Genomic DNA, 52,893 nt, shown 5'->3' with positions numbered 1-52,893 from the left:
AGGCCACAGTAGGGCGGCGCCTTACGGCATTGGAAAGCGTGGTTGGGGCAACCCTGTTCCTACGCACGTCAAGCGGCTATGTGCTGACCATGGCGGGCGAGAGCGTGCTCGATGCGGCGGAGCGCATGGAGCAGTCTGCCAATGACTTCCAGCGGTTGACGCAGGGACTCGACGACCGGCTCGCGGGCGAAGTGAGGATCACCACAACCGATTCGCTGGCGATGGATTTTCTGATGCCAGCGCTTGAGGCGCTACACGTAAAGTACCCTGAGGTCGTATGGCAGATTGATGCATCGACCCGGATGCTGAACCTGGCAAAACGGGAAACGGATATCGCGATCCGCACGGCCAGGCCGGACAACCCCGACCTGATCGCACGCCGTCTGGCCCAATGGCCGATGGGGCTGTTCGCCTCACCAGGCTACCTTCGCGTGCATGGAGAGCCCCAGGCCGGTACGGCCTTTTCCGGCCATGACCTGGTGGTGTACCAGCCTTATGTGCTTGGGTCGAGGGAGCCAATGTTGGTGGGCGAACCCATTTCCGGCGGGCGTATCGTGGCGGCCGTCAATTCCAGCCTGATGTTGCGCAGTGCCATCAAGGCGGGGTTGGGTGTGGGCGAGATTCCTGTCTACATGGGCAAGGCCGACGACCTGGTCAGGCTCTGGCCTGAGCGTTGCCGCGACGTGCCCTATGAGGTGTGGCTGGTGACCCATAAGGACTTGCGCCACACCGCGCGGATACGCGCTGCGATCGAGGAGATCGCGCATGCCTTCGAACGCCTTCGGTAGGAGGAAGGAGACAGCCAGGCCATTCCCGGCTGCCGGCGTTGGCGCAGCCCCCCGTTCGGGGAGGGGCATTGACAGGGCTCGGCGAAGCGAGATGATGATGACTGCACGGGCGTGGCGGACCTATCGGGCGCCATGCCGGCCTGCCCCATGATCCATTTCCAGGGAGATCTGTGATGAGCCAAATCGAGATCGTCAAGGCGTTCTTCGCGCGCTACCGTGAGCATGACATAAACGGCATGCTCGCCATGTTTTCGCAAGATGCGCGTATCGATTATGTCCCCATGAGGCTCGAGGGGCCGGCCGGCGATGCCGGCAGGACAATCTGGCGCGCCCTGATGGATGGTTTCCCGGATTTGAGCAACCAGGTCACTGCGGTCTATGGTGACGATGACCAGCGCACCGCAATTGCCGAGGTCACCATCACGGGCACGCAGGCTCGGGACGTGCTAGGGATCGCAAGCCGAGGCCAGTCCTTCTCGCTGCCGCACGTCTTTATCGTTCGTATGGACACGGATGGCAGGATCGAATTCATGCGCGCTTACTGGGACAACGCGGCGTTCTATGCCGCGCTGACGCCTGCAGCGACCTAGCACGGAGCTACCGCAGCGGGTTGCACGTCTGTGTGGCGCGCTACCCGCGCCGGGTCATGCGCCAGGGGTCAGTGGCTGGATGGTGCCGCCGCCCCATGGCCGGTCTGTGCGCGGACCAGTTGCGCGTCGAAGGCCTGGCGCTCTGCCTCGGCCCTGGCGCTCCGGTCGAAGCGCGAGCACAGGTATGTGACCAGGAACGCGAGCGGGACTGTGAACAGCGCCGGGTGGTCGTACGGAAAGATGGCTGAGGGGTGCCCCAGCACGTTCTTCCAGACGGCAGGGGAAAGTACCACCAGCGCGACCGACGACGCCAGGCCCGACGCCACGCCCCAGACCGCGCCGCGGCTGGTCAGGCCGCGCCAGTACATCGACAGCACCAACACCGGGAAATTCGCCGAGGCCGCTACATTGAAAGCCAGCGCGACCAGGAACGCCAGGTTCTGCCCTTTGAAGGCAATCCCCAGCAGCACCGCAACGATGCCGATGGCCAGCGTGGCTTTTTTGGTGACGGCGATCTCGGCTGCCTCGGTGGTAGTGCCGCGCCGTAGGACACCGGCGTAGATGTCGTGCGAGATCGCCGAAGCACCGGCCAGCGTCAGGCCCGACACCACGGCGAGAATCGTGGCAAAGGCGACGGCCGCCAGGAACCCGAGGAACAGGTTGCCGCCGGTCGCGCTGGCCAGGTGCATCGCGACCATGTTGCCACCGCCGAGCAGCTTTCCGCCGACATGGCCGCCTTCAAAATAGCGTGGATCGGTACCGACGATCACGATGGCCGCAAGTCCGATGGCAAACATGGCGAGGAACATGTAACCGATGCAGGTGCTGGCTACCAGCACGCTCTTGCGTGCTTCGCACGCATTCGGCACCGTAAAGAAGCGCATCAGGATATGCGGGAGTCCCGACAGCCCGAGCACGGTGGCCACACACAGCGAGAGCGCCGAGACCGGATCGGCGAACAGCGTGCCCGGCGCGAGCAGGGCGGGGCCGCTGCGGTGCACCGCGATTGCCCTGGCAGCCAGCGCTTCAAGGCTGAAGCCGAAATGCCCCAGCGCCAGGAGCATCAGCAACGAGCCGCCGAACAGCAGCAGCACTGCCTTGACGATCTGCACCCATGTCGTCGCGATCATGCCGCCAACAGTCACATAGATCATCATCAGCACGCCGACCCCGATGACGGCATAGACATAGTCGATGCCGAACAACAACTGCACCAACTCGCCGGCGCCGACCATTTGCACGATCAGGTAGAGCAGCACCACCACCAAGCTACTGGCCGCTGCAATGCAGCGCGTGCTGACGGGATCGAGCCGGTCCGAAATAATGTCGACGAAGGTGAATTTGCCGAGATTACGCAGTCGTTCGGCCATCAGGAACAGCATGACCGGCCAGCCGATGAAGAACCCGACGATATACAGCAGGCCGTCAAAGCCGCGCGCATAGACCAGGCTGACCACGCCGAGCAGCGTGGCCGCCGACATGTAGTCGCCCGCCACGGCCAGGCCGTTCTGCATGCCGGTGATGCCGCCGCCTGCGGTAAAGAAGTCATTGGCGGTCCGGGTGCGCGAGGAGGCCCGGTACGTGATGCCCAGCGTCAGCGCGACGAAGAGCAGGAACATGGAAATGGCCTGGAGATTCATTGTCCGGCCTCCGACAGGATCTGCTGCACCATCGCTTCCAGCTCGCCGTTGGCCCGGCGCACGTAGAACCACGTCGCCCCCCACCCCAGCAGCATGATTCCAATGGCAAGGACGATGCCAAGGTTGAACAATGTTTCCGGATGAAGCCGCTCGGCCAGGCGCTGGGGCTGCATTGCAACCGCGAGCATCAGCGCGAGAAAGGGGGCGAGGACCAGGGCCAGCAAGGCCCGCGAGAGGCGAGCGCGTCGGCGGACCAGTTCGCCGAACCTGGGATGGCGCCTGATGCGCTCTGTTGTGGTGAAAGCTTGCATTGCTTTGTCTCCTGAAGCGGGTTTTCTAGTGAGAACGCACTTGCCACGCCGGCATTGGCTACCGGCTCATGGGTGGGTGCCGGAATTGGGGGAGGGGGGCGGGGCGGCCTGGTACTTGTCGCGGAGCAGGCGCTTGTTGATCTTGCCCACGCTGGTCTTTTCGATCGCCTCGACAAAGAGCACCCGTTCCGGTACCGCATACTTCGAGATCGCGCCACGGCGGACGAAATCGCGCAGATGCTCCTGGATCTCTTCTGCTCCGGCCGACTGTCCCGGCCGCAATACGATCAACGGCAGCGGGCGTTCGCCCCACCGCGCATCCTTGATGCCGATAACCGCCACTTCGCTCACCGCGGCGTGACGCGAAATCAGGTCTTCGAGCTCCAGTGACGACACCCACTCGCCACCGCTCTTGATCACATCCTTGATGCGGTCGGTGACCTGCAAATAGCCATCGCTGTCGATCGAGCCAATGTCGTTGGTATGGAGGTAGCCACCGGCCCACAGGTGCTCGGACTCCGCCGCATTGCCGAAATAGCCTTGCGTGAGCCATGGCGCGCGGACCACGATTTCGCCGCTGGCCTTGCCATCGTGCGCAATGTCGCGCATCTCGTCATCGACGATGCGCAGGTCGACCAGCGGAACCGGCAAGCCTGTCTTGGTGCGGACGTCGAGTTCGGTGGTGGCATTGCCAAGCAGCGAGGTCTTCACCTGCGCCAGTGTGAGGATGGGGCAGGTCTCCGACATGCCGTAGCCGGTGAACACGTCGATGCCGCGGTCGATGGCGGCCTGCGCCAGGCCGCGGGGCAGCGCCGACCCGCCCACGATAATCTTCATGCCGCTCAGATCGACCGCGGCCGAATCCGGGTGCGACAGGATCATGTTGAGCAGCGTAGGCACTCCGTGGGAGAAGGTGATGCGCTCGCTCTGCACCAGCTGAAGGAGTTGGTCCGCAGCATAGCGCCCCGGATAGACCTGTTTCATACCAAGCGCCGTTGCCACGAAGGGCATTCCCCACGCATGCACATGGAACATCGGCGTCAGCGGCATGTAGACATCGTCCCGATGCACGCGTCCCTGAGTTGGCGCGCTGGTCAGTGCCGCCATGGTCGCCAGCGTATGGAGAACAATCTGCCGATGGCTGAAATACACCCCCTTGGGCAAACCGGTGGTGCCGGTCGTATAGAAGGTAGTTGCCCGTGCGTTCTCGTCGAAGTCGGGAAAGGGATAGTCTGGTGGCGAAGCGGCCAACAGCGTTTCGTACTCGGCGACAAAGCCTTCGGCCAACGGCGCGCTCTCGAGAGAGAGCGTGTCGTCGCCGATCAGCACCAGGCACTCGACGGATTCCAGCTGGTCGCGGATTGCCGCTACGACCGGCAGGAAGTCGGCGTGGACCATCAGAAGCCTAACGCCAGCGTGGTTCAGTGTGTAGGCGATCTGTTCCGGCGACAGGCGCACATTTACCGTCATCAGCACCGCCCCCATCATGGGGATGCCGAAGTAGCTTTCGAGGTAGCGGTGGCTGTCCCAGTCCATGACTGCCACCGTATCGCCCTGTGCAATGCCGAGCGATTGCAGGCCGCTGGCCAGTTGGCCGATTCGGTGCCGCATGGTCCAGTAGCTGTGCCGCACCTGACCGCGGTAGACGATTTCCTGTTCCGGATTGACCGCCAGCGGCGCGTGCAGGAGCTGCTTGATCAGCAGCGGATAGGCATACGCCGACGGCGTGCGGTGGATTGGGGTAGGCCGTGTCACGGAGGAGCTCCTTGATCGCTGTGGCAGCGGCCTGGGCAGCATGCGCCATGACTTGCATGCAGCGCCAGGGACGCCGGATGCCTGCCAGCGTAAGCGCCGTGGCACGGCTTTCCAGCCCCCCAATAGGGGAGGCACCGGGCATCCTGAGGGTTGCCCCCGGGGGCATTGTGAGGTGCCTCCCCGTTCGGGTGGCTGGCTTCCCAGACGTGATGGCTTAACCTGCGCTCCGACAACCGCGTCGAAGGAGACTGCAAATATGGCTTCCCCACCTCGTCCACAACCTGTCTTTCCCGATCTGGAGGGCAAAGTGGCACTTGTGACCGGCGCATTCGGCGGGCTTGGCCGCCACTTCGCGCTGACCCTGGCAAACGCTGGATGCCGCGTAGTGCTTGCCGGCCGCCGACTCGCCGAAGGGGAGCGCTTGCTGGCAGAGATCCGGGCGATGGGCGCAGACGGATGTGTTGTGCAGTTGGATGTGTGTGACCCCGATTCCGTATCCGGCGCATTCTTCCAGGCCGAGCAGGCGCGGGGAACTGTGGACATCGTCGTCAACAGTGCTGGCATTGCAACCACCGGGCCCGCGCTAGAGACCAGCGAGCAGGATTGGGCGCGGGTCATCGATACCAACCTCACCGGCGCCTGGCGTGTGGCGCAGTACGCCGCGCAGCAGATGCGCGAAGCTGGCCGGCAGGGCAGCATCATCAATATCGCTTCCATTCTGGGTCTGCGGGTGGCGCAGCAGGTTCCCGCATACACGGCCGCAAAGGCCGGTTTGATCCACCTGACGCAATCGCTGGCACTGGAATGGGCGCGCCATGGCATCCGCGTCAACGCACTAGCGCCGGGGTACTTTGCTACGGAGATTAATCGCGCCTTCTTCGACACGGCCAGCGGGCAAGCGATGGTCCGGCGGATTCCTCAACGGCGCCTGGGACAGCCCTCCCAGCTTGATGGCGCCTTGCTGCTGCTGGCATCGGGGGCATCCGATTACATCACCGGCGCCGTATTGCCCGTCGACGGCGGGCATCTGGTCAGCTCGCTCTGATGCGTCACGCGATTTCCCACACCAGCCAAAGGACAGTCCAATGAACGATACGACTTACCGCAATTGGGACGCGCTGGCCCGGCTGCTCCACGCGCGCGGGCTGATCAACCAGGCATCGCTTACTGCCACCCGGCTTACCGGTGGCCAGTCCAATCCGACTTTCCTGGTCTCCTCCGGTGCACACCGCTACGTGCTGCGGATGAAGCCTGCCGGGCACATCCAGCCCAAGGCGCACGCCATCGACCGCGAGTTTCGCGTCATGAGCGCGCTCCAGGGCAGTAATGTGCCCGTCCCCGCCGTGTACTTGTACAGCGAAGACCTGTCCGTGGTTGGCAGCCCGTTCTACCTGATGGAGTACCTCGATGGCAGGGTAATGGTGGACCAATCGCTGCCGGGTATGCAAAGCGCCGAGCGGAGTGCCATCTACGCGGAGATGAATCGCGTGATGGCAGCGCTGCACCGCATCGATGTCCAGGCCGTAAGGCTTGCCGACTACAGTCCTGTCGGTAACTACCTGGCGCGTCAGATTGCCGGATGGACGCGCCAGAGCCGCGCCACTGGCGCGCTCGAAAGTTCCGCCATGCAAGCGCTGATGAGCTGGCTCCCAAGGAACATCCCCGCGGTCGAGGAGACGCGACTCGTCCATGGCGACTTCCGCCTTGACAATCTGGTCTTTCACCCGAGCGAGTCCAGGGTAATCGGGGTGCTGGACTGGGAGTTGTCCGCGCTGGGAGATCCGCTCGTCGATTTTGCCTATCATTGCCTGAGCTGGCACATCCCTTCATCGCTGTGGCGCGGTATCGCTGATCTCGACTTCGCAGGCCTCGGTATCCCGAGCGAACAGACATATTTGCAGTGGTATGCCGAAGCCAACGGCAGTGCGGGTCTCGAGCACTGGGACTTCTACATTGCCTACAACCTGTTCAGGTTGGCCGCCATTATGTTTGGTATTGCAGAGAGGGCACGGCAAGGCAACGCTGCCGCTGCGGATGCCGTCGAGACTGGCCGAAAGGCCAGACCGACAGCCGACCTGGGATGGCATTACGCGATGCGCTATGAGGCCATCCGCAATCGTAAGGCGCATGCGCTGTCCTGATGAGGACATAGGTGACGCACTTCCTTGGCTATGTCTTGGTCATGTTCCAGGCAATAGCCCCCAGCCTTCTTGCACTTCGCTCAAATTCGCTCATTTAGGGACACTAGCCAATGACGTACCGTGCTCCTCTTAAAGAAATGTTTTTTGTCTTGGACACCTTAGCCGGTCTTGAGGCTATCAATAGACTGCCTGGATTTGAGGAGGCTTCACGGGAAACCGCATACTCTGTCCTGGAGGAGGCTGCCAAGTTTAGCGAGCAAGTAGTTGCACCACTAAACCGAGTCGGTGATCTGGAGCCAAGCCGGTGGCAGGAAGAGGAGGTGATCACGACGCCGGGGTTCAAACCGGCCTTCCAGCAATTCGCGCAAGGCGGATGGCAGGGAATTCAACATTCGCAACAGTTCGGTGGTCAAGGGCTGCCGAAGTTGATCGCGACTGCTTGTCACGAAATGCTGCACTCGGCGAACCTGTCATTCGCGCTTTGTCCTATGCTGACCGACGGCGCCATCGAGGCGCTGCTGACGGCAGGTTCCGACGCCCAGAAGGCCACCTTCCTGCCCAAGCTGATCTCGGGCGAGTGGACCGGCACCATGAACCTGACCGAGCCGCAGGCGGGCTCGGACCTGGCCGCGGTGCGCACCCGCGCCGAGCCGCAGGGCGACGGCACGTACAAGGTGTTCGGCACCAAGATCTTTATCACCTACGGCGAGCACGACATGGCGCAGAACATCGTGCATCTCGTGCTGGCCCGCACTCCTAACGCGCCTGAAGGCGTGAAGGGCATCTCGCTGTTCATCGTGCCCAAGTTCCTGGTCAATGACGATGGCAGCACCGGGGCGCGCAACGACGTGCATTGCGTCTCGATCGAACACAAGCTGGGCATCAAGGCCAGCCCCACGGCGGTGCTGCAGTTCGGCGACCATGGCGGCGCGATCGGCACGCTGGTCGGCGAAGAAAACCGCGGCCTCGAGTACATGTTCATCATGATGAACTCGGCACGCTTCTCGGTCGGCATGCAGGGCATCGCCGTATCCGAACGCGCCTACCAGCAGGCGGTGGCCTTTGCGCGCGAGCGCGTGCAGAGCCGCCCGGTCGATGGTTCGGCGCGCGAGGCGGTGACCATCATCCACCACCCTGACGTCAAGCGCATGCTGATGACCATGCGCGCGCTGACCGAAGGCGCGCGCGCGGTGGCCTACGTGGCCGCGGCCGCCAGCGACGCGGCGCACCAGCATCCCGACGAAGCCGTGCGCGGGCAGAGCCAGGCGTTCTACGAGTTCATGGTGCCGGTGGTGAAGGGCTGGAGCACCGAACTGTCGATCGATGTCACCAGCCTCGGCGTGCAGGTGCACGGCGGCATGGGCTTTATCGAGGAAACCGGCGCGGCGCAGCATTACCGCGACGCTCGCATCCTGCCGATCTACGAGGGCACTACGGCGATCCAGGCCAACGACCTGGTCGGCCGCAAGACCGTGCGCGACGGCGGCGCCGTCGCGCGCGCTATCTGTGCGCAGATTGTGGAAACCGAAGCCGCGCTGGGCCAACACGGCGGCGCTGCCTTCACCGCGGTGCAGGCGCAGCTGGCCAGGGGCCGCGCCGCGCTGGAAGCCGTGGTGGAATTTGTCGTTGCCAACGCCAAGGCTGATCCGAACGCGGTCTTTGCCGGCAGCGTGCCGTACCTGAAGCTGTGCGGCATCGTATTTTCCGGCTGGCAACTGGCCAGGGCGATGCTCGCTGCAGATGCAAAATCGGCCGAGGATCCGAACTTCTACGCCGCCAAGATCGCCACGGCGCTTTTCTTCGCGGAGCACGTCCTTTCGCAGTCTTCGGCTATGTGTGCCGCCGCGACGGCTGGAGATGTGGAGGTGACCTACTTTAGGGTTTAACGTGACGACCGACTGGTTCGCTCTGGCGAAATCTCAGCTCTTGATTGTGCCGTCAAATGAGCTTCTTATGGTCTTGATAGGCTGGGCAATTGAGGGACAGCCGTGGTGGTTATTGGTGCGCTCATATCTTGTGGATGACTGTTAGCTGTACAGATTCGGCCGTTGCATCGTAGAAAGCCATTGGCCGCTCATGGCCGGGAGGCGCCATTCGATCACGGATTTGGGCAGTCTCCATCCTCAAGCCTTCTTTGCACGTCTCGGTCTCCACCCAACTTTCGAACTGGGTAACGGCTGCGGAGTCAAAAGTTCGAGTCAGCAGGAATCGCAGTCCCTTTGACTCATGGTGGGAGCTAACGTGAGCCGGAGGATATCAATCCTAGCTCTATCAACATCTGTCTCAGTTCATCGCGTGAGAACCTTAATGCATCATAGAGCGCGTACACAAACGACTTTTCTGGGCAGTTGACCTTGTCGAAATAGCAGCCTTGCAAGATGAGGGAAAGCTAGAGTAGACAAGCGGCGTGCAGCGCCAACGAATATACACAGCGGAAAAGGGCACCCTTGGGGAGATAAAGCAAATGATTTCATACCAAGAAGGGTGCATTCGAGTTGAGCGCCTAGTTCAGCTCATGAATTACCGGGGACTGCTGACCGCGGCTGGGTTATCGACTGAAGGGGACGGGGCGATCTATTACATCCGCGAGATGCTGGAAGAGCTCCTGGAGGATTTTCGCCCGGGAATCTTTGCAACAGAGCCCAGTTCAGTCGTTGACACTACGGAACAGGTTTCCCAACTTATCGATAAAGTCCTTGGGCTAACGACGAGGTGGGTAACACTGATCATGGGCCCACTCGATCGCAGCTACCAGGTTTGCCCGAAGGATGGTGACGTAGGCTACACGCCGAACTTGGCGGAAGCCGCCGAATTTGAAAAGGAAGAGGAAGCCAACCAGGCGGGCCACGATCATTGCGATCCGGGCGTTGTGGTGATGCGCGACACTGCCGTCGGAACCTGAGGACTGAGCATTTGATCTTGATAGCGAGTTGGCCACTTTTTACAGCTTCGCGCGTCTCCGCGTATCGTTCCACGCCAGCCAACCAAAACGATGAGCATGCGCATCATGCCAAGCGTGGTGCCACGGTTGATGAGAATCATCGTGGTAGCGACACACGGCCTTGTGGAAAACGGTCGTGTCAATGAGCGGACGCAGATCAAATCGTCCGGAGATGTTTGCCGGGAGTGGATTTCCTACGATCTCACAAAGGATCTCCCAATCCCAGTCACTATCACAGGCAATGGTTAAGCTGCGGGGAAGGGTGTCGATCCACTGTCTGAGGTCATCTGTGAGTTTTGCACGATCGACGGCCGCATCCTGGAAACGCCCGAGCAGGGGTAGAACGTTGGCTCGTACAAAACGGCTGCAGTTATCGAGATCGAAATCCCGTAGTTCTCGGTAAAAAGCGTGCTGGCCATCCTCCGACACCATCCCGATGCTGATCAATTTTCGCTTAGTGAGATTGGTGAACTCGGTATCCAGGAATATCAGCATCGAAGGTCTAGACGGGCGAGGCATCTTCGAATCGGAGCCCACCGGACGTCTACAGGAATCATGCTTATAGGGATTCTCGCACGTTATACAAGTGCGTTGGAGGCAGAAAGGCATGCACGGAATGCAGAGGCGTCGACCTATTGCGCAATGATGTGCACGAGGTCTCAAAAGAAATCACAGAGTCACTTTCGGGGCTAAATCCGACGAATTCGTGCACACTTTTGCGTTGGAGCACTGACTGCACGCAGCGCTTGCTCCAGCCAGCGGCGCAACCTTCTTGATTTAACATAACACTTAGTCCCATCCGGAAAAAGCTCTGCGGGCTAGGCCAGACGCGGGGTCTGGGCTATCCGGAGGTGCTCGCAGAGCGTCTCAAAATTTGCGGCGAAACGGTCGAAAAGGCCGGTCCACACGCGCCGCGCATCCTCGCTTTTCGCCCGCTCACGGTTGGCAGCGGCGATCACTTCCATCGGATTCAGACCAAGGATTTCCGCCACGCGCACGGCGGTAAGGTCATCAAAAGCAGCCTTGCCCTGGCGGTACTGGCTGACGGCCTGACGCGACACGCCGAGGGACTTGGCAATCGCATAATCAGACGGCAGGTCAAGCCTGATCTTGACCGCGTCGACGTATTCAAGAGTAGTTTTCATCACTTTCACCCCTTTAAAAAAGCACTCCACCCGGGACGAAGGATAGTCATCGGGAGATGACTGTCAAGCGCAATGGAGGATGACGTCATCCATGCTTGACGTGTCATCCCAGGGTGACTACAGTTCACACCAGACGCGCCGCCGCCTGGAATCCCACCCGCCAGGGCCGGCCTGATCCGCTGGCAGGCGGCGCCTCTTCCCCGATGGGGATCTTCCAAATGGCAGGGTGAGGATAGAGGGGTGGTCACATGTCGTTACAAAATTCCCATACGCCGGGTCCGTGGTTCGCAACGTGGAACCACCAGAACGTTAAGAGCGCTGAGTCGATTTGCCATATCTATCCCGAGAGCCAGCGGGGCGACCGCTTCCTGATGGAAGTGGGAGTGGTGTACTGCGCAAGTCCTGGAACGGAGGCAGAAGCCAATGCGCGCCTGATGGCCACCGCGCCGGAACTGCTGGAGGCGCTCAATGCAGCGTATGTCGCGCTGGCCCGCCACGCCGATGATCCGAAGGTAGGCAAGGCGCTGGTGCTGGTCGGCAATGCCATCAACAAGGCGGAGGGCTGCTGACATGGCGCGAGAGAAAGCAGACGCGGGTGTGATCGCCTGGGCGCTGATGGTGCTGGTGATGGTGGTCTTCGCGATTGTGCATTGGGTGCTGTGACCATCAATGCCCGCGCTCAAACTCAATGAGGCCGAATTGTCGGCCCTGTCCGGCATGGACTACGCCGCCATCTGCATGTACGTGATGGCGATTCGTCCGCGCATGGACTTCCGCACCGGGGCCGTAGGACTGGCCCCGCGTATCTCCTGGCAGGCGCTCAAGGAATGGCTCTACATCGAGCCCAGGCCGGGCGTGAAGGCCACCATCCCCAGCATCGAGGCGATCCGCCGCATGGCGCTGCAGCTCGTTAAACACGGCCTGGTGCGCATCGGGTCGCGTGACAAGCAGCTCGTTTTTTTCTGTCCGCTCGCCGACACGGATAAAAACGTCCGAAAAAAAGCCGACAGTAAGCCGACAGGTCAATCCGACAGACAAGCCGACACCTCAGAAGGCAATAACGGCGCGGGTTTCAGGGAAGAAGCCGACAGAGAAGCCGACAGACCCGAAAACGCGAAAGCCGACACACATCCGGATACCGGTAACACCTTAAACCCTTCCCCCCCTACCCCCCAACGGCTTCGCCGCCGGGGGGAGTATCAACAGCCCCCCACGCCTTCGGCGCGGGAGGGCGAGCTGGACCCCCAACACCCACACGAACCCGAAGGCTTCGCGCCCTCAGAGGAACGCCACGGGCCGGCCGATGCGGTGGGGGAGGGCGCTGCGCGCCGGCTTGCAAAAGAGGGGGGCGGCCTCGCCTGGGAGGATCGGTTGCACTGGCCGATCGGCATCGCGCAGGCCAGAAGGGCCGACATTGCAAAAAAACTGTCGCCCATAGGCCCTGACCTATCCCAAGCGGTTTTAGACGAATGGCGGGGCGCTATCGAGGCCGGAGGCATCCGTTCCCCGTTCAAGTTCCTCGCCAGCCTGGTCGACAAGGCGCAGGGCGATGACTGGCTGCCCGAACACGCCGAGCGCATCCGGGCCCAGCGCGAGGGCGCAAGGGCTGCCGCCGCCGAAGCCGCGGCGCGGGAAGCGGCCTTTGCCGCCGAGGTCGCGGCGGGCCGCGCGGGCAAGCCGCCCGGCCGGCTCGCTGACCTGGTCAAGCCAAGAGCGCAGAAAGGGGTACGCCATGCGTGATGCCGCCGACAACGTGACGGGCGAGCTGTTGCCCGAGGTCGAAACGAAGCGCCGGCCTGGGCGACCGCGCAAGCCCGGCGCGATGACCAATGCCGAGCGCCAGGCCAAATACCGCGCGCGCCTCAAGGCGGACGGCATTTCCACGTACGCCGCGCCGGGCGTGCCCGACCTGATGCACCAGGGCGACGCGGACGAGCTCGCGGAAGAGCTGGCCGCCGTGCGGGCCGAGCTGGCCGAAGCGCACGAAACCATCGACGAGCTCAACGACGAGCTGATCGCGCTGCGCCGCTGGCGGCAGAACGCCATCGACTCCGGCACCGTGATTGCATCACTGCGTGGCGAGCTCGAAGCCGCGCGCAGCGGGCTCGCCAATTCCGTTACGACGAAACCCGTAACGGAATTGGGGTCGCCGGCGTCGCGATATGCGGAGAGCGAGTGGCCGTTCCCGATGCACAAGGACTGAATGGGTTTTCGTTACGCGTAACGGAAACGGATTTCGCGCCGAAAGGCGCCAACGTAGAGGGGAAACGAAGTGGAAGAGAGGTCTTTCAAGGATCGCGCCGATGCGGCGCTGCTGGTTTTCGGGAGCGTGCTGCCGCGCCCCGTCAAGGAACTGCTGCGGGACATGGCCGTGGCGCTGGATGAACTGAGGGAGCAAAAGCAATGACCATCCTGACCGAAATGCAGGCGCTGCTGGCCGCCGTGGAGAGCCTCAAGCCCCATGTGCGCGACACTGGCGATACGGCGTACGGCGCCGCCCACCACCAGGCCGAAATGGTCCTGGGCATGGCTGACGCCCAGCTCTCGCCGCCGACCGCGCCCACCGAGGCCATGCAGGCCGCTGGCGTAACCGCGTTGGCCAACATGCCGGCCAACACCACCGCCGCCGACATGGTTGCCGGCATCCTCAACGCCGCGCTGCTGGCAGGGCAGGGGGCCTAAGCCATGACCCAATGCACCTGCCCGGTGTGCGGCCAGGGCGCGCGCTGGTCTCCCATGAAAAACGGGCGGGTGTGCATCAACTGCACCGCGCCCGGTTGCGGGATCCAGCTCTTCGCGCGCTCTGACGAGGCCGACGAACGCATCCGCGAACGCTTCATCCTGGGCGATGGCGTCCCGTACGTACGTAACGTTACGGAAACCATGCCCGCCACGCCGGGGCCGGGCGCCCTGGAACAAGGGGAGCTATCCGTATGGGGGTGATCGACGCCAATACCATGGACATGCTCCGGCGCAAGGCGCACGCGGCGGAATCGGTCGAGCCCGAGGGCCTGCCGCTGCTGCCGGGCGAGCCGGAGCCGGTTGATCCCGCCGTCGAGTGGGAAATGTCCCTCACGCTGCTGGTCACGGTGCTGTCGCCGGCCTTGCCGTACCTGCCCAGCATCTACACGAAGGACACCATCAAGGCGCTGGCCGCCGCCATCGTGCCGGTGGCCGACAAGTACGGCCTCAACGTGGGCGGGCTCATGTCCGGGCCGGAAATCGGCCTGCTGCTGGTGGCGGGGCCGCTGGCGCTGTCCACGTACGTGGCGCACCAGGCATGGCGCGAACAGCAGGACGCCGAACGTACGGTGGACAACGCGCCGCCCGCTGAGGTGGTGCCGCCGCAGTCGCGGTCGCACCTGGGCGAGAACATGGAAGACACGGGCGGGCGCTTGCCTGCCGTAAGGGGATGACATGGCGGGAAGCCATAACACCGCACGAATCATTGGCGTCGTAGGGGCGTCGGGAAGCGGCAAGAGCCGATGGCTCAAGAGCGTACTGGATCGGGGCAACCCGCCGCGCCTGCTGATCTGGGATCCGCTGGGCGAATACGACCAGGGCGAGGTCATGACCGACCTGCGCGAGGTGGTCGAGGCCGTGGTCACGGCTGGCAGCGATGGGCCTTTCCGGATCGTCTACCGGCCCGGCAAGCGCAAGAAGACCTACCCGGACAAGTTCGACACGCTGTGCGAGCTGGTGTTCGCCGCGGGGAACCTGTGCCTGGTGGTGGAAGAGCTGGCGGACGTGACCGGACCGAGCCCGGCCGAGACGCCGGATTCGTGGTCGGTGCTGTCGCGCCAGGGCCGGCATGAGGCGCTGACCATTTTCGGGGTCACGCAGCGCCCGGCGCTGATCGACAAGACGTTCCTGGGCAACTGCACGATGATCCATTGCAGCCGCCTGAACGACGAGAACGACGTCCGCACCATGAGTCGGTATCTGGCGGTCTCGCAGGACCAGGTGCGGGCCATGGTGGCCGACAAGGACGCGGGCCGCTTTGACTTCATCGAGCGCGACATGCAGACCGGGAAAACCGTCTCCGGCGTGCTGCCGTCGCTGGGGAGCAACACCCCAAAACCCGTACGTAACGTACGTACGTTGGCCGAACCCGCGCCCAACGTAACGTAACGGGCGCCCCTTGCGCTGCCCCGCTTGGGTTGCCCATAGTGAAGGCTCAAGCGGGGGCTAGCCCCGACATTGCAGACACGCACTTTCGGGGAGAAAACCATGAGCGTGAAGGACATTGGCAAGGCCGTGGCGATGACCGCCATTGCGCTGGTCATCATCAATCAGGGCAAGAAGTTCCTGCCCGATTCCGTCGCCAAGCTGCTGGGCTAACGCCATGAGCGAGATCAAGAACGCAATCAAGACCACGGCGCTGGTGCTGGCCGTGATCTACGTCGCCCGCCGCGTGCCGGTGGCAAACCAAATCGTCGCCACCGCACTGGCCGGCTGAAAAGGACACCGAGAAATGGCAATCCTCCAACAACTGCCCCCGTTCCTGAACGTGGTCAACAGCGGCGTCGCCACGCTGCAGATCCCGCGCTACTCCAACACGCTGACCCGCATTGTGCTCGCCCTGGGCGGCACCGCGCTCACGAAGGCGATGATCACCGACATCAAGGTCAAGATCGGCGCCCGCACGGTGTACAACGTGAAGGGCTCCGCGCTGGACCTGATCAACAAGTACAAGGGCATCTACGACGATGCCAACTTCCTGACCATCGACTTTACCGAGCGCGACGCGCCGAGCATCGACGGCAAGGAAGTGGGCGGCTTCGACCTGACCGCGTGGCCGGATAACATGAATCTGGAAATCACCATCGCGGGCGCCACCGCGCCGACGCTGACCGGCTACATGTTCCTCACGCCGCCGCAAGGCCAGGGCGCGGGCGAGCTGATCCACAAGCTGCTGTATTTCCCGGCCTCCACCAGCGTGGCGGGCAAGTTCCCCATCAACTTCTCGGCCAAGGGTGCGCTCCTGAAGCGTATCCACATGATCTACACCGGCACGGACTGGACGTCGACCACGGACGGCAACCTGAACCGCGTCGAGGTCAAGAAAAACGGCCTGGTGGTATGGGACGCGACCAGCCGCGTGGCGCGCTTCATCGAGCAGGAACAGCGCAAGGTGCCGCAGCCCAAGCACTACTGCGTGGACTTCATTTTCGACAACAATCAGTCGGGCGCCCTCAAGACCGCCGATGCGGCGGCGCTGGAGTTCAATGCGTTCCTGACCGCTGCGGACGGCATCGACGTCTACGTCGAGTGCATCGACCTGCCGTTCAACCTGTAAGGGGGCGTCATGGGTGATTGGACCGACAGCATTCAGCCCCAGTCGTACTACACCGATCCGATGGTGAGTGCGGCGCCTGACGCCAGCGACCTGAACCCGCTGGCGCAGAGCGGGGCGGACCTGCTCAAGTACGGGCTGTCGCGTCTGATCGACGTGCAGACCGTGCGGGCGCTGCAGAACACCAACACGGCGGCGGTCATCACGCCGGGCGGTGCGGTGCTGACCACGGCGCCGCGCGGCTCCACGCCGGCGGCTGCGCTGTTCGGTGGTGGCCTGATGCCGCTGCTGGTGGCGGGCGCCGTCATCTACCTGCTGGCCGGGAAGCCCTGATGACTCCGGCCATGGGCGGGGCGGCATCTGCCGCCATGTACTCGAACCCGTACACCGCCGCCATCATGGGCGCGTCGCAGGTGCTGACCAGTACGCTGGGTGGCCCGGATGGCAATAAGGCGGCAGTGTCGGGCGGGGGCATGTTTGACCAGCATTTCGACGGCTCAGGCTGGACGGTAGCCACCGGAGGCAGTGAGGCGCGCGCCTTGCCGACGCTGACCAGCGCTGTGCAGGCGACGGCGGATAACGCGCTGTCGCTGTTAAATAACCCAATGGTGCTGCTGGCTGCTGCGGCGGTCGCCATCGCCTTCGCACGGCGCGGCTGATGGAAACCGTCATCAGGATCGAACCGGAAGCCTGGACGCCGGCACTGCTGGCCGAGGTTGACAGCGCGTTCGGCGCGCACGCCAAGAGCGACACCAGCCGGGGCCTGATGGCGCCGGCTGAGTGCGTGGCGGGCGGCACCTTCTGCCGGGTCTATCGGGACGGCGAGCCGGTGGCCTGGTATGTGCTGCGCGGACACCAGTACGCGCACGGCACCGAGGCCGAGATTGCGCTGGCCTATGGCGGCGCGGACTTTGACATTGTGGCCGGGGTGCTGCCGCTGATCGAGCGGCAGTGCGCGGCGTTCGATGCGATCCGCATCGAGACGTGCCGGCCCGGCCTCATCAAGAAACTGAAGCGCATCGGCTACGGCGTAGAGGCCGTGACGCTGCGCAAGCGGGGAAACCATGATTCTCAAGCCGTGGCAAGTTAAGCAGCTGGCGCTGGGCCTGCCGGCCACGCCTTGCAACCGGTCCAGCAGCAACGCCAGCAGCACGGCGGCAACCACGAACAACGTGGATCGCCGCACCGTCAACGATGGCGGCATCTCGGTGTCGGGCGACGGAAACCAGGTATCGGCCAACCTCAGCTACACCGATGCCGGCTCCATTGCGGCGGCGTTCGATTTCGCCAAGACGAACAGCGAAACCACCTACAAGTCCACTGCCGACGCGGTAGGGATGGCGCGAGACGGCCTCAAGCTGAATCTGGATCAGTCCAGGATCAACGCTGACGGCCTGCTGGCCGGCATGGGCAAGCTGATCGATTTCGCCAAGGACACGGCCAGCACCGCCAGGGCGGTGAACGAAACGGCCACACAGAACGTGGCGAAAGCCTATGACAACGTGCAGGAGATTGGCACCGGTCAGAAATTCCTTGTGGCCGGCGCGCTCGCGATCGCGGGCATCGTGGCCGTATCGAAAATGAAGGGGTGACCGTGGGCATCATTGAATCCGTACAGCAGTACGACCTGAACATCCCTGCGGGTGGTGCCCAGGCCATCGACGTGGCCGGGGACCGCGTGCAGTTCCTGTCGGCGGCAGACCCGTTCGCGCAGATCGAGATTCGGCCCAACTTCGCGCAGGGCAATATCAGCCTGAAGCCGGGGCAGGGCTTCCGATTCAGCGAGCAGGTAACGCGCTGGGTAGTGTTCAACCGGGGAAGCGTAGCGCTGACCGGATACCTGATGATTGGATCGGGGGACTTCTTCGACCAGCGCATTGCCGGCACCGTCGATGTGATCGACGGCGGCAAGGCCCGCACGCTGGGCGGCGCCGCGTTTCTGGCGTCCTTCAATACTATCGGTGACGCGACGCACAGGCCGACGCCGCAACTGTGGAACCCAGTCGGCAGCGGCAAGCGGCTGGTAGTGAAGACGGCAGACGTATCGAGCCAGACCGCACAAGCCTTTGGCATGACGTGGAAGAACAGCGCGATTGGAAGCGCGAACGCGGCGTGCATTGTGCCAAAGAAGTGGGGCGCGGCGAGTGTCGCGCAGGGCCGCGAAGACACGACTACAAGCCCAAGCGGGGAGGGGGGTCTCAATTCGATATTTACGTCCAATCTGGCCGCGAACGTGATCGCGCAGAAGGTGTTTCAGGAGCCAATTACGCTGGAGCCAGGGCAGGGCGTAATGTGGTTTGGCACGGCAAATAACACCAATCTGACAGTCACGGCGGAGTTCTTCGAGGAAGCGATCTGATGACGCGCTACGAGTTCGCGCTGCTGGCCTTGGCCGCCGTGGGCTACGTGGTGTGGCGCGACTGGCAGCGCAGCGAAGAGCCGGGCGCGCAGTCGCCGGACTTCATCGACCAGGCCGAAAACCTGTTTTACGACGCCACCGAAGGCAACTTCTTCGGCGGCACTGAGGACACCGACATGGGGCAAGCACAACTGAATCGCGCCGCCTTCCTGCTGACGATTCGCACCGGGGAGGGCACCGCAGGCAATGACGGATACCGCATGCTGTTCGGCGGCGGGAAGTTCGATTCCTTCGCGGATCATCCGCGCCAGGTGGTGACCGCCCTGTCGAACGGCAAGCCGATCAGCAGCAGCGCGGCAGGCGCCTACCAGTTCCTGCGCCGCACGTGGGACACGCTGGCCGCCCGGCTGGGCCTGACGGACTTCTCGCCGGCCAGCCAGGACGCGGCGGCGCTGGAACTGATCCGCGAAGCGGGCGCCCTGGGTGACGTGGACGCGGGCCGCTTCGCGCTGGCGGTGCGCAAGGTGCGCAAGATTTGGGCGTCCATGCCCGGCGCCGGGTACGGCCAGCCGGAAGTGGCGCTGGAACGATTGCAGGCCGCATATCAAGCGGCAGGGGGTGTAGTGAATGGCTAAGGCAGCGGCAGGGGGCGGAGGCCCGGATTTGCTTCTGATTGCAGCGGTGGGCGCGATGGCGTTCCTCGCGCTGCGATCGCGCGCCGCGACGGCGGCCACAGGCGTGCCGATGGGCACCGCGGCGCAGCTGCGGCCTGACTACAGCGCGCAGCGGAATATTGCCTACGCCTCCGCAGGCGCGGGGCTGGTGTCGAGCATCATCGGCGCGTTCCGTTCGGGCTCGCCGGATGCCGTGATCAGCGGCGCGCCGGTCACGGGCGTGTTCGGCGGCGGGCTGTCCAACGCGCTGGAATACAACGCGCAGAACGGCTACATCGGCCAGCTCGGCATTGACGCCACGGATGGCTGGACGCCGGGCCAGTTTGGCAGCATGAACGGTGCCTACACGTTCGGCTCGCAGGTGGAGAGCCCGAGCCTGGGCAACTACCTGGGCTGGGCCACGGGCGGCTGACATGAAAGACACGACCGCCAAGCTGTTGCTCGCCGGCGCCGCCATCGCGGCGATCGCCTATGTCGTAAAAAAAAACGGCGGGATTCAGGGTGTGGCTGCGGGTGCAGCGAGCGCCCTGGTGGGGGCGGTGGGGGATGCGGCCAGCGGGGCGGTGCTGGGTATCGGTGACGTGCTGGGCGTGCCCCGCACGGACATGACCGAGTGCGAACGCGCGCTTGCCGAGGGCCGCACCTGGGATGCGTCGTTTGCCTGCCCGGCTGGCACGTTCATCAGTTCGCTGGTGGGCAGCGACCGCACGCCGGATTATTCGATGGACGGCTACGCCGGCACGTTTGCCGCGCGGCCTGCCAATGCGTGGACTGTCACCGAGAACGCGGGCGGTGCGGCCTTTGTGTACCCGCGAGTGAGGAAAGCACAATGAAATTTCTGCAACGTTTGCGCGAGCCGTCCACCATGGCCGGCCTGTCCGGTCTGGCGGTGATCGTCGGCGCCAATCCGACCAAGGTCAATGCCGTGTCCGCGGTGGTCGCCGCCGTGCTGTCGGCGCTGGCAGTGTTCCTGCCGGAAAAGGGCCAGGCCGAGTAATGGACGCGCTGACGGTCGATGCGCTCAAGTACCTGGTCACGGTGCTGATGGGGGCCGGGGCCGCCTACGGTGGCATCCGTGCCGATCTGCGCAACATGCGCAAGGACATCGGGAGGGCGCATGAACGCATCGACCGTCACATCGAGGGGCACCGATGAGCGGCCGCGGCTGGATACCCACGCCGGCTGAGATCGGCCGGGAAACGCTGATTGTGATCGGCGGCGTCATCTGCGCCGCCGTCATCCTGTCGCGCTTTCCGGGGCTCAAGACGTGGATCGCTGATCAAGGGACGGTCACGCTGAAGGACCAGCAGGGCCGCGTTTTGTGGTGACAACAGGAGAGAGCATGGCAACCAAGAAACGACGTACGCCGCCGCGCAAGGCCAACGGCCAGTTCCGGAAGCGCAAGAAGCGCTAACCAGGTATCGCGCTGCACAGGGGATTGCCCGGCTTTAGGCCGGGTTTTTTTCGTTACACTGCCGGAAAACAACGGGAGGGGTTATGCGAACGATGTTGACGGGAGTGATGATGCTGGCGCTGGCGGGCTGTGGGCTTCGCTATGTCGGCACCGAGGACCAGATGCAACAGGTGGCGCGGGGCACCGCGGAAATGCTGAAGAAGAACCCGTACGGCGATATGGTTTCCGGCGCTGGGACAGCGGCTCACATGGCGCTGTCCATGACCATGGGGCAATCGCAGCAGGCAGAGGAAAAGCGCGACATATCGGGCCAGCCGTGCGTGCAGATGTTCACGGGATGCTACGTGAGTCAGGACAGGCCGGCAGATGGTGATAAGTATTCGATGGAGTCATTCACCGGCCTGCCCAACAACTTCTACAAAAACACGTCCATCGGCAAGGACTAGGCTTGCATCTGGCCGGGTTCCGGCAGCGGCGTGACACTGGCCGGCCCGACCGGCGCCGGTTTCGGCTGCGCGCGTCGTGGCCGGAGCTGGATCACGTCGCCGCTGACAATCCCCAGCTTCGGCAGGAGGTGGGCATAGCCCATCTGGCGGGCCATCTCGTCGCGCTCAAGCTTATCGAGCCGAAGCACGTGCACGGTCCACCAGGGCGCCGGGCGCTTGCCTGACTGCCAGGCGCGCGCGGTGGCAGGGGTGACCCGCAGATAGCGGGCGAGATATTCGGGAGGGATGCTGCGCGCCCAATGGGCGAATTCGGAGGGGATTGCGTATTGTTGTTGTGGCATTTGTGACCCATGACGAAAAAACCCCACGGTGCCGGGTGACACGTGGGGGATAAATTGTCGACGCGCTTGGAAATCGGTGCTTAGGTGCCCGGAGAGCCGCGCCAGTATTGGGTTGCAGAGCTACGGATGGGATTTGACATAACACTTATTATGCGCGCATAGAATGTAGCGGCTAAGCGGTAATGTCCGGTTCTGGCTAAGTTCAAATGTCCGAGTTTGGCAGGCGTAAGCTTGACGGCTTCCAGCGCGCGGGAGCCCGTCATGCCAGCAGGAGCCATTACCATGACGATGCGGCAGATCGACCGGCGCAAGGTCCCTGCGAGAAACTTGAGAATCCTGAGAAAGTTGAGTAAAGTGCAGGTGCCAATCCCGATCCGTCCTGGCGTTGGCTCTAGCGTCGTTAGCCCAAGATCGGTTGTCCTGTGCGCGATCTGATCGCGAAGCGAGCATCCCCCCCGCCTTCGCCCCGCCCCGGGTTGTCATCTGATGGAGTTTGATATGACACCGCGTACCCACGTGCCGGCCGCCATTGCGGTCGGCCCCCAACTGGTCGAGAAATTGGTCCACGACATCGACGAGCAACTGGAACACACCATCGACGTGGGCGAACGTGCCCGCGTGATGGACATCGTGCGCCAGTGCCTGACGGCAACGCTCGGACACCCCGGCTCGCCGGCGGCAGATGTCGAGAACCGGCTCGCCGTGTCATATCTGAAGCCCTCGGAGGTCATTGCACAGGGTCTGGTGGCCATGTCGCAGGCGACACTATACCGCGCAGTGGAGGATGCACGCTTTTACTGTGTCACCCCGCGCGGCAAGGCGATCGGCCGCGCCTTCCCGGCCTGGCAATTCGCGCCGCCGGTGCCGGAGCTGCTGGTTCCGGTGCTGCGCCAGATGAAGAACCTGCCGAGTAGCGAAATCCATGCGTTCTGGGTCACCCCGGTCGATGCCTTCGACGACCTGACGCCTGCCGAAATGCTGGCGGGCAAGGCGTTCCAATCGCGCGCGGCACTTACCGCCGCGCAGCGTGGCCACCTTGCACAATCCGCCGGCGAGCGGCAGGGCTGGGTGATCGCGCAGTTGACCGCGCTGCCCTCGCGCAGTTCGGATCTGATCAGCTGATGTCGACGTCAAAAATCATTGGGACTTGACTGGCGATGGAGCGCCGGTCGGTTTCCGGTATCCGTCGCGCAAGCACAAGAGCCACCTGGCACTGGCCATCCAGTCCGATTCGCTTGAGCAATGGCGCTGCCAGGTCGATATACGGGTGACGCCGTTCGCGGACATGCCGGAGTTCGAAGCGTTGCGCGCCGACGCGAACTACGCCGCCCCGTTCGAGGGCGGGTTTTTGTTGGACTGAAGCCGACTGCTCGGCCACGCCTTTTGCGGAGCCACAGGAATTCCGCATATGGTAAGGCCGAATTTGGGAGGCATAACTGGCCGATGAAGCCTTAACCGAGAAACCGCCGATGCCCACCAACCCCGCCCAGGACTCAAACCGCGCCGCTGACGCAACCACCACACGTGGCACGGCTCCAGAGGTTCTTCGGGCGTTCCTGAAACTTGGCCTGACTTCGTTCGGCGGCCCGATCGCGCACCTCGGTTACTTCCGAGCCGAATTCGTCGAGCGCCGCCGCTGGCTGGACGACAAGAGCTACTCGGACCTGGTCGCGCTGTGTCAATTCCTGCCGGGGCCAGCCAGCAGCCAGGTTGGCATGGCGCTGGGGCTGCAGCGGGCGGGCTGGCTTGGCGCGCTGGCCGCCTGGATGGGCTTTACCCTGCCCTCTGCGATTGCACTTGTCCTGTTTGCCTTTGGCATTGCGCGCTGGTCCGGCGTTGCGGATTCCGGGGCAGTCCACGGCCTGAAGGTGGCGGCCGTGGCGGTTGTCGCACAGGCGGTATGGGGCATGGCCAGGTCGCTGTGTCCGGACCGGCTGCGTGCCGGCATCGCGGTCGTGGCCGCGCTTCTGGTCCTCGCGGTGCCAAGTGCGGTGGGCCAGGTTGCCGCCATTGTGCTGGGTGGCCTGGTTGCGCGCTGGACCTTGCAGCTGAACCATCTGCCTCCTGCCCAGCATCTCAACTACGGTGTGAGTCGCCGGGTCGGCGCTTTGCTTCTCGCGTTGTTCGGCGTGCTGCTGGTGCTGCTCCCGGCCCTTGCCGCAATGACTGGTTCGATGGCGGTGTCGGCCGTGTCGGTCTTCTACCAGGCCGGAGCGCTGGTTTTCGGGGGTGGGCATGTCGTACTGCCGCTGCTGCAGGCTGGCGTGGTGCCCCCTGGCTGGGTCGGCAACGATGCATTCCTGGCGGGCTACGGCGCAGCACAAGCAGTTCCGGGTCCCCTGTTCACCTTTGCCGCGTACCTCGGGGCGCTCTCGCCCGCGCCATTGGGTGGATGGGTGGGCGCGCTGGTACTGCTTCTCGCGATCTTTGCGCCGGCGTTCCTGCTGGTGGCCGGCGCATTGCCGTTCTGGGAAAGCCTGCGCCAGCGCGACGGGGTGCAGAGCGCGATGGGTGGCATCAATGCAGCCGTCGTTGGCGTACTGGCCGCCGCGCTGTACGACCCGGTGTGGACCAGCGCGATCCACTCGAAGGCGGATTTCGGCCTGGCGCTGGCGGCCTTCGGCTTGCTCGTCTACGGCCGCGTGTCCCCCGTACTGGTGGTGGCCGGCGCGGCGCTGGGTGGGTGGATCCTGGCGCTCTAGCCGGGGATCCGCCAACCCAGGTCGCCACGCTCAGATCACGGCACGCTCACCAACACCGCCGCGGCCGGATCCGCCGCCGCATCGCCCTCCATGACGATCAGCTTCGCTGGCGCGGCGCTTTTTGGCGAAAGCGTCGTCACGACTTCGCGCAGCGGGCCAATGGCGGTGCCGTTGGCCATGCCGGCCGCATTGGTGCGGAAGCTTGCCACGGGCGTGGCCTGCCCTGCGACATAGACGCTGTACGTGGTTTGCGGCTTCAGCTTGAACAGGGATACTTCCAATGCGTCGACGACACCGAGATTGCGCGCGACCACAAAGCCCTTGGCATCGCCACGGACCGGTTTAAGGGCGATGTTGACCGGATCGCTGTTCGCTCTCTGCACAAGGTTGGCGGTCCCGTCGCCGCCTGGCACTGCGTTGGAGACATAGACCAGTGCCTGCGGCGCCTGGCCAACCGGCACGCGGGTCGTGACCTGGTTCGTTGCGGTGTCGATCACGTCGACGGCGTCGCCGTTTTCCAGCCCGACATAGATGCGTGAACTGTCATCGGCAGCCCAGATGCCGTGCGGCAGCGCGCCGACCGGAATGGTCGCGACCAGCCGCGGTTCGGCCTCGGTGGTGAATACCTTGACCACGTTTTCGCCGCCCACTGTCACATAGGCGAACGTGCCACGCGCGGTCCTGGCAAAGGCAAGGTGATTGGTGATGAAGCCGGAGTCGAAGACGCCCTTCACTTCCAGTTTCTCGGTGTCGATGCGGGTGACCTTGCCCACGTCCTTGTGCGTCATCCACACCTCGCGGAAGTCCGGCGTGAACTGCAGGAACGGTGAGAACGGGCTGGTGACACTGAGGCGCTTGACCACCTTGTGTGCCCTGACATCGATGACATCCACCACGGGGTTGAAGCTGGACACCACGAAGGCGAGCTTGCCGGCAGGATGGAACAGCACCATGCCCGGCCCTGCCGTGGTCTGGATGCGGCGGGTTTCCCGGAATGTCACCGGGTTGATGACGGAGATATAGTCTTCGCCGCGCACGACTACCCACACCTCTTTTCCATCCGCGGTAAAGAAGCCCTCATGCGGTGAGCGGCCGATATAGGCAATGCCCTTGACCTTGTTGGTCGCGGTATCGATGAACGCGACGGAATTCGAGCCGTTCGAGATCGCGATCAGGGTCCGATGGTCGGGCGAGAAGCCAAGGCCGTGGACATTGAGCTCGCCCTTGTAAAGCGGCGACAGCACGTCCGGCCGCGCGTTGCCAAGGCGGATCTGCCCAAGCAAGGTGTTGCTCGCCGGATTGATCACTGAAACGGTGTTGCTGTTCTGGTCGGCGGTGTAAACGCGATCCTGTGGCTGCGGCGCGGCGACTGCGAGAGGCGCGGCCACGGCAAGGATAAGGGCATGTCTTTTCATGATTCGGTCCAGAAGCGGGCGGTGTATGTCCGCCGGTTAGCGAGGATTGGTGGCGCCAGGTGCCCTGGCCTGGCTGCGCTGGAGCCAGGCCTGCATCAGGCGGATCTCGTTTTGCTGCTCGGTGATGATGGCCTGTGCAAGATTGCGCAACTCCGGGTCTTTGCCATACAGCAGCAGCGCCTTGGCCATGTCGATCGCGCCCTGGTGGTGCGGAATCATCATGGTGACAAAGTCGTGGTCGGGGATGCCGTTCATGGCTGCCTGCGCCATACCGTGATCCATTACGGCCATGGCGTCACCCATCAGGCCGGCAAACGGTTTTGCGGTGCTGGCGACAAAGGGCGGCGGCACCTGCCCCGCAGTGGTTTGGTGATGGTGGTGGGTTTCCTGGGCTGGCGCGGCAAAGCTTGCAGCCCATAGAAGCAGCGCCGGCACGATGCGTGCCGCGGTGCCGACGCCATTGCTTGGGGTTCTCCGTTGCATTGCAGGGTCTCCTTTCTACCGGGCCTGGCGTTAGCCGGCGGCCGGGGGGTACCTGCGTATACACATGGAGGGCGTGGACTATTCCATGGAAAGCCGGATTTTTTGCGGACCAGCCGCTGGACAGGCCTGCGATGCATGACGCAGCCCCACCCTCCCCTTACGGGGTATCCGCCCGTCCCGGCGCACCGTCCAGGGCCGCCAGTATCCGAAACGCTGCCTTTACCCGCTCCGGTACCGGGAAGTTCTTGTTCGCCAGCATCACGATGCCAATCCGCTTCGCCGGCACAAAGACCACGTAGGCGCCAAAGCCATTGGTCGAGCCGGTCTTGTTGACCAGCACATCGGCGGGCGATGACAGCGGCGGCTCCAGCCGGCTCACCTGGTTCGCCTCGAGCACGACCTGCGGTGAACTGCCGGCCAGCACGCTGTCGACCCGTGTGGGCCAGGCGTACATTTCCCAGCCCAGCCCCTGCACCATGTCGCCGACCTTGAAGTACCCGGTGTGCGTCCCGGCAATGGCACGCCGCAGCTTGTCGTCCAGGCCGGCACTGTCGATGTTGGCTTCGACAAAGCGGATCATGTCGGCCGCCGTGGTTTTCACGCCGTAGGCTTCGGCATCCAGCACGCCGGGCGTCACGCGGACCGGCTTGCCGTCTTTCGAATAGCCATAGGCGTAGTCGCCCATGCGCGCCTTCGGCACCCTGATGTAGGTGTGGGCCAGGCCCAGCGCCGGGAACAGCGTCTTCTCCATCAGGTCATCGAAGGGCTGGCCCATGCTGCTGGCGGCCAGGTAGCCGAACAAGCCGATGCTGGGATTCGAATACTGGCGATGGCTGCCGGCGGCATATCTGGGGCGCCAGCCCCGGAAATAGTCGACCATCGTCCTGGTATCGGTGACCGCATCCGGAAACTGCAGCGGCAGGCCGCCGGCGGCATAGGTGCCGAGGTCGAGCAGGCTGGTCGCGCCCAGGCTGCTTCCCGCAAGCGCCGGCAGGTATTTCCCGGCAGGGTCGGCCAGGGACAGGGTGCCGCGGGCCTGTCCATAGGACGCGAGCGTCGCGGTGAAGGTCTTGCTGACCGAGCCGATCTCGAAGAGCGTGTCGCCGTCGACCTTGCGCCGGCCCTCCTTCGCCGCGACGCCGTAGTTGAAGACGTAGCGCTTGCCGCCGGCCGTGACGGCAACGGCCATGCCGGGGACGCCGTGCGCCGCCATCAGGGGGCGGATGGCATCGTTCACAGCGCGTTCTATCTGGCGCTGGCCGACACTGTCGGCGGCACTGGCATTGGCCGCGAAGAGGCTGCAAGCCATGGCGATGGTGGCGATGCGGGCAACAGGAATCCGTTTCATATCCGGCGCTTGGCGATCATGCTGGGGGGGCGGCGCCGGACCATGGCGGTGCGCGCCCGTGGCGGCACGGACGCGCAACTGGAGCGGCTGCAGAAGGACAAAGCTTAACAGCCGCCGCCGTCGCATGTGGAGTCCCGCACCGAAGCGCCCCGCCTGGCCTGCAAGGTGAAGCCGGCGATATCAGAGCGAGGACGGCGCAGGCTTGTCCGTGTCGATGCCGTAGCGCGTGATCGCCTCGGCCACCACCGACGCCGGCACCGTGCCCTGCGCCGCAAGCGCGCGCAGCGCCGCCACGCAGACATAGGCGCGATCGACCTCGAAGAAGCGGCGCAGCGACGGCCGGTTGTCGCTGCGGCCATAGCCGTCGGTGCCCAGCACCGTGAAGGGAGCCGGCACGTAGGGCGCAATCAGCTGCGGATAGGCGCGCACGTAGTCAGTGGCCGCCACCACCGGCGCGTCGCCGGCCAGCAGCGCTTCCACATGGCTGGGGGCGATGCTGTCCTGCGGATGATGCAGGCGCTGGCGCGCGGTCTCGCGCGCCTCGCGCTCCAGCTCGGAGAAGCTGGTGACGCTGAACACCTCGCTGTCGACCTGCCAGTCCTCGGCCAGCATCTGCGCCGCGGCCTCCACCTCGCGCAGGATGGTGCCGCTGCCGAGCAGCCGCACCCTGGCGCGCCCGCCGCCTTCCACCTGCGCAAGCCGGTACATGCCGCGCACGATGTCGCGCTCCACGCCCGCCGGCATCGACGGCTGGGCGTAGTTCTCGTTCATCACGGTCAGGTAATAGAACACGTCCTCCTGGCGCTCCATCATCGCGCGCATGCCCTCGTCGACGATGACTGCCAGCTCATAGGCGTAGGCGGGGTCATAGGCGCGGCAGTTGGGGATGGTGGCGGCAATGATGTGGCTGGTGCCGTCCTGGTGCTTCAGCCCTTCGCCGGACAGCGTGGTGCGGCCTGCCGTAGCGCCCACCAGGAAGCCGCGCGCACGCTGGTCGCCGGCGGCCCAGATCAGGTCGCCGATGCGCTGGAAGCCGAACATCGAGTAGTAGATATAGAGCGGCAGCATGGCCGTGCCATGGTTGCTGTAGGCGGTGCCCGCGGCAATCCACGACGACATCGCACCGGCCTCGGTGATGCCCTCTTCCAGGATCTGGCCGCGGATGTCCTCGCGGTAGTACAGCATCGAGCCGGCGTCCTCGGGCTCGTACAGCTGGCCCTGCGATGAATAGATGCCGACCTGGCGGAACAGGCTGGCCATGCCGAAGGTGCGCGCCTCGTCGGCGACGATGGGCACCACGCGCGGACCGAGCGCCTTGTCCTTGAGCAGGCCGGTCAGCATGCGCACCATTGCCATGGTGGTCGACATCTCCTTCTGGTCGGCCGCCACCGCGAACTGGCCGTATTGCGCCAGCGGCGGCACCGCCACGGTGTCGGCCTGGCGCTGGCGCGCCGGCAGGTAGCCGCCCAGCACCTGGCGGCGTTCGCGCAGGTAGCGCAGCTCAGCGCTGTCCTCGGCCGGGCGGTAGAAGCGCATCGATTCCAGGTCCTCGTCGGACAGCTCCAGGCCGAAGCGGCTGCGGAATGCCTTCAGCGCCTCGATGTCGAGCTTCTTCTGCTGGTGCGTGGTGTTCTGCGCCTGGCCGGCATTGCCCATGCCATAGCCCTTGATGGTCTTGGCCAGGATCACCGTGGGCTGGCCCTTGTGCGCGCGTGCCGCGGCAAAGGCCGCATGGAGCTTGCGCAGGTCGTGTCCGCCGCGGTTCAGCGCCGCCACCTCATCCGGCGTCATATGCGCGACCAGTGCCTTCAGCGCTTCGTTCTGGCCAAAGAAATGCTCGCGCCCATAGTGGCCGTCCTTGGCCTTGTAAGTCTGGAACTGGCCGTCCATGGTCGAGGCGAAGGCGCGCAGCAACGCGCCGGAGTGATCGCGCGCGAAGATCGGGTCCCAGGCGCTGCCCCACAGCACCTTGATCACGTTCCAGCCCGCGCCGCGGAACAGCGCTTCCAGCTCCTGCACGATCTGGCCGTTGCCGCGCACCGGGCCGTCCAGGCGCTGCAGGTTGCAGTTGATGACAAAGGTCAGGTTGTCGAGCTTCTCGCGCGCTGCCAGCGGCAGCGCGGCGATCGATTCGGGCTCGTCCATCTCGCCGTCGCCGAACACGCCCCACACGTGCCGGCCCGAAGTGGCCTGCAGCCCCCGGTGCTCCATGTAGCGCATGAAGCGCGCCTGGTAGACCGACTGGATCGGGCCCAGCCCCATCGAGCCGGTCGGGAACTGCCAGAAGTCCGGCATCAGCCAGGGGTGCGGATACGAGCACAGGCCCTGCCCCCCCGCCTCGCGGCGGAAGTTGTCGAGCTGGGCCTCGGACAGGCGTCCTTCCAGGAAGGCGCGCGCGTACACGCCCGGGGCCGAGTGCGGCTGGAAGTAGACCAGGTCGCCGCCGTTGCCGGCATCGGCGCCCTGGAAGAAGTGGTTGAAGCCGACCTCGAACAGGTCCGCCGCCGAGGCATAGCTGGAGATATGCCCGCCCAGTTCACCGTAGGCCTGGTTGGCGCGCACCACCATGGCAAGGGCATTCCAGCGCACGATGCCGGTGATGCGCTCTTCCATCGCCAGATCCCCCGGATAAGGCGGCTGGCACTCGACCGGGATGGTGTTCAGGTAAGGCGTGTTGCTCTGAGCCGTGGTCGACACACCCAGCGCGGGGGCGGCATCGAGCAGCCGGCCGAGCAGGAAGCGCGCGCGCTCCTGCCCGCATTGCGCCACCACTGCCTCCAGCGCGTCCAGCCATTCGCGCGTCTCCTGCGGATCGTCGTCGCCGTCGGGCATGGCCTGGGCGAGCAGGCGGGCGTGTGGGGAGGCAAGGTCGGTCATGGGGAAGTCTCCAATGGGTTTTGTCCCATTCTATGGAGTGCCCTCCCGCATGAGGTGCTGAAGTTGACTGCCTATCCGGCAGGTGGCAGCACAATCCACTGCCGCTCACCATAAAAACCACTCGAAAATGCTGAGGCCGCGGCATATCCCACGCCGAACGCCGGGCTAGCGCGGATTGCGCAGCGGCAAGGCTGTGTCGTACATCACCTGCTTGAGTGCGAAGCTGCTGCGGATGTTGGCGACGCCGGGGATGCGCGTGATCTCGTCGACGATCAGCCGCTCCACGGCCTGCACGTCGGCCACCACGGCGCGGATCAGGTAGTCGGCATCGCCCGTCATCAGGTAGCACTCCATCACGTTGGGCAGCGCGCGCACGGCGCGTTCGAAGGCATCCAGCCCCTCGCGCGCCTGCCGCTCCAGCGACACGTGGATAAAGACGTTGACGTTGAGGCCAAGCTTCTGCGGATCGAGCAGCGTCACGCGCTGCCGGATGATCCCGCGCTGCTCCAACGCGCGCACGCGCGCCAGGCAAGGCGACGGCGAGAGGTTGACGCGCGCGGCCAGCTCGACGTTGGTCAGGCTGGCGTCGCGCTGCAACGCCTCGAGGATCCGGATATTGATTTCATCCAGTTCGGGTTCCTGCATGGGGTTCCTGTATGGCCGGCTCGATGTGAAGTGCATGGCGCCCTGCCTCCTTGCGGAAACGGGGCGCCGGGCAGAGCACTAGAATACAGGCCGCGCGGCGCGGGCGGCAAACCTCCAGGCTTGCAGGGCCGCCACATGGCGATCGTGGAACCCGGCCAGCAGCCGGCATCAGGTTCCCGCGCCCTCCCCGCGTGCCTGCGCCCATGCGTCCCAGTACGGCGGACTGCCGATGGCCGTGCGCACGCACTCCGCAAACGCGCGCAGCCGCGCCGACACCCGCCGGCCTTCCGGGTGGGCGATATAAATGGATTCCGGCTCGGCCCGCAGGCCGACCTCGATCACGGCCAGCGCCCCCTGCCGGATGGCATCGCCGGCAATAAAGGTCGGCAACAACGCGATGCCGACTCCCGCGATGGCGGCATCTCGCATCATGTCGCCGTTGTTGACGCGCAGCGCAACGGCGGCACGGGCGATTTCGGTGCCGTCGGGGCCGTGCAGGCGCCAGTCAGCCGCGCCGCGGTTGGCGTAGAAGATGCCACGGTGCTGCTGCAGCTCCGCCAGCGTTGCCGGCGCGCCCATCTGCGCCAGGTAATCCGGGGATGCGACCAGGAGGCGGTGGCTGGGGGCAAGCTGCCATGCCACCAGGCGCGAGCTCTCCAGCGGGCCGTGCCGCACCACGGCGTCATAACTGTCGGTGGCCGCGTCCACGCGGCGGTCGTCCAGGTCCAGGCTCAGCTCCAGTTCCGGATGCCGGGCCAGGAACGGATAGATGGCAGGCCCCAGGTGCATCCGGCCAAATGTGACCGGCGCGGAAATCCGCAACGACCCGGCCAGGGTGCCGCGCCGCTCGGCAACATCGGTTGCCGCCGCCTCCACTTCATGCAGGATGCGCGTGGCCCGCTCCAGGAAGGCGGCGCCATCCTCGGTCAGCGACAGCCGCCGCGTGGTCCGGCGCAGCAGGTTGGCACCCATCGCCTTTTCAAGCTCGGCCAGGCGTTCGCTGACAACGGACTTGGACAAGTTGAGCCGCCTCGCGGCCTCGCTGATGGAGCCTGCCTCGACCACGGCGACAAAGCTGGCGACACCTTCTAGCTTGAACATTGTTCGGCATATCCGGAAAGTTGTTCCGCGATCTTCAGTCTAGTTCGAACCACGCGCGTTGCCCATACTGGTTTCACGAGGCAGCAGGACGGTTCCTGCTGCCCTACCCGCAAAACCGGCGCTGTGGACCAGCAAGTTGCCCCCGCGCCAGACCGGAGATCGATCATGGGACGTTTGTCTGGAAAAGTTGCCATCATTACCGGCGCCAGTGCCGGCATTGGCCGCGCCACCGCATTGCTGTTTGCCGCCGAGGGCGCCAGGGTGGTAGTCGGTGCCCGCCGCCAGTCCGAACTGGACAGCCTGGTGGCGCAGATCCGTGACGCCGGCGGCGACGCGGTGGCGCTCGCCGGCGATGTGCGGCGCGAGGAATACGCCAGCGCGCTGGTGGCGCTGGCGGTCGAGCGCTATGGCCGCCTGGATATCGCCTTCAACAACGCCGGCACGCTCGGCGAGGGCGGGCCCAGCACCGGGGTTTCGGCAGACGGCTGGAACGACACCCTTGCCATCAATCTCACCGGCGCATTCCTCGGCGCCAAGCACCAGCTTGCACAGATGCTGAAGGATGGCGGCGGTTCGGTGATCTTCACCTCGACCTTCGTTGGCTACACCGTCGCCTTTCCCGGCGTGGCCGCGTATGCGGCAAGCAAGTCCGGCCTGATCGGCCTGACGCAGGCGCTGGCGGCCGAGTATGGGCCGCAGGGCATCCGCGTCAATGCGATCCTGCCGGGCGCCGTGGACACGGACATGTATCGCACCATGAACGACACCGCGGAATCACAGGCGTTCATCACCAACCTGCATGCGCTCAAGCGCGTGGCCACGCCGGAAGAACTGGCGCGCTCGGTGCTGTACCTGGCATCGGACGATTCGGCTTTCGTCACCGGCACGGCATCGCTGGTGGATGGCGGCGTCTCGATCACGCGCACCTGACCCCACCGGCGCCGGCGGCCAGCATGGCCGCCGGCGCCGCCAACCAGTTTCAGCCCCCCTTCCGCTCAAGTCATCGTTCTGTCATCCGCCCCGGCCAGAATGCGCAGGTCATTCACGTCAGGGAGTCGACATGACGCACGCAATTGAAGTCCGCGGGCTTTCCAAATCGTTCCGCGCGGACCGCAAGGCGCTTGACGATGTCACGCTGCACATCGCGCCAGGCGAGATGGTCGCCCTGCTGGGTGCATCGGGATCGGGCAAGTCCACGCTGTTGCGCCACGTGGCCGGATTCATCACGGGCGATGCCGGCGCCGGCGAAATCCTCGTCAACGGCCGCCATGTGCAGCGCAACGGCCGCCTGGCCCGCAACGTGCGCAAGGTGCGTGGCGAGATCGGGTTTGTGTTCCAGCAGTTCAACCTGGTGGGCCGTCTTCCGGTCATCACCAACGTGCTGGTCGGCACGCTGGCCCGTGTGCCCAAGTGGCGCAGCCTGCTGCGCATCTTCAAGGCCGATGAAGTCCAGGGCGGGCTCGATGCGCTTGCGCAAGTTGGTATAGACGACTATGCGTTTCAACGGGCCTCGACGCTGTCGGGCGGCCAGCAGCAGCGCGCCGCCATCGCCCGCACGCTGGTGCAGAACGCCAGCGTGATCCTGGCCGACGAGCCGATCGCCTCGCTCGACCCGGAATCGTCGCGCCGGGTGATGTCGCTGCTCAGGCAGATCAACCGCACGCGCAAGGTCGCGGTGCTGGTGTCGCTGCACCAGGTGGACGTGGCGATGCGCTACTGCCCCCGCGTGGTGGCGCTGCGCCACGGCAAGGTGGTCTATGACGGCCCCTCTGCCGCGCTCACGCCCGGCATGCTGCGCGATCTCTACGGCACCGAAGCCGACGAGCTGCTGCTCGATTCCGTGCCAGACGAAGACGTATCCACTGCGGCCATGCCGGCACCGGCAATGGTCACGATGAACCTGGCGGCCGCCTGAACGGCCGCCTGTCCACACCGCTTTATCCCAAAACCGCTTCCCACCGGAGTTGTCCATGCTTCGCAGAACCTTTCTCGCCGTCGTGGCTTCGGGCGTGGTCGCCCTGCCCGCCTTCGCGCAAGACGCCAAGAGCCTGAACATCGGCTTTATCTCGACCGAATCGTCGTCGAACCTGAAGTCCGCCTGGCAGCCGCTGATCGACGATCTCAGCAAGACGCTGGGTGTACCCGTCAAGCCCTTCTTTGCGTCCGACTACGCCGGCATCATCGAGGGCATGCGCTTCAACAAGGTGCAGATCGCCTGGTTCGGCAACAAGTCGGCCATGGAGGCCGTGGACCGTGCCAACGGCGAGGTCTTTGCCTCGGTGATCGACAAGGACGGCAACCCGGGCTACTGGTCGGTGCTGATCGTCAACAAGGACAGCGACCTGAAGAGCGTCGAAGACGTGATCAAGCGCGGCAAGGACCTCAGCTACGGCGCCGGCGACCCCAATTCCACCTCGGGCACGGCCGTGCCGGGCTTCTACCTGTGGACCGCCAACAAGGTCGAGCCCAAGACGCTGTTCAAGGCCGTGCGCATCGGCAACCACGAGACCAACCTGCTGTCGGTGCTGAACAAGCAGGTCGATGTGGCGGTGAACAACACCGAGAACATGGAGCGCTATCGCATCAACACCGGCAAGAACGCCTATGACCAGGTGCGGGTGCTGTGGAAGTCGCCGCTGATCCCGGCCGATCCGATGGTCTATCGCAAGGACCTGCCGCCGGAGGTGAAGAAGAAGATCCAGGCCTTCTTCGCCAACTACGGCAAGGGCGCAGACGCCGCGCGTGAAAAGCAGGTGCTGGCCACCCTGACCTACCAGGGCTTCCGCACCGCCAGCGATGCGCAGCTGGTGCCGATCCGCCAGATCGAACTGGCCCGCGAAAAGGCGAAGATCGAATCGGACACCACCCTGGCCGCTGCCGACAAGGAAAAGCGGCTGGCCGAGGTGACCCGCCGCCTGGCCGAGCTGGACAAGGCCGCCGGCAACGCCATCAGCACGCAATAAGCCCATCCCGACGAGGCCGGCGGCCCCCCGCCGCCGGCCCCGCATCGCTTTCGTTCCCCGCTTGATTCCGGATTCCCCATGACTGTCACCGCCAGGCCCGGCCTGCCTCCCACGCCCCAAAGCAACGTGCGCCCGCCGCGCACTTCCCTTGCCGTGATGCTGACCTGGGCAGTCCTGCTGGCCATGCTCGCCCTGTCCTGGCAGGGGGCCGACATGCGCCCGCTGGACCTGCTGCGCGACTCGGACAATATGGCGAAATTTGCCGCCGATTTCTTCCCGCCCGATTTCCGCGACTGGCGGCACTACCTGGACGAGATGCTCGTCACCGTGCAGATCGCGCTGTGGGGCACCGCCCTGGCCGTGGTGATGGCGGTGCCGCTGGGCCTGCTGTGCTCGGCCAATATCGTCCCGGCGTGGGCCTACCAGCCCGCACGCCGCATCATGGACGCTTGCCGCGCCATCAATGAGATGGTGTTCGCCATGCTGTTCATCGTGGCCGTCGGTCTGGGCCCGTTTGCCGGCGTGCTGGCGATCTGGATCCACACCACCGGCGTGCTGGCCAAGCTGTTCGCCGAAGCCGTCGAGGCCATCGACCCGCGCCCGGTGGAAGGCGTGCGCGCCACCGGCGCCGGCCCGATCGAGGAGATCGTCTATGGAGTGATTCCGCAAGTGCTGCCGCTGTGGCTGTCGTTCGCGCTGTACCGCTTCGAGTCCAACGTGCGCTCGGCCTCGGTGGTTGGCATCGTCGGCGCCGGCGGCATCGGCACCGTGCTGTGGGAGATCATCCGCAGCTTCCAGTATGGGCAGACCTGTGCCGTGATGATCATCATCATCCTGTTCGTCTCGGCCATCGACATCATCTCCGCACAAATCCGCAAGGTACTGGTCTGACATCATGCTGAACCTGTCCCGCATCGAAACGCTGTTTGCCGACCATGGCAATGCCTGGTACGGCGGCGAAGCCATCAGCCAGACCGCGCACGCGCTGCAGTGCGCGCAACTGGCCGAGCAGGCCGGCGAGCCCGAGCCGCTGATCGTCGCGGCCCTGCTCCACGACGTTGGCCACCTGCTGCTGGCCGAAAGCACCACCACCGACATGCGCCACCAGGAGGCCGCCGCCGATGCGCTGGCAGAACTGTTCGGTGACGAAGTGACAGAACCCGTGCGGCTGCACGTAGCGGCCAAGCGCTATCTGTGCGCGGCCGATCCGGCGTACTTCGCCACCTTGTCACCGGCTTCAGCGCAAAGCCTGGCGCTGCAAGGCGGTCCGTTCGGCGCCGCACAGGCCGAAGCGTTCACCGCCAGCCGCCACGCCGCTGCCGCGGTACGCCTGCGCCGCTACGACGACCTGGCCAAGGTGGTCGGCCTGGCCACGCCGCGGCTGGCGCACTACCTGGACATGGCCGCGCGTTGCGCGCGGACTGGCGCATGAACACCATCGCTGAAGCCGTGCTTACCCTGCGTGAAGTGCGCGGTTCCGACGCGGAACTGCGGCACCTGTCCGCGCTGCTGGCCGCGATGGACGATGAAGCGCCGCTGCCGCTGGCCACCATGCGCGAGCGCTACGCGACCATGCGCCGCTATCCGGACTACCGCTGCTACATGATGGTGGACGAGGACGAGGTGCCGCTGGGCACCTTCAGCCTGCTGGTATTTCCCGTGATGGTCCACGACGGGCGTCCCGAGGCCATTGTCGAGGCCGTGGTGGTGGCGCCGTCCGCGCGCGGCAGGGGCGTCGGCAAGGCGATGATGCGTGAAGCGATGCGCCTGGCCCGCGAGGCCGGGGCGGCCAAGCTGGTGCTGTCGTCCAACGCGCGGCGCCTGCAGGCCCACCAGTTCTATCGCCGGCTCGGGTTCACCGAGCACGGCATCAGTTTCAGCATCGAACTCTGATGGCAAGGCCGTGCCGGAAGCTTCGCTTCGGCACGGCCTTATCAGCTTAATGTTGCGCTATCGGAGGTAGCCCCAACCAGCCGCGCGAACGCCTCCGCCGCGGTTTCCAGGGCGCCGCTATTGTCGAACTCGACCAGGCGGCACCCTGCCGGCACGGTGAAGGCCTGCGCCGCGCGCGCCAGGCGCCGGGCAATCGCTTCTTCCGACTCGCGGCCACGCTGGCGCAGCCGCGTGGCCAGCACCTCCGGCCGGACGCGCACATGCACCGCGCACAGCTTCGGGTAGCGCGCCACGGCTTGGGGCAGGTACTCGCGCGAGCCATTGACGATCACCGTCAGCCCCCTGGCCAGCCACTGCTCGATCTCGATGCCGATGCCGTAATGGAGCCCGTGGCTGTGCCAGTCCAGCGCCAGGCAGCCGAGCGCCTGGCGGCGCCGGAACTCATCCGTGGTCAGCGCAACGGAGGCCTCGTTGGCATCGGCCTCGCGGGTGATATAGCGATGCGCGATGACGATGCGGTGGTCCGGCCCGAGGCGTTCGCGCAGCGCGCGCAGCAGCGAGTCCTTGCCGCTGCCGGACGGCCCCATCAGGTAGAACAGGCCGTGTCCGTCGGCCGCGCCATGTGCGTTCATGCGTCCAGGTGCGCCGCGCCGGCGCCGTCGGTGGTGCTGCCGTTGAATCCGTAGTGGCGGGCAACGATAAAGTCGTCGCCCGGCTCCGGCTGCACGAATACGCTGATCCCGTCCACATGAAGCGGCGCCTGCAGCAGCTTGCCGCTCGCGGCCCCCAGGCGCTCGAGGGCGGCGCGCTGGCCGGCAGTATCAAGCATGCCAGTCAGCGTGATATGGAAGACGAAGGTACCGAATACATACGGGTAGCCCCATGCGTCGAGCATGCGGCGCTCTTCGTCGGTCAACTGGTCCGGTTTGCGCCGGCCGAGTTCTTCGGCCGTGGGCGGCGCGCGGAAGCGCTCGAATGCCAGTACGCAGGCATCGGCCAGCGCCTGCATCGGTGGCGATCCGCCATCGGCCAGGCACCACGCCACAAAACCCCGCAGCGCACACAGCGCCAGCGGTGCGTCGAATGCCTCGCGGCCACGCGCGAAGTCACGCGCAGCGGCGTCGAGCATCGGCCCGTTGCTGCCCTGCACAAGCCGGAACGGCGGCTTCAGCGTGGCATGCAGGCCGTAGCGCGCCGGGGCCTTGACCCATTCGTCGGGCGCCGCCGCCATGCCCGCCGGCGCGGGCAGCGCGGCGCCGGTATCGGCGTCGCGGCCGAGCCACTGGCTGCCAAACGTGCGGAACGGATCTGAGGGCGCCAGGTAGATGGCGTAACGGTGCGCTGGCAAGGTCATGCGGCAAGGTTACCAGCGGCGCCCGGCGCCCGGCGGCGGCGTCTGCCCTGGTTTTGTGGTCTGGACCGCAGACACCTTAGCGCAGGCAGATGACAGCCGGATGTCTAGACCAATGCCACGTCGCTCCGCCTCAATCACTGTCGGAAACCGTCAGCTGCACCCAGTCCCCCGCAAACCGCACCACGCTGTACTGCACCGGCGCCCCGTCGATATCAACGTTCAGCGCCTCCACCTGCAGCACCGGGCGCGTCTTCGGCTGGTTCAGCAGGCGCGCCACCGGGGCGCTGGGCATGGCCGCCGTGATGCGCGACCACTTGCGCGTGTAGTCGGCAATGCCGAAATGCGCCAGCGCGCGCGATACCGATTGCCTGGCGCGCAGCACCTCGTCGATGCCCGGGAAGCGCTTGAGGTCAAAGTAATGCTCGGCAACGTCGATGGTGCGCTCTTCGGCCTTGCCGATCATCTGCACGTGCAGGATCTCCGCCGTGCGCGCCAGGCCCAGTTGCTTTGCCACTTCCGGCGCGCGCACCACCTGGCTGTCGATGATCTCGGCATGTCCGCGCATGCCCTGCGCGGCCAGGTTTTGCGAGAAGCGCGTGCGGCGTCCGATCGCGTAGTCGATCGCATGCTCCTGCACGAAGGTGCCGCGGCCCTGCTCGATCCGCACCAGGCCGCTCAACTCCAGCTCGCCCATGGCGCGGCGGATGGTGTGGCGGTTGACCGCGAAGCGCGTGGCCAGTTCAGGCTCAGGGGGCAGCTGTTCGCCGGGCAGGTACAGCTTCTTGCGGATGTCGTCCGCCAGCGCCTCGCCAATCTGGCGCCATACCGCCACGCCGGAACCCCGTTCCACTTCTCGATCAGACATCTCGCGCTGCCCTCTTGTCATCAAGCGTTCACCATTGCCATGCGATTGTGCCTCAACCGCGCCGCGATGGCGGGGTGCCCGAGCAATGCCCCGCCCCGTCATGAAACGTTCATCTGCCTGTGGTCTAGTAGCTGCGTGTTCAAGCAGTGACATCTAAACGTATAGACGTATAGGGGTGATGATGCAAAGCGAAACCGCGCAGGCCCATGCCGCCCGCGCCGCCTGGCTCCGGATCCTGGCGACGGCGCCCGCCGACGCGCTCGACGGCGCTTACCAGCGGCTTGGCCAGGCGCAAGCGCTGCCGGCCTACCGGCTGCTGCGCAAGCCGGAGTCCGGCATGGCCATGGTCCGGGCCCGCGCAGGCGGTACCGGTGCCCAGTTCAACCTGGGGGAAATCACGGTCACGCGCTGCGCGGTCGTGCTGGAAGACGGCGCTGCCGGGGCCGCTGCAGGCGTGGCCTATATCCAGGGCCGCAGCGCCCGCCACGCCGAACAGGCCGCGGTGCTGGACGCGCTGCTGCAACGCCCGGCCTGGCACCAGCGCGTGCAGGAGTTCGTGCTGGCGCCGTTGGCAAGCACGCAGGCGCAGCGCGCCGCACACGCAGCAGCCACCGTCGCCCAGACCCGCGTCGAGTTCTTCACCATGGTCCGGGGAGAGGACTGAAATGACTGCCATGCAACCGATCCTGTCCGCCCCGGCCGCCTCGCTGCTGCCGGGCTTCAACAACCCGGTCGACGACGCCCAGCAGGTCTTCCGCGCCGCGCTGCAGGCGTTTGCCCATCCGGGCCGGCTGCAGACGCTGCCCGTGGCCAGCGGCCTGCCCGGCGGCCTGTCGCCCGCGCTGGCGGCGCTGCTGCTGACGCTGGCCGATCCCGATACCCCGGTCTGGCTGCCTGCCGGCGTGCCCGCCGCGGCGCGCGCGTTCCTGCGCTTCCATTGCGGCTGCCCGCTGACCGACGATGTCGGCGCCGCCGCCTTTGTCTGCGTGCCCGCCGGCTATGCCGTACCGGCACTGGCGGATTGCGCGCAAGGCGACCCGGCCTTCCCCGACCGCTCGGCCACGCTGCTGGTGGAGGTGGCCTCGCTTGCCGAAGGCGACACCCTCACGCTGCGCGGCCCCGGCATCGAAACCACGCAGGTGCTGCGCGTGGCGGGGCTGCCCGCGGACTTCCGCGCCGGCTGGCGCGCCAACAACGCCGGCTTCCCGCTCGGCGTGGACCTGCTGCTGGCCAGCGGCGACCGATTCTGCGCGCTGACGCGCACCACGCTGGTGGAGGACTGACATGTATGTAGCCGTCAAAGGTGGCGAGCGCGCCATCCTCAATTCCTACCGGATGCTCGATGCCTACCGCCGCGGCGATACCGCGGTGCCGGAACTCACGCTGGCGCAGATCCGCGAACAGATGCCGCTGGCGGTGTCGCGCGTGATGGCCGAGGGCTCGCTGTACGACCCGCACCTGGCCGCGCTGGCCCTGAAACAGGCCGCTGGTGACCAGATCGAGGCGATCTTCCTGCTGCGCGCCTATCGCACCACGCTGGCGCGCTTCGGCTATACCCAGCCGGTGGATACCGGCGCGATGCGCCTGCAGCGCCGGATCTCGTCCACGTTCAAGGACGTGCCGGGCGGCCAGGTGCTGGGGCCGACCTACGACTACACCCAGCGCCTGCTGGATTTCACGCTCGAAGCCGGCCGCGACCCCGAGCCGCTGCCGCCCTCGCCCGAACCCCTCGCCGCCAGCATGCCGCGCGTGACCGGCCTGCTGGAAGCGGATGAACTGGTCGAAGCCGACCAGATTCCCGCGGGCGACCCCACGCCGCCCGACCTGACGCGCGAGCCGCTGAGCTTCCCCGCCAACCGCGCCGCGCGCTTGCAGAACCTGGCGCGCGCCGATGAGGGTTTCCTGCTGTCGATGGGCTATTCCACCCAGCGCGGCTACGGCAACTCGCACCCGTTCGCGGCCGAGATCCGCTTCGGCGCGGCCGAGGTCGAACTGTTCGTGGAAGAGCTTGGCTTCGCCGTCACCATCGGCGAGATCGAGCTGACCGAATGCCAGATGGTGAGCCAGTTCGCCGGCAATGCCGACGAAGCCCCGCGCTTCACGCGCGGCTACGGGCTGGTGTTCGGCTACAACGAGCGCAAGGCCATGTCGATGGCGCTGGCTGACCGCGCCATGCGCGCCGAAGAACTGGGCGAGGCCGCCGACGCCCCGGCCAACGATATCGAATTCATGCTGTACCACAGCGACAACGTCGAGGCCTCCGGCTTCGTGCAGCACCTGAAGCTGCCCCACTACGTGGACTTCCAGGCCAACCTCGAACTGCTGCGCCGGCTGCGTGCGGAACAGGATGGCGCCGTGACCGCTACCGTGCAGGCGCAACCGCAAGAGGAGACGCTGGCATGACCACCCCCGACACCACCATGGCAACGGGCATTGCCCGCGATGACCACTACAACTTCGGCTACCTGGACGAGTCGACCAAGCGGATGCTGCGCCGCGCGCTGCTCAAGGCCGTGGCGATTCCCGGCTACCAGGTACCCTTCGGCAGCCGCGAAATGCCGCTGCCCTATGGCTGGGGCACGGGCGGCATCCAGGTGACGGCCGCGATCATCGGCAAGGATGATGTGCTCAAGGTGATCGACCAGGGCTCGGACGACACCACCAACGCCATCAATATCCGCCGCTTCTTCGGCCGCGTCACCGGCGTGCAGACCACCGAGCGCACCGCCGAGGCCAGCATCATCCAGACCCGTCACCGGATTCCGGAAACGCCGTTGCACGCGGGCCAGACCATGGTGTTCCAGGTGCCGATCCCCGAGCCGCTACGCTGGCTGGAGCCGAGCGAGGGCGAGACCCGCACCATGCACGCACTGGCCGAGTACGGCGCGATGCACGTCAAGCTGTATGAGGACATCGCGCATCACGGCCATATCGCCACCACCTACGACTACCCCGTGATCGTCAACCAGCGCTACATGATGCGGCCGTCGCCGATCCCCAAGTTCGACAATCCCAAGCTCGACCGCAGCCCCGCGCTGATGCTGTTCGGCGCCGGGCGCGAGAAGCGCGTCTATGCCGTGCCGCCGTACACCGCGGTCAGGAGCCTGGACTTCGCCGACCATCCCTTCACGGTGGAAAAGTGGTCCAGCTGCTGCGCCCAGTGCGGCGCTGCCGACAGCTACCTGGACGAGATCATCACCGATGACGCCGGCACGCGACTGTTCGTGTGCTCCGACACCGAATACTGCGCCGACCGCCAGGCGGCCCAGGCCGTCAAGGCCGCTGCCGGAGGTGCCCGATGAGCGCCACCCCGCTGCTGTCGGTGCGCAACCTGACGCGCACCTGGGACGGCCTGCACGGCTGCCATGACGTCAGCTTCGACCTGTACCCGGGCGAGGTGCTGTGCGTGGTGGGCGAATCAGGCTCCGGCAAGAGTACGTTGCTGCAGGCCTTGTCGATGCAGGCGCCGGCGCAGCGCGGCAGCGTCAGCTACGACATGCGCGAGTCCGGCCTGACCGACCTGGCCACGCTGTCCAGCGCGCGCCTGCGGCTGCTGGCCCGCACCGACTGGGGCTTCGTGCGCCAGCATGCGCGCGACGGCCTGCGCATGCAGGTCAGCGCCGGCGCCAATATCGCCGAGCGCCTGATGGCCGTGGGCGAGCGCCACTACGGCAACCTGCGCGAGGTCGCCGGCACCTGGCTGGAGAAGATGGAGATCGACCTGGCCCGGCTGGACGACGTGCCCGGCACCTTCTCCGGCGGCATGCAGCAGCGTTTGCAGATCGCGCGCAACCTGGTCACGCACCCGCGCCTGGTGTTCATGGACGAGCCCACCGCATCGCTGGACGTGTCGGTGCAGGCCCGCCTGCTAGACCTGCTGCGCCGCCTGGTGGCGGACCTGGGCCTCGCCGCCGTGCTGGTCACGCACGACCTGGCCGTGGCGCGCCTGCTCGCGCACCGCACGCTGGTCATGCAAGGCGGCCGCGTGGTGGAGCAAGGCCTGACCGACCAGATCCTCGACGACCCGCAGCACCCGTACACGCAGTTGCTGGTCTCTTCCATCCTGCAGGGCTGACGACGATGCACGCAGAACACCACCCCCAGAAACTGGTCGAGGTCCGCGGCCTCGGCAAGATGTTTACGCTGCACAACCAGGGCGGCATCCGCCTGCCGGTGCTGCGCGCGATGGATTTCGATGCCACCCGCGGCGAATGCCTGGTGCTGTCCGGGCCCTCCGGCACCGGCAAGAGCACGCTGCTGCGCTGCCTGTACGGCAACTACCTGGCCACCGAAGGCAGCATCCGCCTGCGCGATACCAGCGCCGAGGGCGAGCCGTGGGTCGAGCTGACCCACGCCCCAGAACAACGCGTGCTGAAGTTGCGCCGCGACGTGATCGGCTATGTCAGCCAGTTCCTGCGCGCGATTCCGCGCGTCGGCGCGCTCGACGTGGTGGCCGATCCGCTGCAGCAGCGCGGCGCCAGCCATGAGGAGGCCCGCGCCCGCGCGGCAGAACTGCTGGCACGGCTGAACCTGCCGCGCCGGCTGTGGGACCTGCCGCCGGCCACTTTCTCCGGCGGCGAGCAGCAGCGCGTGAACATCGCGCGCGGGCTGATCGGCGGCCACCCGATCCTGCTGCTGGACGAGCCCACCGCCTCGCTGGACGCCGACAACCGCGCCGTGGTGGTCGAGCTGATCCGCGAAGCCTTGGCCGAAGGCCGCGCGCTGATCGGCATCTTCCACGATGAAGCCGTGCGCGATGCCGTGGCCACGCGCCTGCTGCCGCTGCAACCCGCTAGCGCCCTTGCCTGATTTGATCCCAGAACGGAGCCGGACATGTCTGCTACCTACCTGACGCACGCCACCCTGGTGCTGCCGGACCGCGTGCTGCACGACAGCGCGCTGCTGATCGAAGATGGTCGCATCGCCGCCATCGAACCGGCACCCGCAGCGGTCCCCACCCACGCCACCGTGATCGACCTGCATGGCCACTCCGTGATGCCGGGCCTGGTCGACGTGCATTGCGACGCCATCGAGAAGGAAGTCGAACCGCGCGCCAGCGTGCTGTTCCCACTGGACTTTGCCGTGGCTCAGGTCGACCGCCGCAACGCCGCGGCCGGCATCACCACGCCGTACCACGCGCTGTCGTTCGCGGGCAACCAGTTCGGCGTGCGCAATGTCGATACCGCGGCCACGCTGGTGCGCACCCTGGCCGCGTATCGCCGCCACAGCCTGGTCGACAACCGCATCCATTGCCGCTACGAAGTCACCGATTCCAGCGCCGTGCCGGTGCTGGAATCCCTGATGGCCGAGGGCGTGGTCGACCTGCTGTCCGTGATGGACCACTCGCCGGGCCAGGGCCAGTTCAAGACCATGGATGCCTACCTGGCCTACATGATGGGCAACCACGGCATGAGCCGCGAGCAAGCCGCCGATGCGGCCGACAAGAAGGCCGCCGCGCTGGAAGGCGCGCATGAGCGTGTCAACCGGCTGGTGGCCAGGGCGCATGCGCTGGGCATCCCCACCGCCAGCCATGACGACGATTCGCCGCAGCGCATCGCCGCCATGCGCGCGCTGGGCGTGCGCATGAGCGAGTTCCCGATCAACCTGGAAACCGCGCAAGCCGCGTGCGCCCAGGCGCTGCCGACCATCCTGGGCGCGCCCAACGTGCTGCGCGGCAAGAGCCAGAGCGGCTCGATGCGCGCCATCGACGCCATTCACGCCGGCGTGGGCACCATCCTGTGCTCGGACTACCAGCCGTCCACGCTGATCGCCGCCGCGTATGCCGCCGCGCGCCTGGCCGACCTGCCGCTGAACCAGGCGCTGGCGCTGGTCACCGTCAATCCGGCCGACGCCTGCCTGCTGGACGACCGCGGGCGCCTGGCGCCGGGGCTGCGCGCGGACGTGATCGCCGTGTCCGGCGTGGCAGGCCAGCCGATGGTCACGCATACCTGGTCTGGCGGGAGGCTGGTGTTTGCGGCGGGGTATCCGTCGGTGCGGCACGTTGGCGATGCTGCCATGCCGCGCGAAACCGCGCTGCGCGAGGTGGCATAAGGAGGATTGGCCCGGATTCGTAAAATTCCGCTGCGCCTCCGCCAGACTGCTGATCTGAACAGGAAATCGAGCGCAATCTCGGTCATCGCTTGTACGAGCCTGCGTCCGGTCAGGCCGGCAACACAGTAGCGCTGGCTACGGCCGTTCGCTGCTGGCCGATGGCGGCTTCACCCGCTGAGCGATCGGATCAGGCCCCGGGGTTGAACCCCAGCGCCGTGCTGACCGCGCGCGCCTCGCGCCGCACGGCGCTGCCGATGGGCCCGTCGATGGCGGGATCAAAGCCGCCGGTGGCGCCCAGCGCCGTCAGCACTGCGCAGACGCGCCCGGTGTAGTCGCGCACCGGCGCCGCCACGGCGCTGATGCCGGTCAGGTTGGTGTCGCGCACCCAGGCGCAGTCGTCGGCCTGCACCGCGCGGCGCAGCGCACCGATGGGGTCTTTGCCATCGAGCAACGCCAGCCGCGCCGGACTTGCCGCGGCCAGCTCCTCCTCGGCCTGGGCATGCACGCGCTTTTCATCGAGCAGGCCCAGGAACACGCGCCCGGTGGCCGACCACAGCAATGGCATCACCGAGCCCGCGCGCACATTCACCGTCACCGGCAAACCCGGTTCCTCAAAGCGCATGATGGTCGGCCCCTTGTTGCCCATCACCGCGACAAAGCAGGTCACCTCCAGCGCTTCACGCAGGCGTACCAGCGAGGCTTCGGCCAGCCGGATCGGGTCGGCCTGGCGCATCGCCGCCATGCCGATCTGCAGCGCCTCGAAGCCCAGGTGGTATTGCTGCGTGCCCGTCTCCTGCGCCACCAGCCCCTCTTCCACCAGGCTGACCAGGTAGCGGTGCACCTTGGCCGGGCTTTCGTCGATATGCGCGGCCAGCGCGGTCAGGCTGGCGCGTCCGCCCAGCCGGGCCAGTCCCTTGAGCACGGCCATGCCGGTGACCGCCGATTGCACGCGCTGGCGGCGTTCGCGCGTGCGGGGCGCGTCGGCGGGTTCGATCGGAGGTTGGGCAGCTTTCGGTCGGGGCATGGCGGGAAGATCCGGCAAACGGTGAGCGGTCATCACATGGAAGGCGGATCAAGCCATGCGGCCGCTGCAGGACAGTTCAAGGTTAACCCGCATTCAATCATTACGCAATGCGTATATGATTTACGCGAAATAGAAACACCGGTGCCGTACACCGGGCTGACCAACAAGGAGACAAGCCCCCATGCCCCGCCTCAACTTCAAGCGCCTGGCCATTGGCGCACTGGCCCTGCCGATGCTGGCCGCCGCCCCCGCGCATGCCGCCGACGCCTACCCTGCCAAGCCGATCCGCTGGATCGTCCCCTACGCCGCCGGCGGCGGCTCGGACTTCCTGGCGCGGACCATCGGCCAGGGGCTGTCGGCCAAGGTCGGCCAGCCGGTGGTGGTGGACAACAAGCCGGGCGGCAATACCGCCATCGGCGCGGCCGAGACGGCGCGCTCGGCCGCCGACGGCTATACCGTGCTGTCGGCCGACAACGGCACGCTGGTGTTCAACCCGGTGCTGTACAAATCGCTCTCCTACAACCCTGGCAAGGACCTGGCTCCGGTGACGCTGCTGGGCCGCTTCCCGATGATCCTGGTGGTCGGCGCGGCCAGCCCGGTCAAGAGCGCCAAGGAATTCATCGCCCAGACCAAGGCCACCCAGGGCGGCATCAATTACGGCTCGGCCGGCGCGGGCAGCCCGCACCACCTGGCGATGGAGCTGCTGAAGGTGGAAGCCGGCCTGTCGATGACGCATGCCCCCTACCGTGGCGCCGCGCCGGCGCTGTCGGACGTGGCCGCCGGACAGGTGGTGGCGATGATGGTGGACTACGCTGCCGGCGCCGGCTTTATCAAGGGCGGCAAGGTCCGGCCGCTGGCGGTGGCCAATGCCACCCGGCTGCCGCAGCTGCCCGACGTGCCGACCTTTGCCGAACTGGGCTACCCGCGCGTGGAAGCTGCCGCGCTGGTGGGCATGGTGGTGCCGGCGGGCACGCCGCCGGAGGTGGTCAACACGCTGAACAAGGATGTGGTCGCGGCAATCCGCGAGCCCGCTGTCAACAAGCGGCTGGTGGACTTCGGCGTTGAGCCGGTCGGCAACTCGCCGTCTCAGTTCAGCGAGCTGCTGCGCAGCGAGTCCACCCGCTGGACCAAGCTGATCCGCGACCTGAAGATCACGCTGGACAATTGAGTCCGGCCGCAACACCGAATGGCCGTCCGGCCCTGACCGGACGGCCCTGTTTTTCGCCAGGAGTACGCAGCATGGCCAACCCCTCCCCCAGCGCCGCGCGCAGCGGCTGCCCGATCGACCACAGCGCCTTGACCGCGCCCAACGGCTGCCCGGTCAGCCACAACGCGGCGCAATTCGATCCCTTCGGCGACGGCTACCAGCAGGATCCGCCCGAATACGTGCGCTGGTCGCGCGAGCAGGAGCCGGTGTTCTACAGCCCCAGGCTGGGCTACTGGGTGGTCACGCGCTATGAAGACATCAAGGCGATCTTCCGCGACAACCTGACCTTCAGCCCGTCGATCGCGCTGGAGAAGATCACGCCCACCGGCGACGAGGCCAATGCCGTGCTGGCGTCCTATGGCTATGCCATGAACCGCACGCTGGTCAACGAGGACGAGCCCGCCCACATGCCGCGCCGGCGCGCGCTGATGGCGCCCTTCACGCCCGCGGAACTGGCGCACCATGAGCCGCTGGTGCGCCGCCTGGCGCGCGAGTATGTCGACCGCTTTATCGACGATGGCCGCGCCGACCTGGTCGACCAGATGCTGTGGGAAGTGCCGCTGACCGTGGCCCTGCATTTCCTGGGCGTGCCCGAAGAGGACATGGACCTGCTGCGCCAGTACTCCATCGCCCATACCGTCAACACCTGGGGCCGGCCGAAGCCGGAGGAACAGGTGGCGGTGGCGCATGCCGTGGGCAATTTCTGGCAGCTGGCGGGCCGCATCCTGGACAAGATGCGCGAGGACCCGTCCGGCCCGGGCTGGATGCAGTACGGCCTGCGCAAGCAGAAAGAACTGCCCGATGTCGTCACCGACTCCTACCTGCATTCGATGATGATGGCCGGCATCGTTGCCGCGCACGAGACCACCGCCAACGCCTCGGCCAATGCCATCAAGCTGCTGCTGCAGCATCCGGATGCATGGCGCGAGATCTGCGACGACCCATCGCTGATCCCCAACGCGGTGGAAGAATGCCTGCGCCACAACGGCTCCGTCGCCGCATGGCGGCGGCTGGTGACGCGCGACGCCGAGGTCGGCGGCATCCGCCTGCCGGCGGGCAGCAAGCTGCTGATCGTCACGTCTTCGGCAAACCATGACGAGCGCCATTTCGCCGATGCCGACCTGTTCGATATCCGCCGCGACAACGCCAGCGAACAGCTGACCTTTGGCTACGGCTCGCACCAGTGCATGGGCAAGAACCTGGCGCGCATGGAGATGCAGGTCTTCCTGGAGGAGCTGACACGCCGGCTGCCGCATATGCGCCTGGCCGAGCAGACCTTCACCTATGTGCCCAACACCTCGTTCCGCGGCCCTGAGCACCTGCTGGTGGAATGGGACCCCGCGCAGAACCCCGAGCGCCGCGACCCGGCCCTGCTCGAGGTGCACCAGCCGGTGCGCATCGGCGAACCGTCCGCGCACACCATCGCCCGCACGGTGGTGGTCGAGCGCGTCACGCCCGCCGCCGACGGCGTGGTCCGGCTGCGGCTGGCGGCGCCTGACGGCAAGCCGCTGCCGCGCTGGGCGCCGGGCTCGCATATCGACGTGGAATGCGGCGATACCGGGCTGTCGCGCCAGTATTCGCTGTGCGGCGATCCGGACGACACCGGGGCGCTGGAAATTGCCGTGCTGCGCGACCCCGACAGCCGCGGCGGCTCGGCCTGGGTGCATGGCAGCGTCCAGGCCGGCGACCGCCTGCGCATCCGCGGGCCGCGCAATCACTTCCGCTTCGATGAAGGCTGCGGACGCGCGATCTTTATCGCCGGCGGCATCGGCATCACGCCGGTCAGCGCGATGGCGCGGCGCGCCCGTGCGCTTGGCATCGACTACGAATTCCACTACTGCGGCCGTTCGCGCCAGGCGATGGCGATGCTGGATGAACTGCAGGCCCTGCACGGTGCGCGGCTGCACGTCCACGCCAGCGATGAAGGCCAGCGCGCCGACTTCGGCAAGCTGCTGGCGCGGCCGGACCCGCGCACCCAGATCTACGCCTGCGGCCCGCAGCGCATGCTGGATGCGCTGGCCGAGAGCTGCGCGGCGTGGCCGGAAGATGCGCTGCGAGTGGAGCACTTCGTATCGAAGCTGGGCACGCTGGATGCGTCGAAGGAACTGCCCTTTTCCGTCGAGCTGAAGGACTCCGGCCTGGTCATGGAAGTCCCGGCCGGCCAGACCCTGCTGAGCGCGCTGCGCGGCGCCAATATCGATGTGCAGAGCGATTGCGAGGAAGGCCTGTGCGGGTCCTGCGAGGTGCGCGTGCTGGCCGGCCAGGTCGACCATCGCGACGTGGTGCTCACGCGCAGCGAGCGCGAGGCCAACCAGCGCATGATGGCGTGCTGCTCGCGCGCCTGTGGCGGCGGCCGGCTGGTGCTGGAGCTCTGAGCGCCCGCCCGTCAGGCGGTGGCGTTGAAGGCGTCGTGGTATTGCACGCTGCCCGCCGGATAGCCGCCGTGGAACGCCAGTGCCTGGAAGTACTCGGGTGGCACGCCGTCCAGCACCAGCCCGGGCCGCGCGGCAAAGCCGAAGCGGCCGTAGTAGCCGGGATCGCCCAGCACCACGCAGCCGGCGGCGCCAAGGCGGCGCAGCTGGTCCAGCGACGCGCGCATCAGTTGCGAGCCAATGCCCTGCCCCTGCAGGTCCGGCGCCACCGAGATCGGGCCCAGTCCGTACCAGCCGGTCGCGCCGGATGAGACCGTAACCGGCGAAATCGCGACGTGTCCCACCAGTTCATCGCCTGCCTGTGCCACCAGCGACACCGTCAGCTGGCCGGCGCGGCGCAGCGCATTGACCACGAACGCCTCGGTGTGGCTGGTATGCGGCGCCGTCAGGAAGGCGGCGGTGGTCAGCCGGGCAATGGCGTCGGCGTCGGACGGTGCTTCTGGGCGGATCTGCACGGACATGGCGGGACTCGGGACTTCGATCAGGTCTTGGCGACCCGGATTCTACGCTCTCCTTCACTGGCATGCCGCGGCCGCCAGGGCAAGCCACCGTTGCGCCGTAGGACAACGCCTGACAACGGCGGCAAGGCGCCAAGGCTAAAGTAGCAGCGCGAACCCCATGCAATCCTGTTCCCGTTGCGTCATGCGCCCTGCCCCCGCTGCCCCCGCCGTCCCCGACCACCATCCTTTGCGCAATGCCGCTGTGTGCCTGGGCCTGTCCCTGCTGGCCGGGCCACTTGCCGTTTCCGCCACCGTGGCCGCCACGCCTGCGCCGTCCCCGCAACTGTCCGGGCTGGCCACGCTGCTGCTGGGCACGGTGCGCGGCAAGCCTACGGGCATGAACGGCGTGACCCGCCTGACCGCGGGCGATGTCGACCGTGAGCTGCGCATGGCCTGCCAGGAGCTGATGCGCGCCGGCCCGGTGGACCTGGACGACACCACCCGCTTCGACGGCTGCATGACGCGGCCGGGCAAGATCGTCGAGTTCCAGCTGAAGGTTTCGGGGGTGGATGCGGCGCGTGACGATACCCGCGAGTTCATGGCGACGGCCAAGCCTATCCTGGAGCGCGGCATCTGCCGCAACCCGGATGTGCCGGTGCTCGGCAAGCTGGGGGTCAGGCTGCGCTACCACTACGTGGCCGGGCAGAAATCGCTGGTCTTGCTCGATATCCTGCCGGACCAGTGCCTGAAGAAATGAGGCCGCCGCAAGCGCGCCGGTTCAAGATCCCTTTCCGCCCCCAAGCACCTCTTCGCAAACCGCCAGCCATGCCCGCGCCGCATGCGACAGGTAACGTCCCGGCGACCAGATATGCGCCATGGTCCAGTCCATTGCCGGCGCGGTCAGCCGCGCCATGGCCAGTGTGTCCTGGCCCTGCAGGCGCTCAGCCAGCGGCTGCGGCAGGAAGGTAGTGCCCAGCCCCGCCGCCGCCATCGATGCCAGGAAATCCCAGTGCCCGCTGCGCGCCACCACGCGCGGCTCGATGCGTGCTTCCAGAAACGCCTGCCGCAGCATGCGCGTCAGCGAGAAGTCATCTGTCAGCATCACCAGCGGCTCATCGCGCAGAGCCGCCAGCGTGACGGTGCGCCCGCGCGCCCACGCGGCCTTGCGCGGCCCCACGGCCCAGATCGGGTAGCGGCCGAACTGGCGCGTTTCCAGCGCCAGGCCACTGTCGCCCGGCAGCACCGTGGCGCCGACCTCCAGCTCGCCGCTTGCCACCAGCTGCTCCACCACCTGGCCGCCGTGCTCGTCCAGCGTCAGCGACAGGTTGGGATAGCGCTGCCGGAACGCGCTGACCGCCGGTGAAAAGAACAGGTTGACCATCGGCGGGATCCCCACGGTCAGCTGCCCCCGGCCCAGCGAGGACAGGTCGGACACCTCCAGCGTGAGCCGGTGCACCACGCCCAGCGCCTCCTGCCCGCGCTCGTAGACCACGCGGCCCACGTCGGTCAGCCGCACGCTCTTGCCTTCACGGATCAGCAGCGGCTGGCCGACCTCGTCCTCCAGCTGCTTGACCATCTTGCTGATGGTCGACTGGGTGACGAACAGCGAGGCCGCGGCCTGGGTAAAGCTGCGCAGCCGGGCAGTCTCGACGAAATAGCGCAGCGCGCGGATATCGATGGGCATGGTGCTGAGGGACGGCGGGCCGCCGGCAGGCCGGTTTCGCCACCCATGAACAAAGGGAATGGAAAGGCCAATATTAAATCATGAATGGAATGCGAAAGGTTTGGCTACACTTCGCTTCCACACATCGCCCCCGCCCAACCGCGCCGCCAATGAAGCGTGGAGCGGCAGGCCGCGGCGTGCCCTCAACTCTTCTTGAAGACCCCGCTCCATGGCTAGCTGGCCGAATGCACGACAGTGGCTGTTCTCGCTGAAGGCATTCGCCGCCGCGATGCTGGCGCTCTATATCGCGCTGGCGCTGGGCCTGCCGCGGCCTTACTGGGCCATGGCGACGGTGTACTTCGTTTCCCATCCCCTGACCGGCGCCACCCGTTCCAAGGCGGCCTACCGCGTGGCCGGCACGATGCTGGGCGCGACCGCCGCGGTGGCCACGGTGCCGCAGCTGGTCAACATGCCGATCGTGCTGATGGGTGCGATCGCGCTGTGGATCACCGTGCTGGTGTACCTGTCGCTGCTGCAGCGCACGCCGCGCAGCTATGTGTACCTGCTGGCGGCCTACACCCTGCCGATC

The 52,893-nt window shown here is 66.0% G+C and carries 66 protein-coding genes (2 of these 66 running past the window's edge); 48 read left to right on the top strand and 18 right to left on the bottom strand.

Features of this window, described 5'->3' with window-relative positions:
* Together I6H87_RS25535 and I6H87_RS25530 are read left to right on the top strand one after the other, a co-directional pair.
* Positions 1-788, top strand: partial view of a LysR family transcriptional regulator gene (locus I6H87_RS25535; RefSeq protein WP_011617168.1) — the 3' portion only. Its footprint begins 85 nt before the window's first position; only the last 788 of its 873 coding nucleotides appear in the window; its start codon lies beyond the left edge, outside the window; the stop codon is at positions 786-788.
* Between the two features lie 173 nt (positions 789-961).
* Positions 962-1,378 (top strand): nuclear transport factor 2 family protein, encoded by a 417-nt coding sequence (locus I6H87_RS25530; RefSeq protein WP_011617167.1) that lies wholly within the window; start codon positions 962-964, stop codon positions 1,376-1,378.
* A gap of 68 nt (positions 1,379-1,446) precedes the next feature.
* On the opposite strand, the gene actP is transcribed toward I6H87_RS25530, so the two are convergent.
* The 3 genes from actP to I6H87_RS25515 all read right to left on the bottom strand — a co-directional run bounded on the left by actP (position 1,447) and on the right by I6H87_RS25515 (position 5,126).
* Complete coding sequence (gene actP, locus I6H87_RS25525; RefSeq protein ID WP_011617166.1) at positions 1,447-3,018, bottom strand: cation/acetate symporter ActP; 1,572 nt, start codon at positions 3,016-3,018, stop codon at positions 1,447-1,449.
* Complete coding sequence (locus tag I6H87_RS25520; protein ID WP_010809344.1) at positions 3,015-3,329, bottom strand: DUF485 domain-containing protein; 315 nt, start codon at positions 3,327-3,329, stop codon at positions 3,015-3,017. The genes actP and I6H87_RS25520 overlap by 4 nt, the downstream gene beginning before the upstream one ends.
* Positions 3,330-3,395: 66 nt before the next feature.
* Positions 3,396-5,126, bottom strand: coding sequence for a fatty acid--CoA ligase (locus tag I6H87_RS25515; RefSeq protein ID WP_081225761.1), 1,731 nt, complete (start codon positions 5,124-5,126; stop codon positions 3,396-3,398).
* Between the two features lie 214 nt (positions 5,127-5,340).
* Here I6H87_RS25515 and I6H87_RS25510 point away from each other — a divergent pair, with 214 nt between their 5' ends.
* The 4 genes from I6H87_RS25510 (at position 5,341) to I6H87_RS25495 (ending at position 10,127) form a co-directional block, all read left to right on the top strand.
* Entirely contained in the window at positions 5,341-6,129 is a 789-nt protein-coding gene (locus I6H87_RS25510) for an SDR family NAD(P)-dependent oxidoreductase (RefSeq protein ID WP_011617164.1), read from the top strand.
* 40 nt (positions 6,130-6,169) lie between these two features.
* Entirely contained in the window at positions 6,170-7,225 is a 1,056-nt protein-coding gene (locus I6H87_RS25505) for a phosphotransferase family protein (RefSeq protein WP_011617163.1), read from the top strand.
* Between the two features lie 110 nt (positions 7,226-7,335).
* Positions 7,336-9,111 (top strand): acyl-CoA dehydrogenase, encoded by a 1,776-nt coding sequence (locus tag I6H87_RS25500; protein ID WP_037025429.1) that lies wholly within the window; start codon positions 7,336-7,338, stop codon positions 9,109-9,111.
* A gap of 578 nt (positions 9,112-9,689) precedes the next feature.
* Positions 9,690-10,127, top strand: coding sequence for a hypothetical protein (locus I6H87_RS25495; RefSeq protein ID WP_011617161.1), 438 nt, complete (start codon positions 9,690-9,692; stop codon positions 10,125-10,127).
* 39 nt (positions 10,128-10,166) lie between these two features.
* Here the strand turns inward: I6H87_RS25495 and I6H87_RS25490 are convergent, their stop codons facing one another.
* The gene (locus tag I6H87_RS25490; RefSeq protein ID WP_011617160.1) at positions 10,167-10,661 is read right to left on the bottom strand and encodes a 3'-5' exoribonuclease; all 495 of its coding nucleotides are present in this window, start codon (positions 10,659-10,661) and stop codon (positions 10,167-10,169) included.
* A gap of 323 nt (positions 10,662-10,984) precedes the next feature.
* Positions 10,985-11,311, bottom strand: a complete 327-nt coding sequence (locus tag I6H87_RS25485) for a helix-turn-helix domain-containing protein (RefSeq protein WP_011617158.1) — start codon at positions 11,309-11,311, stop codon at positions 10,985-10,987.
* Positions 11,312-11,559: 248 nt separating this feature from the next.
* Here I6H87_RS25485 and I6H87_RS25480 point away from each other — a divergent pair, with 248 nt between their 5' ends.
* The 21 genes from I6H87_RS25480 to I6H87_RS25385 all read left to right on the top strand — a co-directional run bounded on the left by I6H87_RS25480 (position 11,560) and on the right by I6H87_RS25385 (position 21,500).
* The gene (locus tag I6H87_RS25480; RefSeq protein WP_011617157.1) at positions 11,560-11,880 is read left to right on the top strand and encodes an XkdD/Y8K6 family phage-associated protein; all 321 of its coding nucleotides are present in this window, start codon (positions 11,560-11,562) and stop codon (positions 11,878-11,880) included.
* 100 nt (positions 11,881-11,980) lie between these two features.
* Complete coding sequence (locus I6H87_RS25475) at positions 11,981-13,051, top strand: hypothetical protein (protein WP_011617156.1); 1,071 nt, start codon at positions 11,981-11,983, stop codon at positions 13,049-13,051.
* Positions 13,044-13,514, top strand: coding sequence for a hypothetical protein (locus I6H87_RS25470; protein ID WP_011617155.1), 471 nt, complete (start codon positions 13,044-13,046; stop codon positions 13,512-13,514). The genes I6H87_RS25475 and I6H87_RS25470 overlap by 8 nt, the downstream gene beginning before the upstream one ends.
* Before the next feature lie 69 nt (positions 13,515-13,583).
* Positions 13,584-13,718: a hypothetical protein gene (locus I6H87_RS34755; protein ID WP_255266280.1), complete on the top strand. Its 135-nt coding sequence runs from the start codon at positions 13,584-13,586 to the stop codon at positions 13,716-13,718.
* Positions 13,715-13,993, top strand: coding sequence for a hypothetical protein (locus I6H87_RS25465; RefSeq protein ID WP_011617154.1), 279 nt, complete (start codon positions 13,715-13,717; stop codon positions 13,991-13,993). Before I6H87_RS34755 ends, I6H87_RS25465 begins: the two co-directional genes overlap by 4 nt.
* Positions 13,994-13,996: 3 nt before the next feature.
* A complete protein-coding gene (locus tag I6H87_RS25460; RefSeq protein ID WP_136227861.1) occupies positions 13,997-14,254 on the top strand; it encodes a hypothetical protein in 258 nt (85 codons plus the stop codon).
* A complete protein-coding gene (locus I6H87_RS25455; protein WP_011617153.1) occupies positions 14,245-14,727 on the top strand; it encodes a hypothetical protein in 483 nt (160 codons plus the stop codon). Before I6H87_RS25460 ends, I6H87_RS25455 begins: the two co-directional genes overlap by 10 nt.
* 1 nt (position 14,728) lies before the next feature.
* Complete coding sequence (locus tag I6H87_RS25450) at positions 14,729-15,442, top strand: ATP-binding protein (RefSeq protein WP_011617152.1); 714 nt, start codon at positions 14,729-14,731, stop codon at positions 15,440-15,442.
* Positions 15,443-15,785: 343 nt separating this feature from the next.
* On the top strand, positions 15,786-16,610 hold the full coding sequence (locus I6H87_RS25445; protein ID WP_011617149.1) for a major capsid protein P2: 825 nt from the start codon (positions 15,786-15,788) through the stop codon (positions 16,608-16,610).
* Between the two features lie 9 nt (positions 16,611-16,619).
* The gene (locus I6H87_RS25440) at positions 16,620-16,940 is read left to right on the top strand and encodes a hypothetical protein (RefSeq protein WP_011617148.1); all 321 of its coding nucleotides are present in this window, start codon (positions 16,620-16,622) and stop codon (positions 16,938-16,940) included.
* Entirely contained in the window at positions 16,940-17,266 is a 327-nt protein-coding gene (locus I6H87_RS25435; protein WP_041688089.1) for a hypothetical protein, read from the top strand. Before I6H87_RS25440 ends, I6H87_RS25435 begins: the two co-directional genes overlap by 1 nt.
* Entirely contained in the window at positions 17,266-17,697 is a 432-nt protein-coding gene (locus I6H87_RS25430; RefSeq protein ID WP_011617146.1) for a hypothetical protein, read from the top strand. The genes I6H87_RS25435 and I6H87_RS25430 overlap by 1 nt, the downstream gene beginning before the upstream one ends.
* Complete coding sequence (locus tag I6H87_RS25425; protein ID WP_011617145.1) at positions 17,672-18,199, top strand: hypothetical protein; 528 nt, start codon at positions 17,672-17,674, stop codon at positions 18,197-18,199. The genes I6H87_RS25430 and I6H87_RS25425 overlap by 26 nt, the downstream gene beginning before the upstream one ends.
* Positions 18,200-18,201: 2 nt before the next feature.
* Positions 18,202-18,966, top strand: a complete 765-nt coding sequence (locus I6H87_RS25420; protein ID WP_011617144.1) for a hypothetical protein — start codon at positions 18,202-18,204, stop codon at positions 18,964-18,966.
* Entirely contained in the window at positions 18,966-19,601 is a 636-nt protein-coding gene (locus I6H87_RS25415; protein WP_011617143.1) for a glycoside hydrolase family 24 protein, read from the top strand. The genes I6H87_RS25420 and I6H87_RS25415 overlap by 1 nt, the downstream gene beginning before the upstream one ends.
* A gap of 28 nt (positions 19,602-19,629) precedes the next feature.
* A complete protein-coding gene (locus tag I6H87_RS25410; protein ID WP_011617142.1) occupies positions 19,630-20,052 on the top strand; it encodes a hypothetical protein in 423 nt (140 codons plus the stop codon).
* A gap of 1 nt (position 20,053) precedes the next feature.
* Entirely contained in the window at positions 20,054-20,473 is a 420-nt protein-coding gene (locus I6H87_RS25405) for a hypothetical protein (protein WP_011617141.1), read from the top strand.
* Positions 20,470-20,637: a hypothetical protein gene (locus I6H87_RS25400; RefSeq protein ID WP_167686592.1), complete on the top strand. Its 168-nt coding sequence runs from the start codon at positions 20,470-20,472 to the stop codon at positions 20,635-20,637. Before I6H87_RS25405 ends, I6H87_RS25400 begins: the two co-directional genes overlap by 4 nt.
* The gene (locus I6H87_RS25395) at positions 20,637-20,795 is read left to right on the top strand and encodes a hypothetical protein (protein ID WP_011617140.1); all 159 of its coding nucleotides are present in this window, start codon (positions 20,637-20,639) and stop codon (positions 20,793-20,795) included. The genes I6H87_RS25400 and I6H87_RS25395 overlap by 1 nt, the downstream gene beginning before the upstream one ends.
* Entirely contained in the window at positions 20,792-20,968 is a 177-nt protein-coding gene (locus I6H87_RS25390) for a hypothetical protein (RefSeq protein ID WP_011617139.1), read from the top strand. Before I6H87_RS25395 ends, I6H87_RS25390 begins: the two co-directional genes overlap by 4 nt.
* A 169-nt stretch (positions 20,969-21,137) precedes the next feature.
* Entirely contained in the window at positions 21,138-21,500 is a 363-nt protein-coding gene (locus I6H87_RS25385) for a hypothetical protein (protein WP_041688087.1), read from the top strand.
* Here the strand turns inward: I6H87_RS25385 and I6H87_RS25380 are convergent.
* Complete coding sequence (locus I6H87_RS25380; protein WP_011617137.1) at positions 21,497-21,841, bottom strand: hypothetical protein; 345 nt, start codon at positions 21,839-21,841, stop codon at positions 21,497-21,499. The genes I6H87_RS25385 and I6H87_RS25380 overlap by 4 nt on opposite strands.
* 498 nt (positions 21,842-22,339) lie before the next feature.
* On the opposite strand from I6H87_RS25380, the gene I6H87_RS25375 reads away from it, so the two are divergent.
* The 3 genes from I6H87_RS25375 to chrA all read left to right on the top strand — a co-directional run bounded on the left by I6H87_RS25375 (position 22,340) and on the right by chrA (position 24,543).
* The gene (locus I6H87_RS25375; RefSeq protein WP_010809350.1) at positions 22,340-22,963 is read left to right on the top strand and encodes a hypothetical protein; all 624 of its coding nucleotides are present in this window, start codon (positions 22,340-22,342) and stop codon (positions 22,961-22,963) included.
* A 25-nt stretch (positions 22,964-22,988) separates the two neighbouring features.
* Positions 22,989-23,201, top strand: a complete 213-nt coding sequence (locus I6H87_RS25370; protein ID WP_011617135.1) for a hypothetical protein — start codon at positions 22,989-22,991, stop codon at positions 23,199-23,201.
* A gap of 109 nt (positions 23,202-23,310) precedes the next feature.
* Complete coding sequence (gene chrA / locus I6H87_RS25365; RefSeq protein WP_010809352.1) at positions 23,311-24,543, top strand: chromate efflux transporter; 1,233 nt, start codon at positions 23,311-23,313, stop codon at positions 24,541-24,543.
* Between the two features lie 35 nt (positions 24,544-24,578).
* Here chrA and I6H87_RS25360 read toward each other — a convergent pair whose 3' ends face one another.
* From I6H87_RS25360 to ampC, 3 genes are all read right to left on the bottom strand, one after another.
* Entirely contained in the window at positions 24,579-25,958 is a 1,380-nt protein-coding gene (locus I6H87_RS25360) for a YncE family protein (RefSeq protein WP_011617134.1), read from the bottom strand.
* 36 nt (positions 25,959-25,994) lie between these two features.
* Positions 25,995-26,441 (bottom strand): CopM family metallochaperone, encoded by a 447-nt coding sequence (copM, locus tag I6H87_RS25355; RefSeq protein ID WP_011617133.1) that lies wholly within the window; start codon positions 26,439-26,441, stop codon positions 25,995-25,997.
* Between the two features lie 157 nt (positions 26,442-26,598).
* The gene (gene ampC / locus I6H87_RS25350; RefSeq protein WP_231881511.1) at positions 26,599-27,750 is read right to left on the bottom strand and encodes a class C beta-lactamase; all 1,152 of its coding nucleotides are present in this window, start codon (positions 27,748-27,750) and stop codon (positions 26,599-26,601) included.
* On the opposite strand from ampC, the gene I6H87_RS34520 reads away from it, so the two are divergent.
* Positions 27,643-27,897 carry a hypothetical protein gene (locus tag I6H87_RS34520; protein ID WP_231881523.1) on the top strand — a complete coding sequence of 85 codons (255 nt, stop codon included), beginning with the start codon at positions 27,643-27,645 and terminating at the stop codon, positions 27,895-27,897. The genes ampC and I6H87_RS34520 overlap by 108 nt on opposite strands.
* Before the next feature lie 72 nt (positions 27,898-27,969).
* On the opposite strand, the gene mdeB is transcribed toward I6H87_RS34520, so the two are convergent.
* From mdeB to I6H87_RS25335, 3 genes are all read right to left on the bottom strand, one after another.
* On the bottom strand, positions 27,970-30,666 hold the full coding sequence (gene mdeB / locus I6H87_RS25345; RefSeq protein ID WP_011617131.1) for an alpha-ketoglutarate dehydrogenase: 2,697 nt from the start codon (positions 30,664-30,666) through the stop codon (positions 27,970-27,972).
* 165 nt (positions 30,667-30,831) lie between these two features.
* Positions 30,832-31,311 (bottom strand): Lrp/AsnC family transcriptional regulator, encoded by a 480-nt coding sequence (locus I6H87_RS25340; protein WP_010809356.1) that lies wholly within the window; start codon positions 31,309-31,311, stop codon positions 30,832-30,834.
* 168 nt (positions 31,312-31,479) lie between these two features.
* Entirely contained in the window at positions 31,480-32,412 is a 933-nt protein-coding gene (locus I6H87_RS25335; RefSeq protein WP_011617130.1) for a LysR family transcriptional regulator, read from the bottom strand.
* Positions 32,413-32,577: 165 nt separating this feature from the next.
* On the opposite strand from I6H87_RS25335, the gene I6H87_RS25330 reads away from it, so the two are divergent.
* The 6 genes from I6H87_RS25330 (at position 32,578) to I6H87_RS25305 (ending at position 37,268) form a co-directional block, all read left to right on the top strand.
* Complete coding sequence (locus I6H87_RS25330; protein WP_010809358.1) at positions 32,578-33,342, top strand: SDR family oxidoreductase; 765 nt, start codon at positions 32,578-32,580, stop codon at positions 33,340-33,342.
* Between the two features lie 130 nt (positions 33,343-33,472).
* Entirely contained in the window at positions 33,473-34,327 is an 855-nt protein-coding gene (gene phnC / locus I6H87_RS25325; protein WP_011617129.1) for a phosphonate ABC transporter ATP-binding protein, read from the top strand.
* A 55-nt stretch (positions 34,328-34,382) separates the two neighbouring features.
* A complete protein-coding gene (phnD, locus tag I6H87_RS25320; protein WP_010809360.1) occupies positions 34,383-35,375 on the top strand; it encodes a phosphonate ABC transporter substrate-binding protein in 993 nt (330 codons plus the stop codon).
* 78 nt (positions 35,376-35,453) lie between these two features.
* Positions 35,454-36,266, top strand: coding sequence for a phosphonate ABC transporter, permease protein PhnE (gene phnE / locus I6H87_RS25315; RefSeq protein ID WP_010809361.1), 813 nt, complete (start codon positions 35,454-35,456; stop codon positions 36,264-36,266).
* Positions 36,267-36,270: 4 nt separating this feature from the next.
* Positions 36,271-36,807: a phosphonate degradation HD-domain oxygenase gene (locus I6H87_RS25310; RefSeq protein WP_010809362.1), complete on the top strand. Its 537-nt coding sequence runs from the start codon at positions 36,271-36,273 to the stop codon at positions 36,805-36,807.
* A complete protein-coding gene (locus I6H87_RS25305; protein ID WP_011617128.1) occupies positions 36,804-37,268 on the top strand; it encodes a GNAT family N-acetyltransferase in 465 nt (154 codons plus the stop codon). The genes I6H87_RS25310 and I6H87_RS25305 overlap by 4 nt, the downstream gene beginning before the upstream one ends.
* A 41-nt stretch (positions 37,269-37,309) precedes the next feature.
* Here the strand turns inward: I6H87_RS25305 and phnN are convergent, their stop codons facing one another.
* The 3 genes from phnN to phnF all read right to left on the bottom strand — a co-directional run bounded on the left by phnN (position 37,310) and on the right by phnF (position 39,487).
* Positions 37,310-37,900, bottom strand: coding sequence for a phosphonate metabolism protein/1,5-bisphosphokinase (PRPP-forming) PhnN (gene phnN / locus I6H87_RS25300; RefSeq protein WP_010809364.1), 591 nt, complete (start codon positions 37,898-37,900; stop codon positions 37,310-37,312).
* The gene (locus tag I6H87_RS25295; RefSeq protein WP_011617127.1) at positions 37,897-38,622 is read right to left on the bottom strand and encodes a DUF1045 domain-containing protein; all 726 of its coding nucleotides are present in this window, start codon (positions 38,620-38,622) and stop codon (positions 37,897-37,899) included. Before I6H87_RS25295 ends, phnN begins: the two co-directional genes overlap by 4 nt.
* Positions 38,623-38,752: 130 nt before the next feature.
* Entirely contained in the window at positions 38,753-39,487 is a 735-nt protein-coding gene (gene phnF / locus I6H87_RS25290) for a phosphonate metabolism transcriptional regulator PhnF (protein WP_011617126.1), read from the bottom strand.
* A 178-nt stretch (positions 39,488-39,665) separates the two neighbouring features.
* Between phnF and phnG the strand changes: the two genes are divergently transcribed.
* From phnG to I6H87_RS25255, 7 genes are read left to right on the top strand one after another with little or no spacing between them, the layout of a single operon-like run.
* Positions 39,666-40,151 (top strand): phosphonate C-P lyase system protein PhnG, encoded by a 486-nt coding sequence (gene phnG / locus I6H87_RS25285; RefSeq protein WP_010809367.1) that lies wholly within the window; start codon positions 39,666-39,668, stop codon positions 40,149-40,151.
* Position 40,152: 1 nt separating this feature from the next.
* Positions 40,153-40,770, top strand: coding sequence for a phosphonate C-P lyase system protein PhnH (phnH, locus tag I6H87_RS25280; RefSeq protein ID WP_011617125.1), 618 nt, complete (start codon positions 40,153-40,155; stop codon positions 40,768-40,770).
* A 1-nt stretch (position 40,771) separates the two neighbouring features.
* Complete coding sequence (locus I6H87_RS25275) at positions 40,772-41,890, top strand: carbon-phosphorus lyase complex subunit (RefSeq protein WP_010809369.1); 1,119 nt, start codon at positions 40,772-40,774, stop codon at positions 41,888-41,890.
* Positions 41,887-42,789 carry an alpha-D-ribose 1-methylphosphonate 5-phosphate C-P-lyase PhnJ gene (locus I6H87_RS25270; RefSeq protein WP_011617124.1) on the top strand — a complete coding sequence of 301 codons (903 nt, stop codon included), beginning with the start codon at positions 41,887-41,889 and terminating at the stop codon, positions 42,787-42,789. Before I6H87_RS25275 ends, I6H87_RS25270 begins: the two co-directional genes overlap by 4 nt.
* Positions 42,786-43,562, top strand: coding sequence for a phosphonate C-P lyase system protein PhnK (gene phnK, locus I6H87_RS25265; RefSeq protein ID WP_010809371.1), 777 nt, complete (start codon positions 42,786-42,788; stop codon positions 43,560-43,562). Before I6H87_RS25270 ends, phnK begins: the two co-directional genes overlap by 4 nt.
* Before the next feature lie 5 nt (positions 43,563-43,567).
* On the top strand, positions 43,568-44,296 hold the full coding sequence (phnL, locus tag I6H87_RS25260; protein ID WP_010809372.1) for a phosphonate C-P lyase system protein PhnL: 729 nt from the start codon (positions 43,568-43,570) through the stop codon (positions 44,294-44,296).
* A gap of 24 nt (positions 44,297-44,320) precedes the next feature.
* Positions 44,321-45,538, top strand: a complete 1,218-nt coding sequence (locus I6H87_RS25255; protein WP_010809373.1) for an alpha-D-ribose 1-methylphosphonate 5-triphosphate diphosphatase — start codon at positions 44,321-44,323, stop codon at positions 45,536-45,538.
* Between the two features lie 187 nt (positions 45,539-45,725).
* Here the strand turns inward: I6H87_RS25255 and I6H87_RS25250 are convergent, their stop codons facing one another.
* The gene (locus I6H87_RS25250; RefSeq protein ID WP_011617123.1) at positions 45,726-46,562 is read right to left on the bottom strand and encodes an IclR family transcriptional regulator; all 837 of its coding nucleotides are present in this window, start codon (positions 46,560-46,562) and stop codon (positions 45,726-45,728) included.
* A 181-nt stretch (positions 46,563-46,743) separates the two neighbouring features.
* Between I6H87_RS25250 and I6H87_RS25245 the strand changes: the two genes are divergently transcribed.
* Both I6H87_RS25245 and I6H87_RS25240 read left to right on the top strand, forming a co-directional pair.
* Complete coding sequence (locus I6H87_RS25245; protein ID WP_011617122.1) at positions 46,744-47,730, top strand: Bug family tripartite tricarboxylate transporter substrate binding protein; 987 nt, start codon at positions 46,744-46,746, stop codon at positions 47,728-47,730.
* A 71-nt stretch (positions 47,731-47,801) separates the two neighbouring features.
* Positions 47,802-50,144 carry a cytochrome P450/oxidoreductase gene (locus I6H87_RS25240; protein WP_010809376.1) on the top strand — a complete coding sequence of 781 codons (2,343 nt, stop codon included), beginning with the start codon at positions 47,802-47,804 and terminating at the stop codon, positions 50,142-50,144.
* 11 nt (positions 50,145-50,155) lie between these two features.
* Here I6H87_RS25240 and I6H87_RS25235 read toward each other — a convergent pair whose 3' ends face one another.
* Positions 50,156-50,662 carry a GNAT family N-acetyltransferase gene (locus I6H87_RS25235; protein ID WP_011617121.1) on the bottom strand — a complete coding sequence of 169 codons (507 nt, stop codon included), beginning with the start codon at positions 50,660-50,662 and terminating at the stop codon, positions 50,156-50,158.
* A gap of 157 nt (positions 50,663-50,819) precedes the next feature.
* On the opposite strand from I6H87_RS25235, the gene I6H87_RS25230 reads away from it, so the two are divergent.
* Positions 50,820-51,398 (top strand): hypothetical protein, encoded by a 579-nt coding sequence (locus tag I6H87_RS25230; protein WP_011617120.1) that lies wholly within the window; start codon positions 50,820-50,822, stop codon positions 51,396-51,398.
* Positions 51,399-51,419: 21 nt separating this feature from the next.
* On the opposite strand, the gene I6H87_RS25225 is transcribed toward I6H87_RS25230, so the two are convergent.
* Complete coding sequence (locus I6H87_RS25225; protein WP_011617119.1) at positions 51,420-52,325, bottom strand: LysR family transcriptional regulator; 906 nt, start codon at positions 52,323-52,325, stop codon at positions 51,420-51,422.
* Positions 52,326-52,533: 208 nt separating this feature from the next.
* Here I6H87_RS25225 and I6H87_RS25220 point away from each other — a divergent pair, with 208 nt between their 5' ends.
* Positions 52,534-52,893 carry the 5' end (the start) of an FUSC family protein gene (locus I6H87_RS25220; RefSeq protein WP_011617118.1) on the top strand. The gene runs 1,641 nt beyond the window's last position, so the window shows 360 of its 2,001 coding nt (coding positions 1-360); the start codon lies at positions 52,534-52,536; its stop codon lies beyond the right edge, outside the window.

The sequence above is a fragment of the Cupriavidus necator genome, from assembly GCF_016127575.1.
In the GTDB taxonomy this organism is placed as follows: Bacteria; Pseudomonadota; Gammaproteobacteria; order Burkholderiales; family Burkholderiaceae; genus Cupriavidus; species Cupriavidus necator_D.
The sequence above is the reverse complement of the archived record's forward strand: the minus strand, read 5'-3'. Positions and strand labels throughout refer to the sequence as shown.

Excerpts from the sequence above, each read along its gene's own strand:
- I6H87_RS25530 (WP_011617167.1), top strand. The coding sequence starts at position 962 with ATGAGCCAAATCGAGATCGTCAAGGCGTTCTTCGCGCGCTACCGTGAG.
- actP (WP_011617166.1), bottom strand. The coding sequence starts at position 3,018 with ATGAATCTCCAGGCCATTTCCATGTTCCTGCTCTTCGTCGCGCTGACG.
- I6H87_RS25520 (WP_010809344.1), bottom strand. The coding sequence starts at position 3,329 with ATGCAAGCTTTCACCACAACAGAGCGCATCAGGCGCCATCCCAGGTTC.
- I6H87_RS25515 (WP_081225761.1), bottom strand. The coding sequence starts at position 5,126 with ATGCTGCCCAGGCCGCTGCCACAGCGATCAAGGAGCTCCTCCGTGACA.
- I6H87_RS25510 (WP_011617164.1), top strand. The coding sequence starts at position 5,341 with ATGGCTTCCCCACCTCGTCCACAACCTGTCTTTCCCGATCTGGAGGGC.
- I6H87_RS25505 (WP_011617163.1), top strand. The coding sequence starts at position 6,170 with ATGAACGATACGACTTACCGCAATTGGGACGCGCTGGCCCGGCTGCTC.
- I6H87_RS25500 (WP_037025429.1), top strand. The coding sequence starts at position 7,336 with ATGACGTACCGTGCTCCTCTTAAAGAAATGTTTTTTGTCTTGGACACC.
- I6H87_RS25495 (WP_011617161.1), top strand. The coding sequence starts at position 9,690 with ATGATTTCATACCAAGAAGGGTGCATTCGAGTTGAGCGCCTAGTTCAG.
- I6H87_RS25490 (WP_011617160.1), bottom strand. The coding sequence starts at position 10,661 with ATGCTGATATTCCTGGATACCGAGTTCACCAATCTCACTAAGCGAAAA.
- I6H87_RS25485 (WP_011617158.1), bottom strand. The coding sequence starts at position 11,311 with ATGAAAACTACTCTTGAATACGTCGACGCGGTCAAGATCAGGCTTGAC.
- I6H87_RS25480 (WP_011617157.1), top strand. The coding sequence starts at position 11,560 with ATGTCGTTACAAAATTCCCATACGCCGGGTCCGTGGTTCGCAACGTGG.
- I6H87_RS25475 (WP_011617156.1), top strand. The coding sequence starts at position 11,981 with ATGCCCGCGCTCAAACTCAATGAGGCCGAATTGTCGGCCCTGTCCGGC.
- I6H87_RS25470 (WP_011617155.1), top strand. The coding sequence starts at position 13,044 with ATGCGTGATGCCGCCGACAACGTGACGGGCGAGCTGTTGCCCGAGGTC.
- I6H87_RS25465 (WP_011617154.1), top strand. The coding sequence starts at position 13,715 with ATGACCATCCTGACCGAAATGCAGGCGCTGCTGGCCGCCGTGGAGAGC.
- I6H87_RS25460 (WP_136227861.1), top strand. The coding sequence starts at position 13,997 with ATGACCCAATGCACCTGCCCGGTGTGCGGCCAGGGCGCGCGCTGGTCT.
- I6H87_RS25455 (WP_011617153.1), top strand. The coding sequence starts at position 14,245 with ATGGGGGTGATCGACGCCAATACCATGGACATGCTCCGGCGCAAGGCG.
- I6H87_RS25450 (WP_011617152.1), top strand. The coding sequence starts at position 14,729 with ATGGCGGGAAGCCATAACACCGCACGAATCATTGGCGTCGTAGGGGCG.
- I6H87_RS25445 (WP_011617149.1), top strand. The coding sequence starts at position 15,786 with ATGGCAATCCTCCAACAACTGCCCCCGTTCCTGAACGTGGTCAACAGC.
- I6H87_RS25440 (WP_011617148.1), top strand. The coding sequence starts at position 16,620 with ATGGGTGATTGGACCGACAGCATTCAGCCCCAGTCGTACTACACCGAT.
- I6H87_RS25435 (WP_041688089.1), top strand. The coding sequence starts at position 16,940 with ATGACTCCGGCCATGGGCGGGGCGGCATCTGCCGCCATGTACTCGAAC.
- I6H87_RS25430 (WP_011617146.1), top strand. The coding sequence starts at position 17,266 with ATGGAAACCGTCATCAGGATCGAACCGGAAGCCTGGACGCCGGCACTG.
- I6H87_RS25425 (WP_011617145.1), top strand. The coding sequence starts at position 17,672 with ATGATTCTCAAGCCGTGGCAAGTTAAGCAGCTGGCGCTGGGCCTGCCG.
- I6H87_RS25415 (WP_011617143.1), top strand. The coding sequence starts at position 18,966 with ATGACGCGCTACGAGTTCGCGCTGCTGGCCTTGGCCGCCGTGGGCTAC.
- I6H87_RS25405 (WP_011617141.1), top strand. The coding sequence starts at position 20,054 with ATGAAAGACACGACCGCCAAGCTGTTGCTCGCCGGCGCCGCCATCGCG.
- I6H87_RS25400 (WP_167686592.1), top strand. The coding sequence starts at position 20,470 with ATGAAATTTCTGCAACGTTTGCGCGAGCCGTCCACCATGGCCGGCCTG.
- I6H87_RS25395 (WP_011617140.1), top strand. The coding sequence starts at position 20,637 with ATGGACGCGCTGACGGTCGATGCGCTCAAGTACCTGGTCACGGTGCTG.
- I6H87_RS25390 (WP_011617139.1), top strand. The coding sequence starts at position 20,792 with ATGAGCGGCCGCGGCTGGATACCCACGCCGGCTGAGATCGGCCGGGAA.
- I6H87_RS25385 (WP_041688087.1), top strand. The coding sequence starts at position 21,138 with ATGCGAACGATGTTGACGGGAGTGATGATGCTGGCGCTGGCGGGCTGT.
- I6H87_RS25380 (WP_011617137.1), bottom strand. The coding sequence starts at position 21,841 with ATGCCACAACAACAATACGCAATCCCCTCCGAATTCGCCCATTGGGCG.
- I6H87_RS25375 (WP_010809350.1), top strand. The coding sequence starts at position 22,340 with ATGACACCGCGTACCCACGTGCCGGCCGCCATTGCGGTCGGCCCCCAA.
- chrA (WP_010809352.1), top strand. The coding sequence starts at position 23,311 with ATGCCCACCAACCCCGCCCAGGACTCAAACCGCGCCGCTGACGCAACC.
- I6H87_RS25360 (WP_011617134.1), bottom strand. The coding sequence starts at position 25,958 with ATGAAAAGACATGCCCTTATCCTTGCCGTGGCCGCGCCTCTCGCAGTC.
- copM (WP_011617133.1), bottom strand. The coding sequence starts at position 26,441 with ATGCAACGGAGAACCCCAAGCAATGGCGTCGGCACCGCGGCACGCATC.
- ampC (WP_231881511.1), bottom strand. The coding sequence starts at position 27,750 with ATGGCTTGCAGCCTCTTCGCGGCCAATGCCAGTGCCGCCGACAGTGTC.
- mdeB (WP_011617131.1), bottom strand. The coding sequence starts at position 30,666 with ATGACCGACCTTGCCTCCCCACACGCCCGCCTGCTCGCCCAGGCCATG.
- I6H87_RS25340 (WP_010809356.1), bottom strand. The coding sequence starts at position 31,311 with ATGCAGGAACCCGAACTGGATGAAATCAATATCCGGATCCTCGAGGCG.
- I6H87_RS25335 (WP_011617130.1), bottom strand. The coding sequence starts at position 32,412 with ATGTTCAAGCTAGAAGGTGTCGCCAGCTTTGTCGCCGTGGTCGAGGCA.
- I6H87_RS25330 (WP_010809358.1), top strand. The coding sequence starts at position 32,578 with ATGGGACGTTTGTCTGGAAAAGTTGCCATCATTACCGGCGCCAGTGCC.
- phnC (WP_011617129.1), top strand. The coding sequence starts at position 33,473 with ATGACGCACGCAATTGAAGTCCGCGGGCTTTCCAAATCGTTCCGCGCG.
- phnD (WP_010809360.1), top strand. The coding sequence starts at position 34,383 with ATGCTTCGCAGAACCTTTCTCGCCGTCGTGGCTTCGGGCGTGGTCGCC.
- phnE (WP_010809361.1), top strand. The coding sequence starts at position 35,454 with ATGACTGTCACCGCCAGGCCCGGCCTGCCTCCCACGCCCCAAAGCAAC.
- I6H87_RS25310 (WP_010809362.1), top strand. The coding sequence starts at position 36,271 with ATGCTGAACCTGTCCCGCATCGAAACGCTGTTTGCCGACCATGGCAAT.
- I6H87_RS25305 (WP_011617128.1), top strand. The coding sequence starts at position 36,804 with ATGAACACCATCGCTGAAGCCGTGCTTACCCTGCGTGAAGTGCGCGGT.
- phnN (WP_010809364.1), bottom strand. The coding sequence starts at position 37,900 with ATGAACGCACATGGCGCGGCCGACGGACACGGCCTGTTCTACCTGATG.
- I6H87_RS25295 (WP_011617127.1), bottom strand. The coding sequence starts at position 38,622 with ATGACCTTGCCAGCGCACCGTTACGCCATCTACCTGGCGCCCTCAGAT.
- phnF (WP_011617126.1), bottom strand. The coding sequence starts at position 39,487 with ATGTCTGATCGAGAAGTGGAACGGGGTTCCGGCGTGGCGGTATGGCGC.
- phnG (WP_010809367.1), top strand. The coding sequence starts at position 39,666 with ATGATGCAAAGCGAAACCGCGCAGGCCCATGCCGCCCGCGCCGCCTGG.
- phnH (WP_011617125.1), top strand. The coding sequence starts at position 40,153 with ATGACTGCCATGCAACCGATCCTGTCCGCCCCGGCCGCCTCGCTGCTG.
- I6H87_RS25275 (WP_010809369.1), top strand. The coding sequence starts at position 40,772 with ATGTATGTAGCCGTCAAAGGTGGCGAGCGCGCCATCCTCAATTCCTAC.
- I6H87_RS25270 (WP_011617124.1), top strand. The coding sequence starts at position 41,887 with ATGACCACCCCCGACACCACCATGGCAACGGGCATTGCCCGCGATGAC.
- phnK (WP_010809371.1), top strand. The coding sequence starts at position 42,786 with ATGAGCGCCACCCCGCTGCTGTCGGTGCGCAACCTGACGCGCACCTGG.
- phnL (WP_010809372.1), top strand. The coding sequence starts at position 43,568 with ATGCACGCAGAACACCACCCCCAGAAACTGGTCGAGGTCCGCGGCCTC.
- I6H87_RS25255 (WP_010809373.1), top strand. The coding sequence starts at position 44,321 with ATGTCTGCTACCTACCTGACGCACGCCACCCTGGTGCTGCCGGACCGC.
- I6H87_RS25250 (WP_011617123.1), bottom strand. The coding sequence starts at position 46,562 with ATGCCCCGACCGAAAGCTGCCCAACCTCCGATCGAACCCGCCGACGCG.
- I6H87_RS25245 (WP_011617122.1), top strand. The coding sequence starts at position 46,744 with ATGCCCCGCCTCAACTTCAAGCGCCTGGCCATTGGCGCACTGGCCCTG.
- I6H87_RS25240 (WP_010809376.1), top strand. The coding sequence starts at position 47,802 with ATGGCCAACCCCTCCCCCAGCGCCGCGCGCAGCGGCTGCCCGATCGAC.
- I6H87_RS25235 (WP_011617121.1), bottom strand. The coding sequence starts at position 50,662 with ATGTCCGTGCAGATCCGCCCAGAAGCACCGTCCGACGCCGACGCCATT.
- I6H87_RS25230 (WP_011617120.1), top strand. The coding sequence starts at position 50,820 with ATGCAATCCTGTTCCCGTTGCGTCATGCGCCCTGCCCCCGCTGCCCCC.
- I6H87_RS25225 (WP_011617119.1), bottom strand. The coding sequence starts at position 52,325 with ATGCCCATCGATATCCGCGCGCTGCGCTATTTCGTCGAGACTGCCCGG.